This is a genomic window from Saccharopolyspora sp. NPDC050642, assembly GCF_040654735.1.
Classification (GTDB): Bacteria; Actinomycetota; Actinomycetes; order Mycobacteriales; family Pseudonocardiaceae; genus Saccharopolyspora; species Saccharopolyspora elongata.
This window is the reverse complement of the sequence record NZ_JBFAIN010000022.1, coordinates 56,711-113,387: the sequence shown is the minus strand read 5'-3', so window position 1 is coordinate 113,387 and position 56,677 is coordinate 56,711. Positions and strand designations below refer to the sequence as shown.

General features: G+C 70.3%; 53 protein-coding genes (2 of these 53 cut by a window edge). 19 read left to right on the top strand and 34 right to left on the bottom strand.

From position 1 onward, the window contains the following. Positions 1 to 484, top strand: the 3' end of a protein-coding gene (locus AB0H93_RS28540) for a hypothetical protein (protein ID WP_358576439.1). The gene continues 593 nt to the left of window position 1, outside the view; only the last 484 of its 1,077 coding nucleotides appear in the window; the start codon falls outside the window, past its left edge; its stop codon occupies positions 482 to 484. A 112-nt stretch (positions 485 to 596) separates the two neighbouring features. Here AB0H93_RS28540 and AB0H93_RS28535 read toward each other — a convergent pair whose 3' ends face one another. Next, the gene (locus AB0H93_RS28535; RefSeq protein WP_358576437.1) at positions 597 to 1,742 is read right to left on the bottom strand and encodes an epoxide hydrolase family protein; all 1,146 of its coding nucleotides are present in this window, start codon (positions 1,740 to 1,742) and stop codon (positions 597 to 599) included. 269 nt (positions 1,743 to 2,011) lie between these two features. Continuing rightward, positions 2,012 to 2,833 carry a GntR family transcriptional regulator gene (locus AB0H93_RS28530; protein ID WP_358576436.1) on the bottom strand — a complete coding sequence of 274 codons (822 nt, stop codon included), beginning with the start codon at positions 2,831 to 2,833 and terminating at the stop codon, positions 2,012 to 2,014. Positions 2,834 to 2,963: 130 nt separating this feature from the next. Between AB0H93_RS28530 and AB0H93_RS28525 the strand changes: the two genes are divergently transcribed. After that, a complete protein-coding gene (locus AB0H93_RS28525) occupies positions 2,964 to 4,085 on the top strand; it encodes an FAD-dependent monooxygenase (protein WP_358576435.1) in 1,122 nt (373 codons plus the stop codon). A 166-nt stretch (positions 4,086 to 4,251) separates the two neighbouring features. On the opposite strand, the gene AB0H93_RS28520 is transcribed toward AB0H93_RS28525, so the two are convergent. From AB0H93_RS28520 to AB0H93_RS28500, 5 genes are all read right to left on the bottom strand, one after another. Beyond that, positions 4,252 to 5,604: an MFS transporter gene (locus tag AB0H93_RS28520; protein ID WP_358576465.1), complete on the bottom strand. Its 1,353-nt coding sequence runs from the start codon at positions 5,602 to 5,604 to the stop codon at positions 4,252 to 4,254. A gap of 191 nt (positions 5,605 to 5,795) precedes the next feature. Continuing rightward, complete coding sequence (locus tag AB0H93_RS28515; RefSeq protein ID WP_358576433.1) at positions 5,796 to 6,683, bottom strand: LysR family transcriptional regulator; 888 nt, start codon at positions 6,681 to 6,683, stop codon at positions 5,796 to 5,798. Positions 6,684 to 6,786: 103 nt separating this feature from the next. Further along, on the bottom strand, positions 6,787 to 7,554 hold the full coding sequence (locus AB0H93_RS28510; RefSeq protein ID WP_358576432.1) for a CoA-transferase: 768 nt from the start codon (positions 7,552 to 7,554) through the stop codon (positions 6,787 to 6,789). Continuing rightward, positions 7,551 to 8,471, bottom strand: coding sequence for a CoA-transferase (locus AB0H93_RS28505; RefSeq protein ID WP_358576431.1), 921 nt, complete (start codon positions 8,469 to 8,471; stop codon positions 7,551 to 7,553). Before AB0H93_RS28505 ends, AB0H93_RS28510 begins: the two co-directional genes overlap by 4 nt. 315 nt (positions 8,472 to 8,786) lie before the next feature. Further along, positions 8,787 to 9,281 (bottom strand): helix-turn-helix domain-containing protein, encoded by a 495-nt coding sequence (locus AB0H93_RS28500; protein ID WP_358576430.1) that lies wholly within the window; start codon positions 9,279 to 9,281, stop codon positions 8,787 to 8,789. Positions 9,282 to 9,390: 109 nt separating this feature from the next. Here AB0H93_RS28500 and AB0H93_RS28495 point away from each other — a divergent pair, with 109 nt between their 5' ends. Together AB0H93_RS28495 and AB0H93_RS28490 are read left to right on the top strand one after the other, a co-directional pair. Then, positions 9,391 to 9,987, top strand: coding sequence for a dihydrofolate reductase family protein (locus AB0H93_RS28495; protein WP_358576429.1), 597 nt, complete (start codon positions 9,391 to 9,393; stop codon positions 9,985 to 9,987). 101 nt (positions 9,988 to 10,088) lie between these two features. Further along, on the top strand, positions 10,089 to 10,793 hold the full coding sequence (locus tag AB0H93_RS28490) for an SdrD B-like domain-containing protein (protein WP_358576428.1): 705 nt from the start codon (positions 10,089 to 10,091) through the stop codon (positions 10,791 to 10,793). Positions 10,794 to 10,799: 6 nt separating this feature from the next. Here the strand turns inward: AB0H93_RS28490 and AB0H93_RS28485 are convergent, their stop codons facing one another. After that, the gene (locus AB0H93_RS28485; protein ID WP_358576426.1) at positions 10,800 to 11,429 is read right to left on the bottom strand and encodes an SDR family oxidoreductase; all 630 of its coding nucleotides are present in this window, start codon (positions 11,427 to 11,429) and stop codon (positions 10,800 to 10,802) included. 84 nt (positions 11,430 to 11,513) lie between these two features. Between AB0H93_RS28485 and AB0H93_RS28480 the strand changes: the two genes are divergently transcribed. Both AB0H93_RS28480 and AB0H93_RS28475 read left to right on the top strand, forming a co-directional pair. Further along, positions 11,514 to 12,095, top strand: a complete 582-nt coding sequence (locus AB0H93_RS28480) for a helix-turn-helix domain-containing protein (protein WP_358576425.1) — start codon at positions 11,514 to 11,516, stop codon at positions 12,093 to 12,095. Between the two features lie 74 nt (positions 12,096 to 12,169). Beyond that, complete coding sequence (locus tag AB0H93_RS28475; protein WP_358576464.1) at positions 12,170 to 12,706, top strand: DinB family protein; 537 nt, start codon at positions 12,170 to 12,172, stop codon at positions 12,704 to 12,706. Positions 12,707 to 12,743: 37 nt separating this feature from the next. Here the strand turns inward: AB0H93_RS28475 and AB0H93_RS28470 are convergent, their stop codons facing one another. From AB0H93_RS28470 to AB0H93_RS28460, 3 genes are all read right to left on the bottom strand, one after another. Further along, positions 12,744 to 13,985: a M20 family metallopeptidase gene (locus tag AB0H93_RS28470; RefSeq protein WP_358576424.1), complete on the bottom strand. Its 1,242-nt coding sequence runs from the start codon at positions 13,983 to 13,985 to the stop codon at positions 12,744 to 12,746. A gap of 108 nt (positions 13,986 to 14,093) precedes the next feature. Further along, positions 14,094 to 16,931, bottom strand: a complete 2,838-nt coding sequence (locus tag AB0H93_RS28465; RefSeq protein ID WP_358576422.1) for a penicillin acylase family protein — start codon at positions 16,929 to 16,931, stop codon at positions 14,094 to 14,096. 283 nt (positions 16,932 to 17,214) lie between these two features. Further along, positions 17,215 to 18,288 carry a LysR family transcriptional regulator gene (locus AB0H93_RS28460; RefSeq protein WP_132482556.1) on the bottom strand — a complete coding sequence of 358 codons (1,074 nt, stop codon included), beginning with the start codon at positions 18,286 to 18,288 and terminating at the stop codon, positions 17,215 to 17,217. 543 nt (positions 18,289 to 18,831) lie between these two features. On the opposite strand from AB0H93_RS28460, the gene AB0H93_RS28455 reads away from it, so the two are divergent. After that, a complete protein-coding gene (locus AB0H93_RS28455) occupies positions 18,832 to 19,422 on the top strand; it encodes a hypothetical protein (protein WP_358576420.1) in 591 nt (196 codons plus the stop codon). Positions 19,423 to 19,537: 115 nt separating this feature from the next. Here AB0H93_RS28455 and AB0H93_RS28450 read toward each other — a convergent pair whose 3' ends face one another. Next, positions 19,538 to 20,401: a fumarylacetoacetate hydrolase family protein gene (locus AB0H93_RS28450; RefSeq protein WP_358576418.1), complete on the bottom strand. Its 864-nt coding sequence runs from the start codon at positions 20,399 to 20,401 to the stop codon at positions 19,538 to 19,540. A gap of 238 nt (positions 20,402 to 20,639) precedes the next feature. Further along, on the bottom strand, positions 20,640 to 21,101 hold the full coding sequence (locus AB0H93_RS28445) for a MarR family transcriptional regulator (RefSeq protein WP_358576416.1): 462 nt from the start codon (positions 21,099 to 21,101) through the stop codon (positions 20,640 to 20,642). Positions 21,102 to 21,182: 81 nt separating this feature from the next. Here AB0H93_RS28445 and AB0H93_RS28440 point away from each other — a divergent pair, with 81 nt between their 5' ends. Beyond that, positions 21,183 to 21,965 (top strand): class III extradiol ring-cleavage dioxygenase, encoded by a 783-nt coding sequence (locus tag AB0H93_RS28440; RefSeq protein ID WP_358576414.1) that lies wholly within the window; start codon positions 21,183 to 21,185, stop codon positions 21,963 to 21,965. 45 nt (positions 21,966 to 22,010) lie between these two features. On the opposite strand, the gene AB0H93_RS28435 is transcribed toward AB0H93_RS28440, so the two are convergent. Both AB0H93_RS28435 and AB0H93_RS28430 read right to left on the bottom strand, forming a co-directional pair. Continuing rightward, positions 22,011 to 22,799, bottom strand: a complete 789-nt coding sequence (locus AB0H93_RS28435) for an IclR family transcriptional regulator (protein ID WP_358576412.1) — start codon at positions 22,797 to 22,799, stop codon at positions 22,011 to 22,013. A gap of 249 nt (positions 22,800 to 23,048) precedes the next feature. Then, positions 23,049 to 23,960 carry a pseudouridine-5'-phosphate glycosidase gene (locus AB0H93_RS28430; protein WP_358576410.1) on the bottom strand — a complete coding sequence of 304 codons (912 nt, stop codon included), beginning with the start codon at positions 23,958 to 23,960 and terminating at the stop codon, positions 23,049 to 23,051. Between the two features lie 69 nt (positions 23,961 to 24,029). Between AB0H93_RS28430 and ileS the strand changes: the two genes are divergently transcribed. Beyond that, positions 24,030 to 27,167 carry an isoleucine--tRNA ligase gene (ileS, locus tag AB0H93_RS28425; protein WP_358576408.1) on the top strand — a complete coding sequence of 1,046 codons (3,138 nt, stop codon included), beginning with the start codon at positions 24,030 to 24,032 and terminating at the stop codon, positions 27,165 to 27,167. 96 nt (positions 27,168 to 27,263) lie between these two features. Here ileS and AB0H93_RS28420 read toward each other — a convergent pair whose 3' ends face one another. From AB0H93_RS28420 to AB0H93_RS28410, 3 genes are all read right to left on the bottom strand, one after another. Beyond that, entirely contained in the window at positions 27,264 to 28,052 is a 789-nt protein-coding gene (locus tag AB0H93_RS28420) for a serine protease (RefSeq protein ID WP_358576406.1), read from the bottom strand. A 641-nt stretch (positions 28,053 to 28,693) separates the two neighbouring features. Continuing rightward, positions 28,694 to 29,353 (bottom strand): response regulator transcription factor, encoded by a 660-nt coding sequence (locus AB0H93_RS28415; RefSeq protein WP_132482538.1) that lies wholly within the window; start codon positions 29,351 to 29,353, stop codon positions 28,694 to 28,696. Continuing rightward, complete coding sequence (locus AB0H93_RS28410; RefSeq protein ID WP_358576404.1) at positions 29,346 to 30,608, bottom strand: histidine kinase; 1,263 nt, start codon at positions 30,606 to 30,608, stop codon at positions 29,346 to 29,348. The genes AB0H93_RS28415 and AB0H93_RS28410 overlap by 8 nt, the downstream gene beginning before the upstream one ends. A 196-nt stretch (positions 30,609 to 30,804) precedes the next feature. Here AB0H93_RS28410 and AB0H93_RS28405 point away from each other — a divergent pair, with 196 nt between their 5' ends. From AB0H93_RS28405 to AB0H93_RS28395, 3 genes are all read left to right on the top strand, one after another. Further along, positions 30,805 to 32,277, top strand: a complete 1,473-nt coding sequence (locus tag AB0H93_RS28405; protein ID WP_358576402.1) for a glycosyltransferase family 39 protein — start codon at positions 30,805 to 30,807, stop codon at positions 32,275 to 32,277. Positions 32,278 to 32,402: 125 nt separating this feature from the next. Further along, complete coding sequence (locus AB0H93_RS28400) at positions 32,403 to 32,918, top strand: PH domain-containing protein (protein ID WP_358576400.1); 516 nt, start codon at positions 32,403 to 32,405, stop codon at positions 32,916 to 32,918. Further along, a complete protein-coding gene (locus AB0H93_RS28395; RefSeq protein WP_358576398.1) occupies positions 32,915 to 34,477 on the top strand; it encodes a PH domain-containing protein in 1,563 nt (520 codons plus the stop codon). Before AB0H93_RS28400 ends, AB0H93_RS28395 begins: the two co-directional genes overlap by 4 nt. A 63-nt stretch (positions 34,478 to 34,540) precedes the next feature. Here the strand turns inward: AB0H93_RS28395 and AB0H93_RS28390 are convergent, their stop codons facing one another. The 3 genes from AB0H93_RS28390 to AB0H93_RS28380 all read right to left on the bottom strand — a co-directional run bounded on the left by AB0H93_RS28390 (position 34,541) and on the right by AB0H93_RS28380 (position 37,543). After that, entirely contained in the window at positions 34,541 to 34,732 is a 192-nt protein-coding gene (locus tag AB0H93_RS28390) for a DUF397 domain-containing protein (RefSeq protein ID WP_132482528.1), read from the bottom strand. After that, complete coding sequence (locus AB0H93_RS28385; RefSeq protein WP_358576396.1) at positions 34,733 to 35,581, bottom strand: helix-turn-helix transcriptional regulator; 849 nt, start codon at positions 35,579 to 35,581, stop codon at positions 34,733 to 34,735. 228 nt (positions 35,582 to 35,809) lie between these two features. Continuing rightward, positions 35,810 to 37,543 carry a pyruvate dehydrogenase gene (locus AB0H93_RS28380; protein ID WP_358576394.1) on the bottom strand — a complete coding sequence of 578 codons (1,734 nt, stop codon included), beginning with the start codon at positions 37,541 to 37,543 and terminating at the stop codon, positions 35,810 to 35,812. A gap of 184 nt (positions 37,544 to 37,727) precedes the next feature. Here AB0H93_RS28380 and AB0H93_RS28375 point away from each other — a divergent pair, with 184 nt between their 5' ends. Both AB0H93_RS28375 and bcp read left to right on the top strand, forming a co-directional pair. Continuing rightward, positions 37,728 to 37,895, top strand: a complete 168-nt coding sequence (locus tag AB0H93_RS28375) for a hypothetical protein (RefSeq protein ID WP_358576392.1) — start codon at positions 37,728 to 37,730, stop codon at positions 37,893 to 37,895. A gap of 53 nt (positions 37,896 to 37,948) precedes the next feature. Continuing rightward, positions 37,949 to 38,422: a thioredoxin-dependent thiol peroxidase gene (gene bcp, locus AB0H93_RS28370; RefSeq protein ID WP_358576390.1), complete on the top strand. Its 474-nt coding sequence runs from the start codon at positions 37,949 to 37,951 to the stop codon at positions 38,420 to 38,422. Between the two features lie 261 nt (positions 38,423 to 38,683). Here bcp and AB0H93_RS28365 read toward each other — a convergent pair whose 3' ends face one another. Next, entirely contained in the window at positions 38,684 to 39,442 is a 759-nt protein-coding gene (locus AB0H93_RS28365) for a sulfite exporter TauE/SafE family protein (protein WP_358576388.1), read from the bottom strand. 153 nt (positions 39,443 to 39,595) lie between these two features. Here AB0H93_RS28365 and AB0H93_RS28360 point away from each other — a divergent pair, with 153 nt between their 5' ends. Beyond that, on the top strand, positions 39,596 to 41,023 hold the full coding sequence (locus tag AB0H93_RS28360; protein ID WP_358576386.1) for a carotenoid oxygenase family protein: 1,428 nt from the start codon (positions 39,596 to 39,598) through the stop codon (positions 41,021 to 41,023). Between the two features lie 42 nt (positions 41,024 to 41,065). Here AB0H93_RS28360 and AB0H93_RS28355 read toward each other — a convergent pair whose 3' ends face one another. Together AB0H93_RS28355 and AB0H93_RS28350 are read right to left on the bottom strand one after the other, a co-directional pair. Continuing rightward, the gene (locus AB0H93_RS28355) at positions 41,066 to 41,764 is read right to left on the bottom strand and encodes an MOSC N-terminal beta barrel domain-containing protein (protein WP_358576384.1); all 699 of its coding nucleotides are present in this window, start codon (positions 41,762 to 41,764) and stop codon (positions 41,066 to 41,068) included. Positions 41,765 to 41,789: 25 nt separating this feature from the next. Further along, positions 41,790 to 42,911, bottom strand: a complete 1,122-nt coding sequence (locus AB0H93_RS28350; protein WP_358576382.1) for an Ig-like domain-containing protein — start codon at positions 42,909 to 42,911, stop codon at positions 41,790 to 41,792. A 342-nt stretch (positions 42,912 to 43,253) separates the two neighbouring features. On the opposite strand from AB0H93_RS28350, the gene AB0H93_RS28345 reads away from it, so the two are divergent. Continuing rightward, a complete protein-coding gene (locus AB0H93_RS28345; RefSeq protein WP_358576380.1) occupies positions 43,254 to 46,442 on the top strand; it encodes an NACHT domain-containing protein in 3,189 nt (1,062 codons plus the stop codon). An 11-nt stretch (positions 46,443 to 46,453) separates the two neighbouring features. On the opposite strand, the gene rdgB is transcribed toward AB0H93_RS28345, so the two are convergent. The 6 genes from rdgB to AB0H93_RS28315 all read right to left on the bottom strand — a co-directional run bounded on the left by rdgB (position 46,454) and on the right by AB0H93_RS28315 (position 50,680). Next, entirely contained in the window at positions 46,454 to 47,059 is a 606-nt protein-coding gene (gene rdgB / locus AB0H93_RS28340) for an RdgB/HAM1 family non-canonical purine NTP pyrophosphatase (protein WP_358576378.1), read from the bottom strand. Then, the gene (rph, locus tag AB0H93_RS28335) at positions 47,056 to 47,811 is read right to left on the bottom strand and encodes a ribonuclease PH (protein ID WP_358576377.1); all 756 of its coding nucleotides are present in this window, start codon (positions 47,809 to 47,811) and stop codon (positions 47,056 to 47,058) included. The genes rdgB and rph overlap by 4 nt, the downstream gene beginning before the upstream one ends. Positions 47,812 to 48,003: 192 nt before the next feature. Beyond that, positions 48,004 to 48,456, bottom strand: a complete 453-nt coding sequence (locus AB0H93_RS28330) for a GNAT family N-acetyltransferase (RefSeq protein WP_358576375.1) — start codon at positions 48,454 to 48,456, stop codon at positions 48,004 to 48,006. Between the two features lie 48 nt (positions 48,457 to 48,504). Further along, entirely contained in the window at positions 48,505 to 49,275 is a 771-nt protein-coding gene (locus tag AB0H93_RS28325) for an MBL fold metallo-hydrolase (protein WP_358576374.1), read from the bottom strand. Further along, positions 49,272 to 50,087: a glutamate racemase gene (gene murI / locus AB0H93_RS28320; RefSeq protein WP_358576373.1), complete on the bottom strand. Its 816-nt coding sequence runs from the start codon at positions 50,085 to 50,087 to the stop codon at positions 49,272 to 49,274. Before murI ends, AB0H93_RS28325 begins: the two co-directional genes overlap by 4 nt. Further along, on the bottom strand, positions 50,084 to 50,680 hold the full coding sequence (locus tag AB0H93_RS28315) for a rhomboid family intramembrane serine protease (protein ID WP_358576462.1): 597 nt from the start codon (positions 50,678 to 50,680) through the stop codon (positions 50,084 to 50,086). The genes murI and AB0H93_RS28315 overlap by 4 nt, the downstream gene beginning before the upstream one ends. 185 nt (positions 50,681 to 50,865) lie before the next feature. Here AB0H93_RS28315 and AB0H93_RS28310 point away from each other — a divergent pair, with 185 nt between their 5' ends. Continuing rightward, a complete protein-coding gene (locus AB0H93_RS28310) occupies positions 50,866 to 51,696 on the top strand; it encodes an SMP-30/gluconolactonase/LRE family protein (RefSeq protein WP_358576371.1) in 831 nt (276 codons plus the stop codon). Between the two features lie 259 nt (positions 51,697 to 51,955). On the opposite strand, the gene AB0H93_RS28305 is transcribed toward AB0H93_RS28310, so the two are convergent. From AB0H93_RS28305 to AB0H93_RS28290, 4 genes are all read right to left on the bottom strand, one after another. Continuing rightward, positions 51,956 to 52,906, bottom strand: a complete 951-nt coding sequence (locus AB0H93_RS28305; RefSeq protein ID WP_132482501.1) for a cysteine synthase — start codon at positions 52,904 to 52,906, stop codon at positions 51,956 to 51,958. Positions 52,907 to 53,139: 233 nt separating this feature from the next. Next, the gene (locus AB0H93_RS28300) at positions 53,140 to 53,418 is read right to left on the bottom strand and encodes a MoaD/ThiS family protein (RefSeq protein ID WP_358576369.1); all 279 of its coding nucleotides are present in this window, start codon (positions 53,416 to 53,418) and stop codon (positions 53,140 to 53,142) included. Positions 53,419 to 53,487: 69 nt separating this feature from the next. Then, positions 53,488 to 53,943: a M67 family metallopeptidase gene (locus AB0H93_RS28295; RefSeq protein ID WP_132482497.1), complete on the bottom strand. Its 456-nt coding sequence runs from the start codon at positions 53,941 to 53,943 to the stop codon at positions 53,488 to 53,490. A gap of 98 nt (positions 53,944 to 54,041) precedes the next feature. Further along, entirely contained in the window at positions 54,042 to 55,073 is a 1,032-nt protein-coding gene (locus AB0H93_RS28290; RefSeq protein WP_358576368.1) for a P1 family peptidase, read from the bottom strand. A 161-nt stretch (positions 55,074 to 55,234) separates the two neighbouring features. Between AB0H93_RS28290 and AB0H93_RS28285 the strand changes: the two genes are divergently transcribed. Further along, positions 55,235 to 56,545, top strand: a complete 1,311-nt coding sequence (locus AB0H93_RS28285; RefSeq protein WP_358576367.1) for an MFS transporter — start codon at positions 55,235 to 55,237, stop codon at positions 56,543 to 56,545. A gap of 45 nt (positions 56,546 to 56,590) precedes the next feature. Beyond that, a protein-coding gene (locus tag AB0H93_RS28280) for a response regulator transcription factor (RefSeq protein ID WP_358576365.1) crosses the window boundary here: on the top strand, positions 56,591 to 56,677 show its start. The gene runs 570 nt beyond the window's last position; 87 of the gene's 657 nt are visible here — the first part of the coding sequence; it begins with the start codon at positions 56,591 to 56,593; its stop codon lies beyond the right edge, outside the window.

Here is a 56,677-nt window from a genome sequence, read left to right as displayed (position 1 = left end):
GTACGAAGTGCTGCCGACCATCGACGACATGCCGACCGGGTGGACCCGCGAGCAGCCGGCCTCGGTGGTCAGAGTGCCGAACTCCCGCCTCGCGCTCGCCGGCGAGGCGAACTTCACCGGCCCCAGAGGTGGCGAAGTCAATTTCACGATCTGGACGTACCGCAGCCGGGAAGATGCGAAGTCCGCTTGCGAGGCGGTTGTGGCAGAGCACGTTGCCGAGCGCCAGCACACCCGAATGCCCAACCGCCTGGAAATCGGCGAAGAGACGTACTCCACGGAGCAGCCCATCGGCGATACCGTCAGGGCGGTCGTGACCTTCCGGACCGGGACGATCTGCGCCGGGGCCATCTACGCCGGGGCCGAGAGCTACTCCGAATATGCCCAGTACGCGTCCCAGATAGCCTTGGTCCTGTCCGAGCGAATAAGGCAAGCGGAGTCCGGTCAGGCGCTGAGAGCGATTGTTTCCACCCTTCCGCTCGGCTAGCACGCCGGCACATCGCCGGAACGTCCTCGCCGGGCGCGGCCCCGCTCTCAACGGCCTGGCGGGGCCTGGCAGAGCCGTGTTCGCCCGGCGAATCTGACGCATCAGACGCCTTTCAGCGGAGGTCGCGGAAGAAGGTCCGGACGTCTTCGACGAGGGCTTCCGGTTCTTCCATCGCGAGGAAGTGGCCGCCCTTCTCCAGCTCCGTCCAGCGCACGATGTCGTGGTCCCGCTCCGCCCAGCGGCGGATCGTCACGTCGTGGTTCGAGACCAGCACGCCCGTCGGCACCGTGCCCTTGCCCGCCGGCTCCGCGCTCCAGTCGGCCGCCGAGATCTCCTCGTAGTAGATCTGCGCCGCCGAGGTGGCCGTTCCCGTCAGCCAGTACAGCGAGACGTCGGTGAGCATCCGGTCGCGGTCGACGCTCTCCTCCGGCAGGCCTTCCGGCGGGTCGGTGAGCTCCTTGAACTTCTCCACGATCCAGGCCAGCTGGCCGACCGGCGAGTCGTGCAGCCCGTAACCGACCGTCTGCGGTCGCTTCGAATTGCACTGCAGGTAGCCGTCGTTGAAGTTCTGCATCGCCTCCCAGCGCCGCTGCTCCACCTCGGTCAGGCCGTCCATCTCGCCGTCGATGCCGGCCGGGAACGCGAGCAGGGCGTTGACGTGGACGCCGATGACGTGGCCCGGGTCGTGCTTGCCCATCGCGGGGCCGACCCACGCGCCCGCGTCGTAGCCCTGCACGCCGTAGCCGTCGTACCCGAGCCGGGCCATCAGCCGCGCCAGCAGCCCGGCCATCCGCGCCACGTTCATCCCGGGCCCGGCCAGCGGCGTGGAGAACCCGAACCCGGGCAGCGACGGGATCACCAGGTGGAAGGCGTCGGCCGGATCACCGCCGTGCGAGCGGGGATCCGACAGCGGCCCGATGACGTCGAGGAAGTCCACGACCCCGCCCGGCCAGCCGTGCAGCAGGACCAGCGGCGTGGCGCCCGGTTCCGGCGAGCGCACGTGCAGGAAGTGGATGTGCTGCCCGTCGATGGCGGTGACGAACTGGGGGTGCGCGTTGAGTTCCGCCTCGTGGGCGCGCCAGTCGTACTCGGTGCGCCAGTGCTCGGCGAGGTCCTTGAGGTAGCCGACCGGGACACCGCGGCTCCACCCGACCCCGGGCAGCTCGTCCGGCCACCGGGTGCCGGCCAGCCGCGCCCGCAGGTCGTCGAGCTGCTCCTGCGGGATTTCGATGCGGAAGGGACGTACTTCGTTCGTCATGCCCCGCACGCTATGAGCCGCTTAGGCCATCTGCGGACCTAAGAAATCGTCCAGTCGCGGGGGAAATCCTCGACGCACAACACCGGACACCAAATCGTTCTGTCCATCAAAGACGCCGGCGGAGGCTTCCGTTCGCTACGAGGCCGGTTCGGCTTCGCGAGTGCGGAACACCCTTGCGCGGCGCGTGGTGCGCGAACTCGGCCGCGGACGTCCTCACCGGTCCGGTCATCGTGCGGCGCGGTCCCAGGCCGCGCTGCCCGAGCGACGGCTCAACCGAGCTCGCCGGAGCCCGCCGACTTGCAGATCCGGATGGCCAGGCCGTCGAGCAGCGAGCGCAGGCCCAGCTCGAACAGATCGTCCAGGATCAGGTCATAGCCTTCGGCGGACAGCGTGGTGAGCATCCTGGTGAATGTCGGGTAGCGCCCCGTGCCGGTGATCGCCTCCAGGCTCGGCGCCTGGTTGTCCATCCACTCGTCCTCGGACAACCCGGACGCACCGAGTGCCTGCTGCTCCCGTTCGAGGTGGACCGCGATGCCCTGCACGTGACTGACGAGCAGCACGTGCAGGTCGCACATCGCGGCTGCGCCGAGGTTGAGACCGTCCAGTGCAGCGAGCGCGAACTCCGCGTGCACCGCCAGGTTGGGCAGCGGCAGCGGCCGGGTGATCGGGGTCAGCTGGGCCAGCCACGGATGCCGCCGGTTCGGCGACATCGGCGCGACCCCGAGCCGGGCCGCGACGCCGCGCATCGACAGCACGGCCAGTCCCTCGTTGTCAGCGATCTCGATGGCGGCTTGCACGATCCGGCCACGGGTGAGGTCCTCCGGCCGGCCGTGCGGCGCGGACCGGTGGGCGGGCTTGGTCGCCGCCGGGCGGCTGGAGCCCTCGACCACGTAGCCCGAGCGGGGCTCAGCGCGGATCAGCCCCTCCTGTCGCAAAGCGGCCAGCGCCTTGGCCGCCGTGGCCGCCGCAACTCCCCACTCCGCGGCAATCCTGCGGGTGGACGGCACCTTCGCGCCGGGGGCCGGCTCGCCTTGCGCGATCCTGCGCCGGAGTTCGGCGGCGATGGCCAGGTACCGCGGTTCCGCCGGCATGCGCACCTCCAATCTGTGCTAGTACAGATGGGCAACTGTACTACGCCAGTTTTGGCTGCTCTGCGGAAGAAATGACACTGTGTGCGATGTACGCACGGACGCGTACATCGTCAAAGCAGTGGAGAATCCCATGCGGAAAGTCCTGATCTCCGGAGCCGGTATCGCCGGCCCGACCCTGGCCTACTGGCTGCAACGCAAGGGCTTCTCGGTGACCGTGGTGGAGCGAAGCCCCGGCCCGCGCAATGGCGGTCAGGCGGTTGACATCCGCGGCGTCGCGCTCGACGTGGTGGACCGGATGGGCCTCGGTGAGCCGATGCGGGCCGCACGCACCCGGATGCACGGAATGTCCATATTGGACGGTGCGGGCAACGAGCTGTTCCGGTCCGAAGAGCACACCTTCAGCGGCGGCCGGTTGGACAACGAGGACGTTGAGCTGCTGCGCGAGGACCTCACCGCGATGCTGCACGCGGTGACGAGGGACCGGGTCGAGCACGTCTTCGGCGACTCGATCAACGCCCTGCAGCAGGACGAGCACGGCGTCCGGGTCGAGTTCGAGCGCGGCGGCTTCCGCACCTTCGACTTGGTCATCGGCGCGGACGGCCTGCACTCCACGGTGCGTCGGCTCGTCTTCGGGCCGGAGCAGCAGTTCAGCACGCATCTCGGCCAGTACCTGGCGATCTTCCCGATGGCCAACGTCCTGGGCCTGGACAACTGGCAGGTGTGGTTCCGGGACGGGACTTCGGGTGCCGGTGGCGGCGTCTACCCGGTGCGCGACAACACCGAGCTGCGGGTCACCCTCGGCTTCATGTCCGAGCCGGTGACCTACGACTACCGGGACACCGAACAGCAGAAGCAGATCATGGCCGAGCGGCTTGCCGATCTCGGATGGGAAGTCCCGAAGCTGCTGTCGGCGATGGCGGAGGCACCGGACTTCTACTTCGACGTGATGTCCCAGATCCGCATGGACCGGTGGACGACTGGCCGGGTAGCGCTGATCGGCGACGCCGGGTATTGCGCCTCGGTGCTGTCCGGCCAGGGCACCAGCCTGGCCCTCGTCGGCGCGTACGTGCTCGGCGACGAATTGGGCCGGTCCGGCACCGACCACACCGCCGCCTTCGCCGCCTACGAGCGGCGGATGCGCCCGTTCGTCGCGCTCAACCAGGCCCTGGCGACCGAGAACCCCGACGGTCCCGCACCAGAGGAGTCCCTGAACCGCGCCAAGAACGGCATCTCCCTGGACGTCGACGCGTGAGCCCGGACCGACCGGTCCTCGTTGCACAGATGTGGTGCAGTTTCAATTGAAACTGGCATCCCCGCAGGGTGATGCCTTGTGCAGAGTGCCCGTGTTCGTGCAGTTTCAATTGAAACTGCACGAACACGGGCACCCCGGGCTCAGGCGTTCGAGATCGTCGCGCCGGTCAGCAGGCGTCGGCTTCCGCCGACAGGTCGCGGTCCTTCGTCTCCGGGGCCAGCCAGGCTCCGAGGACGCCGATCGCCGCGTAGGCGAGCATGATCACCGCGATCGGCCACCACGCCGGGGCCGCCGCCGCCATCACCCCGGCGGTGAGGATCGGGGCCAGGCCGCCCGACAGGACGGCGCCGACCTCCTTGACCGTCGACATGAACGTGTAGCGGTGCTTGGCGCCGAACATCTCGACCAGCCAAGGGGATTCCACGCCGTAGAGGTTCGGCAGCGGCCCGCCCACGAAGACCGCGAACACGATCGCGATGATCACCGGGTTCTCCGTGTGGATCAGCGCCAGCGCCGGCACCGCGAACAGCAGCTGGAACACCGCGAACGCCAGGAAGACCGGCCGGCGGCCGTACCGGTCGCTGAGCTTGCCGAACAGCGGCACCGTCGCGAAACCGATCACGGTCCCGATCATCACGCCGGTCGTCGCGACGCTGCCCGCGAGGCCGAGCGTCGAGGCCGTGTAGCCGACCAGGAAGCCCTTGACCAGGTAGACCGCGCCGTTCTCGGAGACCCGGATGGCCAGCGACAGCAGGAACGGCTTCTTCGCCTTCGCGACGTCCCGCCACACGCTGCCATGCTCGGCCTCGTGCTTCTGCGCCTCGCGACGGCGGCGCAGTTCCTCGAACACCGGCGATTCCTTCACCGACGTCCGCAGGTACAGCGCGACGAACGTGGTCACCAGGCTCAGCAGGAACGGCACCCGCCAGCCCCAGCTCATGAACTGCTCCTTGGGCATCTGCGACAGCGACAACCACAGCACCGTCGCCAGGAAGATGCCGGAGTTGGTGCCCATCGCGACGACCGAGCCGAAGAAACCGCGCTTGTGCTTCGGGGCGGACTCGACCATCAACAGCGACGCGCCGGCGAGCTCCGCGCCCGCGCCGAAGCCCTGGACCAGGCGCAGCACGGTCAGCAGCAGCGGCGCCCAGACGCCGATCTGCGCGTAGGTCGGCAGCAGGCCGATTCCGGCGGTGGCCAGGCCCATCATCGCCAGCGTGGCGATGAGCACGACCTTGCGCCCGTGCCGGTCACCGACCCGGCCGAAGAACAGCCCGCCCACCGGGCGGATCAGGAAGCCCGAGCCGTAGACGCCGAAGCTCGCGATCAGCGCCACCGCCGGGGACTGCTCGGGGAAGAACAGCGGGCCGAACACCAGCGCCGCCGCCAGGGTGTACAGGGTGAAGTCCATGTACTCCAAGGCGGAACCGAGCCACGAGGACACGGCCGCGCGGCGCAGGTCGGCCGGCGGGACGACGAGCTCGTCGCCGTCCGCGCGCGGCGCGGCCGGGGGAATCACGGTGCTCAAGAGATGCGCTCCTCCACGCTGAGGAAACCCCGTGCGGCACAGGGGTTCTCCGCCCGCGGGCGGTCGAGGACAGGTCGATGTGACTGCTGCCACTGGAGGAGAAGCCTCGCAGGCGGAACTTCGTCCCGTCCAATACAAGATTTGTCGCGGACTGATACGCCGCCGACATCAATTCCGGGCGATCACGGGGTCGGGAGCACCTCCTCGGCGATCCGCAGGACCGCCGCTGCCGCCGGGGAGAGGTGCTCCTGGCTCCACGCGATGGCCTCCTGCGTCCGGTACGGCCGGCCGGCCAGCGGCACGAAGACGACGTTGCTGATCACGTCGATCACCGAGGTGACGGTCAGCGTCACCCCGAGCCCGGCGGCGACCATCGCCATGATGGTGCTCGTCTCGGGTCCGTACTGGACGATCCGGGGCGTGAAACCGGCGTCCACGCAGGCGTGCACCATCAGGTCACGGAGGCTGGACACGCCGCCGGGCGGGTAGGCGATGAACCGCTCCTCGGCCAGCTCGGCGAGCGCCACGGACTCGGCCCCGGCCAGCGGGTGGTCGGGCGCCACCGCGACGATCAGCTGTTCGTCGAACACCACCCGCGTCGAAACGCCCTCGCGGACCGCGGGCAACCGGACGAAGGCGAGGTCGAGGCTGCCGTCGGCGACCATGTCGAACCCCGCCTGCGAGTACACCTGGCCGACGACGACGAGCTCGATCCCGGGCTTCTCCGCGTTGAGCCGCTTCACCAGGCCCGGCAGGCACGCCAGCGGCCCGACGCCGCCGACGCCGATGCGCACCGTCCCGATCTCGCCGTGCGCCGCCGACGCCGCCACCGCGGCCGCCTCCTCGACGGACTTCAAGACCTTGTGCGCGGCGGGCAGGAACGCCTCGCCGACCGGGGTGAGCGTGACCCGGCGCGTGGTGCGGGACAGCAGCGACGCGCCCAAGGACCGCTCCAGCTGGCGGATCTGGCGGCTCAGCGGCGGCTGCGTGGTGTGCAGGCGCTCGGCGGCGCGGCCGAAGTGCAGCTCCTCGGCCACCGCGATGAAGGCCTCGATGTGCCGAAGATCCATGGCTACCTACCTGGTGCGAGTGCGGACCGAGCACCGGTAGTTCTAGCACCGACAAGCCTGCGCCGGGCCTCGGCGCGAGGCCCGGCGCAGGCATCGATGCAGGTCAGCGCAGGTAAATGCGGTTCGGGTCGAGTTCGTCCCGCAGCAGCCGCAGCTCGTCGCCGGACGGCGGCGCGATCTCCGCCAGATCGTCGGCGACCTTCAGGTCCCAGCCGGTGGCGGCGCGGACCTGCTCGGCGGTCACGCCCGGGTGCACCGCGACCAGTTCGAGCTCGTCGTCGATGCCGTCGCGCGCCATGATCCCCAGGTCGGTGATCACCCGCGTGACGCCCTTGCCGTGCGGCTGCACGCCGCCACCCGCCTCGCGGGCCCGGCGCGGACTGGGCGAGGTGCAGAAGTCCAGCTCGTCGACGAACGTGCGCGCGGTGTGCCGGCGCATCACGACGAAGATCTCCCCGGCGTTGGCCATCACCTCGAGCGCGCCGCCGGAACCGGGCAGCCGCGCCTTCGGTTTCGCCCAGTCCCCGATGAGCGACGAGTTGAGGCCGCCGTACCGGTCGATCTGCGCGGCGCCGAGGAATCCGACGTCGATCCGCTGTCCCTGCAGGATGTAGCTGAACAGCTGCGGCATGCCCAGCACGCACTCGGCGCCGGTGACGAGCATCGAGTCGGCGATGCTCTGTGGCAGGTCCACCGGGTGCGCGCCGGTCACGCCCGACTCGTAGACGATCTCGATCTCCGGCGACACCGTGCGCTGGGCCAGCGAGACCGCCAGGGTCGGCAGGCCGTGCCCGGCGAAGACCACGCGGCGGCGGGCCAGCTCGCGCGCCGCGGTCACCGCGAGGAGTTCGCTGCTGGTGGTGTCGGTCATCGCCGCCTCCCGTAATCGACCGGCGTCGACAGCTGCTCGTCGATCTCCAGCCGGTCCCAGTAGCCCTCGCCGAGGCTGGCGATGAACGCGGCGTGGTCCTCGGTGCCGCGGATGTGCCGGTCGATCCACGCCCGCAGCGCGGCCGCGTCGCGGGCCCGTTCCGACCACTCCCGCTGGAACCGGTCGTCGCGGTCGTAGTAGCCCTGCACCGGCGCCGGGTGCGCGCCGCGCGGGCACACCGCCACGGCGTCGACCACGTGCGACGGCACGATGGTGCGGTTGGGGTCGGAGCGGACCACGTCGTCGTCGACGACCTCTTCGACGGTCACGATCACCGACCCGCCGGCGAACGCCACTTCCTGCTGGACGCCGAGCATGCCCCAGGCCTGCACGTTCCCGGCCCGGTCGGCGCGCTGAGCGTGGATGATCGAGACGTCCGGGTTCAGCGCGGGCACCACGTGGATCTCGCCGCCGCCGTAGGGATCGGTGACGCTCTTGATCAGCGGGTTCAGCGCGACCAGGTCGCTGCCGGTGTAGGAGCGGATCGGCGCGAACGGCAGCTTGGCCGCGCCGGCGGCGTAGCGGGCGACCATGCCGCCGTGGCTGTACTCCTCGAACTCCAGCGGCTCCGGATCGTGGTGCTCGATGCGCCGCCGCAGCTCGTGCAGCGACCCGGCGGAGCTGTTGCCGACGAACGACGAGATCAGCTTGGTCACGCACCCGGCCGCGAGCAGCTGGTCCACGAGCGTGTCGCCGGTCATCCGCGCCAGGGTCAGGCCGGTGACGCCCTGCCGGATGATCTCGTGCGCGGCGGCGGTCGGGACCAGGTGGCCGAAGCCCTCCAACGCCACCGTCTGCCCGTCGCGGACGTGCCGGGTTATCGCCTCGGCAAGGCTCAGTGTCTTGTCGGTCGGCACGTTCGCCCCTCCGTTGCAGCTGGCCGAATCACGTTGCGAGCCTTGCACATTCGCGCGCGCCCGGACCAATACCGATTCGGTGGGGAATAGATGCCCAACCGGCATCAACGGGCGAGGTCAGGGCGTGATGGCCAGACCGGCGAGGACCTCGCCGGTCTGCGCCACCTCGGTGCTCGGCTGCTTGACCTCACGCGGTCGTCGAAATCCGTTGTGCTCAGCGCGGTTCCCGGCGGCAGCACGCCCGCGAACACACCTTGCGCCCGGATGCGCGAGCTCATGGCCCGCTGAACAACGTCGCCAAGCGCGGGAACCGCGTCACTCCCGCGCGAGTTCCGCCTCGTAGGCGGCGCGCAGGCGGGCGAAGACCGATTCGGTTCCGGCCGGCCGCGGGATGCCCAGGTGCTGCTCCCGCAACTCGTCCATGAACTCGTCCCACAGCTCGGGGCCGCCCCGTTCGAGCAGTTCGGCGCGGATGGCCAGCTCGCGCGTCACCGGCAGGTGGCGGCGTCCCCAGGCGCCGAGGTGCGCCATGACCGGGACGAGCTGGATGGCGGTCTCGGTGAGGCTGTAGATCACCTTCTGCTTGTGGCTCGGATCGGCGACCTTCGACACCAGCCCGTTCTCGACGAGGCGCTGCAGCCGCGACGCGAGGATGTTCGAGGCGATGCCTTCCTCGGAGTTGTTCAGCAGCTCGCGGAAGTGCCTGCGGTTGCCGAACATCATGTCCCGGATGACGACCAGCGACCACTTGTCGCCGAGCACCTCGACGGCGAGGTTGATCGGGCATCCGGATCGGCGCTCGTCCTTCACCGAAACCTCCTTCGATCAGAAACCGCTTGCACTCTGCATCCGGTTCCGTATATGGTCCCACTACCGGTTGCAAAACGCAATCGGATGGGACGCGAACACGGGAGAACCCATGTCCAAGGTGGTTTGCGACATCACCGTTTCGGCCGACGGGTACGTCGCCGGGCCCGGCCAGAGCCACGACAAGCCCTTCGGCGAGGGCCCGGTCGACCAGCTGCACCGCTGGATGTTCGAGACCGGGGACGAGAACAAGGCCGAGATGGACGCGGTCACCGCGGCCGGCGCCTACATCATGGGGCGCAACATGTTCGGGCCGATCCGCGGCGAGTGGGACCTGGACTGGACGGGCTGGTGGGGCGACGAGCCGCCGTACCACGCCCCGGTCTTCGTGCTCACCCACCACGCGCGCGAGCCCCTGGCCATGGCCGGCGGCACCACCTTCACCTTCGTCACCGACGGCCTCGAATCCGCGCTCGACCAGGCTAGGAAGGCCGCGGGCGACCGCGATGTCGCGATCTCCGGCGGCGCGGCCACGATCAACCAGTACCTCGGCGCCGGGCTCATCGACGAGCTGCGCACCCACATCGCCCCCGTCGCGCTCGGCGCCGGCGAGCGGCTGTTCGACGGCGTGCCCGCGCTGGACCTGGAACTGGTTTCGGCACGTCCCGCCTCGCTGGTCACGCACATCACCTACCGCGTCCGCCGCTGAGAACGCGAGTCGTGAGCGCTCCTGGCCGCCGCGCGGGCAACCGCGACCGGGCGGAGCGCGTCTTCGACGCAGAACGGGTACCCACTGCGAGCGGAGGCGTGATGACGGGAAGAGGCGCGGTTTTCGTGGCGGCGAGCGCGTTGGCGCTGCTGGGAACGGCGATGCCGGCGGCAGCCGAGCCGCCGACCGGGACCGTGCGCGGGCTGCACTACTTCGACCGCAACGCCGACGGCGTCTGGCAGCCCGGCGAACCGAGCGGCGGCAGCGCGGTCGGGCTGTACCACCTGGACGGCGGCTGGGTGGCGACGGTCGGGACGAATCCCGATGCCACGTACGAGATTCCGGGCGTGCCGCCTGGCCGGTACCGGGTCGGCATCAACCCGATCAGCTACCAGATGACCACGCCGGACGAGGTCGTCGTCGAGGTGCACCCCGGCGGCACCAGCACCGCCGACTTCGGCAAGCTCGGCAGCGACATCACCGGCGTCACCTGGCACGACCTCAACGCCGACGGGCAACGCCAGGCGGACGAGCCGCTGCTGCCCGACATCCGGTTCTGGATCGGCAGGTGGGGCAGCGGCAGCGACGGCACCGGGCACTACGCGATGCCGAACCAGGGCACCAGCACCTACGTCCTGCGCTTCGTCCCGCCCGAGGGCATGGGATTCTCGCCGCAGCACGTCGGCGCGCCGGAGACCGACTCCGACGCCGACCCGGCCGACGGCACCGCCACCGCCGTCGTCGCGCTGACCGACGGCAAGATCAACCAGTTTCCGAACCTCGACATCGGGCTGGTCACGAAGTAGCCGGGTTCAGTTGGCGACCGCGATCGCCTTGCCCACCGAGCCCGGATCGGCGAGCTCGCGCAGCAGGCAGTCGGCGACGTTCGCCCGCGAGATCCGCTTGGCACCGCGCACGTTCCGGTCGACCGCCATCCGGTACCGGCCGGTGCGCGGGCCGTTCGTGAGCTGCGGCGGCCGGATGATCGTCCAGTCCAGGCCGCTGGCCCGGACGACCTCCTCCATGTGACCCATGTCAGTCCAGGGGTTCCGGAGGATGCGCCACAGGATCGGCTTGACCACGTGCTTGGTCACCGGGCCGTCGCCATCGGCGAGCATGCCGCAGTTGCTGACCACGAGGAACCGGCGCGCACCGGCGGCGGCCATCGCGTCGAGGATGCTCCTGGTGCTGTCGGTCTGGATGGTGGTCGGCTTCAGGTCGCGCGAGCCGATCGCCGAGATCACCGCGTCCCGGCCGGCCACGTGCGGCCGGATCGCGGCGGGGTCCATCACGTCGGCGGTCACCACGGTCAGCCCCGGGTGGTCGTGGGCGAGCCGCGCCGGGTCCCGCACCACGGCGGTGACCTCGTGCCCCGCCGCGCAGGCCTGTTCGAGCAGGTGCTTCCCGGTGCCGCCGGACGCCCCGAAGATCGTGATCCGCATGTTCCGCACCCCATCGAGTTGGTGAGTGTTCACTAACCATTATGGTGGGTGAACACTCACCAACTTGTCAACGAGAGGTGCGCCGTGGGAACTCGCGACCGGATGCTCGACGCCGCAGCGCAAGTGATGCGCACCCGCGGCCTCGCCCGCGCCACCACCAAGGAGATCGCCAAGGAGGCTGGCTACTCGGAAGCCGCGCTGTACAAGCACTTCCGCGACAAGACCGACCTGTTCCTCGGCGTCCTGATGGAACGCGTGCCCAGCAACATCCACGAGCTGCTCGCCGCGCTGGACGAGCGCGCGGGACGCGGGGCCGTGCGGGAAACGCTGGAGGAGGTCGCGGCCGAAGCGATCGACTTCTACGCCGACACGTTCCCGATCGCGGCGTCCCTGTTCTCCGAACCGGCCCTGCTGGCGGCCCACCGAACCGCGCTGCAGGAGCGGAACATGGGGCCCAACGTGGTGCGCGAGAAGCTCGCGGCCTACCTCGCGGCCGAGCAGCGAGCGGGAGCGATCGACCGGGAAGCGAACCCGGAAGCCCTGGCGGCGCTCCTCCTCGGCGCCTGCCTCCAGTCGGCGTTCTTCGCCCACTTCACCGACCAACCCAGCCCGCCCCCGGCCGACCTGGTCGAAGCCCTCCTCACCGACCCGACCCCACACCGGTGACCGACCGAACGGCCTGGAATGTCGGAGGGCGGTGGGAAGGTTCGGTTCTTCGATCGGAGGGCATCGTGTCGGAAATAATCCCAGTCAGCACTTCGCTTCGGTGGGCCGGCGGCGATCGGGCCGAGCCGCCGCGGACCGGCAGCGAGCTGGAGACGCTCAACGCTTTCCTGGATTGGCACCGGGAAACCCTGGCCCTGAAGTGCGCCGACGTGCCGGCCGCGCAGCTGTCCGCCCGGCTCGTCGAGCCTTCCGGGCTTTCGCTGCACGGCCTGGTGCGGCACCTCGCCGGGGTCGAGCGGTGGTGGTTCCGCATCCAGTTCGCCCAGGAGGACGTGCCGATGCTGTACTACTCCGACGACGATCCGGACCAGGACTTCGACGACCTGGGCGGTGATTTCGCGGCCGCGCTGGAGACCTGGCGGGCGGAGTGCGCGAGGTCCCGCGAGATCGTCGCCGCGGCCGCCTCGCTGGACGACACCGGCATCCGCCGCTCCACCGGCGAGCCGATCTCGCTGCGCTGGGTCATGTTCAACCTGCTGGCCGAGTACGCCCGCCACAACGGCCACGCCGACATGCTGCGCGAACGCATCGACGGCGCCACCGGCACGTGACGTTCGGCGCGGTTTCCGCGGAAACCGCGCCGAACGGTCAGCTCTTCGCCAGCCACTCCAGGGCCGCCGTGGTCATCGCCGTCACGCCGGTCGTCAGGGTCGGCTCGACGACCGGGGCGAAGAACGGCGAGTGGTTAGACGGGATGTCCCGGTTGAGGGTGCCCGCGTCCCTCGCCGCCCGCCACTTCTCCCGGTCGGTGCCGCCGAAGAACCAGTAGCAGGTCGGCACGCCCGCCGCGGTGCCGAAGAGGCCGACGTCCTCGCTGCCGACCACCGGCGGCAGTTCTTGCACCTGGCCGTCGCCGAGCTCCTTGCGCAGCGCCGCCGTCGTCCGGCCGGTGACCTCAGGATCGTTCACCAGCACCGGGAAGTCCGTGAGCCGCTCGAACTCCGGCTCGCGCTCGGCCCCGGCGGCGATCGCCTCGGCGCGCACGATGCGCTGCACGGCCGCGATCACGTGTTCCCGGACCCGCTCGTCGAAGGAGCGGATGTTGACCCGCAGTTCGGCCTGGTCGGGGATGATGTTGTCCTTCGTGCCCGCCTTGATCGAGCCCACGGTGACCACCGCGGTGTCGCTCGGGGCGACCTCCCGGGACACGACGGTCTGCAGGCGCATCACGGTCGCCGAGGCCATCACGACCGGGTCGATGGCGTTCTGCGGCTGGGAACCGTGCGCGCCGCGCCCGAACATGGTGACCTTCAGGCCGTCGGCGGCGGACATGCTGGGGCCGCTGATCATGCCGACCGCCCCCGACTCGAACGGGAAGACGTGCTGGCCCAGGCACACGTCCGGCTTCGGGAACCGGTCGAGGAAGCCGTCGTCGATCATCGCCTGCGCACCGGCCCCGATCTCCTCCGCGGGCTGGAACACCGCGACGATCGTGCCCGCCCACCGGTCGCGGGCCGCGACCAGCAGGTCCAGCGCGCCGAGCTGGCAGGTGACGTGCATGTCGTGGCCGCAGGCGTGCATCACCGGGACGTCGTTGCCGTCCGGGTCGGTGCCGCGGCGGGTGCTGGCGTAGTCGAGGCCGGTCTGCTCCAGGACGGGCAGCGCGTCGAAGTCCGCGCGCAGCAGCACCGTCGGCCCGTCGCCGTTGCGGAGCACGCCGACCACGCCGGTGCGCCCGACCTCGGTGGTGACCTCCAGGCCCAGCGCCTCCAGCCGGCGTGCGACCTCGGCGGCCGTCCGGTGCTCGGCGAAGGACAGCTCCGGGTTCGCGTGCAGGTCCTTGTACAGCTCGGTGAGATCAGCCCGGATGTCGTCGAGTCGGCCCAACACGGTCCCAAGATCGCCCACAGCGCCCTCCGTTCGTCGGACCTCACGGTATGCGCGATCATCCGCCCGCACCACACCCGGTCGTCGAGAAGGCACCTCGGGGTCAGGCCCTCATCTGTGGGTCGGGAACTCAACGACCTGTTGGTACGTCGGACGGTTCTGCCAGTTGATCTTCTGCTGGCTGATGCCGCCCATCTTGGTCTGCAGGATGGCGTCCGCGCACCACTGGTCGCCGGGCTTGCAGTCCGCGTCACCGGGATAGGTGTCCGTCGCCGGGGTCTCCGCGGCCTGCCGCAGGGTGTCCAGCAGCATCTGCCGGCACGCCCCGGCGTCACCGCCGCCGCACAGCGGCTCGCCGAACCCGCCGGGCACCGGCTCGCCCAGCACCGCGCGGATGTCCTTGGACACCTGCCCGAACCAGCCGAACTGGAACGCCGAGCCCTGGTGGCCCTGGCCGACGTGCAGGCCGGGCTCGCCGTTCTGCCAGCCCGATGGCGACTCGTTGATCTGCATCATGTCCGTCATCGCCCGGTAGGCGTCGGCGCCCACCGCCGGCTCGAACTCGCCGCGCACCAGCCGCGGCCACCACGCGTCGAGCAGCTCTATCGCCTCGGCGTGCGCGTACTCCTTGCTGCCCGGCGAGGTTTCCACCCGCCTGCCGCCGTCGGCGAGCCACTCTCGCAGCCGGTCGACCAGCACCGCGGTCTCCGGATCGGTGACCGGTTGGCTGTCGATGAGCCGCAGCAGGTCCGGGAGCACCCGTTCGGCGCGCAGGTCGGTGACGCCCGCGTCGGCCATCGCCTGCGTCAGCGTGACGCGGTCGAACTTGCCGCCCGACGCGATGTGCTCGGCGACGCGGCGGTCGAGCAGGTCACCCCGCTGCACCGCGCCCTTCTCCGCCTTGGCCCCCGCGGTGCCGGGCGCCTGCTTGTTGTTCCAGCTGATGTAGTAGTCCTGGTTGATCGAGTTCGGGTGCTCGTGGAACGGGGCGTAGGCCGCGGTGTTGTCCGCCGGGTTCCAGCCCTGCCACTCGAACGCCGGGTTGCCGGCGATCGGCATGCTCGGGTCGACGTCGGGCTTGCGCACCACGTTCGCCCCGGAGTTGAAGTACGCCGTGTCGGTCGCGTCGGCGTAGAACCAGTTGAACGTGTAGTTGATGTCGTGGGCGGCGCGCTGGAAGTCCGCCGCCGAGGTGATCGCGCCCGGGTCGTTGAACTTCTGGAACCCGATGATCGAGTCGACCTCGTGCAGGAACGTCGAGCGGGCCCGCGCGAACGCCACCGGCTGCCCGTCGACCGTCGCCCGGTGCGTCACCGGGCCGTAGCGGGTGCGGAAGGACACCAGGCGGTAGGAGCCCTGCGGGGTGTTGTCGCCGAGGTTCGGCTGCCAGGCGTTCTTGCGCTCGACGGTCTGCATCGGCAGGCATTCGCCGCGGAAGCGGTAGAAGTTCGAGTCCTTCGTGGCCGGGCGGCCGTCGGGTTCGCACAGCTCGACGGCGTAGGAATCGATCATGTCCTGCGATGCGGTGGTGGCGCTCCAGGCGTAGTCCTGGCCGCGGCCGAGCAGCGTGTAGAAGCTCAGCCCGGCGAAGGACGCGCCCTTCGACGAGATGCCGGGGCCCTGGAGTTCCTGCAGGGTCAGCAGCTGCGGCGAGAAGTAGCCGGTCTGCGGCCCGAAGACGGCCACCGGGTGGCCGCTCTCGGTGTGCGCGCCGGAGACGACGAGCGCGTTGGACATGCCGCGGGCCTGCCCCATGCCGCCGGGCACCACGCCGTCGTCGAAGATGCCGCGCAGGCTCTCCACCGGGTCGTCGGTGACCGGTGGCGGGTTGCTCGATTCCGCCCGGGTGGCCGGTTCGGCGGCCTCGACGGCCGAGCCGGTCGGGTCGAAGATCAGCTGCTGCGCGGACACCGAACCGGGATCGGGCAGCACGACGCCGCGCGGATCCGCCGGCGTTCCGCCGTAGGGGAACGACTGTCCATCGTGGATGGTGCTGATCGCTTCTGGATCGTTCTCGGCGCGGAAGGCCGCCCAGATCTGCTCGCCGCGCTCCGGGCCGAACCGCTCGTGCAGCGACATCCGCGCGACGGCGTTCTGCACCTCGTTGCCGCCGCCACCGCCGAACTGGGCGCCGACCAGCGACGCCAGGACGACCAGGTCGGTGAGCCTGAACGGCTCGATCCGGCCGGCGTTGGTGATCGGGTCGACGTGCCCGGTGGCGACGTACTCGCCGGGGAAGTAGCGCCCGTTGTACGACTTCTCGATGTACTCGTTGATACCGTCCACATAGGACTTCGCATCTTCGAGGGCCTGGCGCCCGCGCTCGCCGTACCGCGCGACGGTGTCGATCTGCTGCTGCAGCTCCTGCTCGGTGTACGGCGAGACGGTGAAGAACTGCTGCTCCAGCTGGCGGTTGGCCGGCGCACCACCGGCGAACGGCGTCACCTCGCCGCGCCCGGCGCGGCGCATCGCGTCCATCAGGAACAGCTTGTCCTCGGCGGTCGCGTAGCCCGCGCCGTAGGCGGTGCCGGAGCGCGTGGTGCCGTAGATGTGCGGGATCCCTGCCGTCTTGTCCCGGACGATGGTGACGTCCTCGCGCGGCCGGTAGGTCCGCTCGACGTCGTCGGGCCGCACGCCGAAGGAGTTGTCGTTGAAGAAGTCGTCGATGGTTCCGGTCGTCAGCTCGCGGTAACCGCCGGCGAGGCGGTCGTACTTGGCGAGCTGGTCATCGGAGTGCGGCGGCCGGGTGCCCAGCAGCATGTGCGCGACGAGTTCGGCGAAGGTCGCGTTGCCGTTCTGGCCGGGCGGCAGGATGTGGTGACACTGCTCCCGGCAGTAGTCCGGGGCGGGTTCCGGGATCGGCTCGGCGGTCGAAGCCGGTGCGAGCACCAGGGAACCGACGACTGCCGCGGCGCTGAGCGCGGCCAGGGTGCGCGAACTTCGCGGCATGCCAGGTCCTCTCGGTCGGTCGTCGCCGAGTCCGGACGCTAGCCACCCCGAACCAAAACCGAAAGGCTTTCACGTTCTCCTAGACCCGAACGGCCCAGCACGAAACCCCGACAGCACCAACGACAACCAACGACACCCAGCACCGACCGACACCGACCGGCACCGACCGGCACCGACTGACACCCAGCACCGACCGCAGGACCCTGTGGACAACTCCCCCGACCTGTGGACAACTTCCGCAATTTCAATGGAAATCGGACCTCTGATTTCCATTGAAATTGCGTCAGGACGCCTTGGCGGTGGCGACCTCGCCGCTCTTCCACTTGGCGTTCTCCAGCTCCAGCGCCGTCCAGAGCAGGTTCAGCGGGTGCTCGGCGTAGTAGCCCTGCCGTTCCCCACGACGCGTGAAGGCGCCCACCAGCACCTGCATCTTCGGGCCGACGTCGTTGATCAGCTCGATGGTGCGCAGGCCCTGGCCTTCGGGCAGCCGCCCGTCGCCGGCCGCCTCGCCCACGCCCTGCGTGACGATCATGCAGCCGTGCAGCAGTTCCGAGCGCAGCAGGTCGAACCCGTAGCGGACGTCGTCGATCTCGGCGGCGATGTCGAGCTTGTCCCGGAAGTCGGTGCCGAACCACCCGTGCAGGAACCCGGAGATCAGCCCGCTCGCCGGAACCACCAGCGGCACCGCGTGGAGTTCACTCGCGCGCAACGCGCGGTTCGGCAACTGTTCTCCGGATAAGTTGGTGACCAGGCTCAGCCCGCTGCGCCGCCACTCCATCACGTCGAATTCGGCCAGCACGGCGTCGTCCTCGGACACCAGCGCGCTGCCGCAGACGAGGTCCGCCTGCTTCGTCCGCAACGCATCCAACAACTCTCGGGTCCGCAAGTGCGTGACGCGCAAATCGATTCCACGATCCTGGAATTCCTCGGCGACGTGTTCACCCGCATTGGCAAGGAAACCGAGAGTGAAGCGAGTGGTGCCCACAGTAACCGTTTCGCCACGAAGTCGTCGCGTTTCGCGCACCCCGTCGAGCCAATCGCCCAAGGTGTCCCGCGCGATCTCCACGAACGCTTCGCCGGAGGCGGTGAACAGCACCTTCTTCCCGCGCCCCTGCTTGACGACGAGCGGTTCTCCGCACAACTGCGTGAAGTTCCGGTTCAAGGTGTCCAACTGCTTCTGCACGCTGGACTGCTCGCGCCCGAGCGAACGCGCCGCTGCCAGCGCCGTTCCCAACTCGTGCACCAGGACCAGCGTCCGCATCTGGTCCATTGTGGTGTCCAGCAAAGCGGACGGTGATTGCAGCAGGCGGCTGCGCAGGTCGGTCGCGGGCAGGCTGGCGGTTCCGGCTAACGGCACGGCATGCGTCCCTCTCTCTATCCCTTTCCCGCGCCGGAGTGTAGTGCGCCGAACTGATCTGCGTGCCAGAACTAATGATCTGCGGAATTTTTCCGAAAAGTGCTGGAATCCGTTGCGGCGCGGTGTAATGATCTGCCTCGCCCCAACGGCGGTCCTTCGACGACCGCCCGGTTCGGTTCGCACCGACCGGTCAGCTCGGGGCAATTCGCACGGACGCGGGCCCTGCGGTGGCGTGAGCACCGCAACCCGCTTGGAGAGGATTCGCGAAGCACCATGCGCATCACCACCGCTGCGCCCTGCCCGGGCGCGGCGTCGGACGAGGCTCGTTTCAGCAGCGCTTGGGCCCGCGCTGCGCGAAATCGCGTCGGACAGCGGGAGCGACGCGCGGTGGTCGACACGGCTACCGGCTCCCCCGACGGATGCTCCGCCCGGAAACGGGTCACGACCACCCGGCGGCACCGCAGCCGCCGGCCGAGGTGATCGCGCCCCGCGGATTCCCCCACCGATCCCCCCTTTCATGAACCCTGGCAAGGAGAAACAGCCGTGACGTACTCCCAGACCGCTCCCCCGGCGGACGGCCCCGTCCAGACCGCGTTGAAGAAGCCCGCCACGCTGCTGGCGCTGGTGGTCATCTCCGCGATCTCCGCGTTATCCGGCCTGATCGGCGCGATCTACCTGTTCGCAGGCGGCCGCGACCTCGCCGACAGCTACGCGACCGACGTCGCGATCAACAACCCCTCGCTGGTCGGCCTCGACACGGTCATGGAGACCATGGGCACCGACAACCCCCAGGAGGCCATCGACCTCGCCAAGTCCGTTGACGAGTGGGACACCATGGTCTCGCTCGCGCACGCCGGGCTGATCTTCAAGGCGTTCCTGCTGATCATCTTCGCCGCGCCGCTGCTGCTGTTCACCCTGTTCGCGATCAAGGGCTCGACCTGGTCGCGCGTGCTGGTCACCATCTTCGCGATCCTGTCGCTGATCGGTGGCCTGGCGGCGGCCTTCGACGACGGCGGCCCGGGGCTGGTGAACACCATGGGCTACATCGGCCTGGCGACCGCGGTCATCGCGGTCGTGCTGTGCTGGCTGCCGGCCAACAACCGCTACGCGAAGGCGCGGAAGCTGGCGGCCTGATCTGGAATCAGCAGCGTCGCGCTGGGGGTCGACGCAGCGGAGTTCCACGAAGACGGCGACCCGGCACCGAGGGGGTTCGGTGCCGGGTCGCCGTCTTTCTTGCTACGAGCGGCTCTCAGGCCGACTTGAGCTGCTGGCGCTGGCGGCCGAGACCGTCGATCTCCAGCTCCATCACGTCGCCCGCGGCCAGGTACGGGAACTTCCCGGACAGCGCCACGCCTTCCGGCGTGCCGGTGTTGACCAGGTCGCCCGGCTCCAGCGTCAGGTACTGCGAGAGGTGCCTGACGATCTCCGCCACGCCGAAGATCATGTCCGACGTGCTGGAGTCCTGCCGCGCCTCGCCGTTGACGAACGTCCGCAGCCGCAGCGCCTGCGGATCGGCGATCTCGTCGGCCGGGACCAGCCACGGGCCGACCGGGTTGAACGTCTCGCAGCACTTGCCCTTGGACCACTGCCCGCCGGAGTGGTCCTTCTGGAACGCCCGCTCGGACACGTCGTTGGACACCACGAACCCGGCGATGCTGGCGAGCGCCTCCTCCGCGCTGTCCAGGTAGCGGGCCCGGCGGCCGATCACGATGCCCAGCTCCACCTCCCAGTCGGTCTGCTCGGCACCGCGCGGGATCAGCACCTCGTCGTACGGCCCGACGACCGTGTTCGGGTGCTTGAAGAACAGGATCGGCACCTCCGGCGGGGCCGAGCCGGACTCGGCGGCGTGCGCGGCGTAGTTCTGGCCGATGCACAGCACCGCCATCGGCCGCGCGATCGGCGCGCCGACCCGCAGGCCGGTGCCGTCGCCGGGGTCGTCGACCGCCGGGAGTTCGCCGGCGGCCAGCGCCGCACGGGCCCGCTGGATGCCGTCGCCGGCCAGGAAGTCCCCGTCGATGTCGTCGGTGATCGGGCTCAGTTCGAACACCCGGCCCTGGTCGTCCGCCACGTGCGGGCGCTCGGCCCCCACCGGACCCAACCTCAGAAACTTCATCTCTCTCCTTCGAAATGCGCGTGGCGGTCGCGCTGCGCCACGCAACTTCCTTCGGTCCTGCCGCGGCGTCCGGGCGGCCGGGTGGGACGCGGTGCGCCCCGAGCCCATCGGCACGGCAGCCCTCAGACTTTCCACGGAACCGGTCCAGAAGGCAATACCCCACGAGCAGGCATGCGCCTTCACATACCAGAAGAGACTTCGGTGTCCTGAAAATTTGATCAGGGACGCGAGCGCGCCGTCAAGGCCGCTCGCGGAGCGCGCGGGTCACCGCCCCCAGTCCGGTCGCGATGGCGCGCAGCTGGTCGCGGCTGAGCACGTCGATGAGGTTCGCGCGGACCAGCTCGACGTGCCCGGGCGCGGCCTCGCGCAACTTCTCCCGGCCGGCGTCGGTGAGCCCGGCGATGACGCCGCGGTCGTCGGTGTCGCAGGTCCGGCGGCGCACCAGACCCGCCTTCTCCAGCTGCGTGACCTGGTAGGTCAGGCCGCTCTTCGAGGTCACCACCAGCTGGGCGAGCTCGGTCATGCGCATCTCGCCGTCGGGCTCGGCGGCGAGCCGGACCAGGATCTCGTACTGCGGGTGCGACAGCCCGGCCTGCTCGCGCAGCTGCTGCTCGACCCGCCGGGCGACCAGGTTGCTCGCCTCCAGGAAGGCGTTCCAGGCGGCCATCTCCTCGGCGTCGAGCCAGCGCGGTTCCGTCATGCCCACCAGCCTAGCTTGTTCAAATTCGAACAACGGCGTACCTTCGGAGGTGTAGTTCAAATTCGAACGAGGAGGATCGCCATGACCGCTCCGGCGACGGGCCGGATGCCCGCCCTCTACCTCAGCCACGGCGCCCCGCCGCTGGCCGACGACCCGCAGTGGCCCGGGCAGCTCGCCGCCTGGTCGCGGGATCTGCCGAAGCCGAAGGCCATCCTGATCATCTCGGCGCACTGGGAGGAGGCCCCGCTGGCGATCGGCGCCACGACGACCGTGCCGCTGGTGTACGACTTCTGGGGCTTCCCGGAGCACTACTACTCGGTCCAGTACGCCGCGCCCGGCGCCCCGGAACTCGCCGCGCGGGTGCGCTCGCTGCTGCGCGGCCCGGACACCCCGGTGCAGGACTTCCCGGAGCGCGGGCTCGACCACGGCGCCTACGTGCCGCTGAAGGAGATGTACCCCGACGCCGACGTGCCGGTGCTGCAGATCTCCATGCCGACGCTGGAGCCGGAGCGCCTAATGCGCATCGGCCAGGCGCTCGAACCGCTGCGCGACGAAGGCGTGCTCATCGTGGGCAGCGGCTTCTTCACCCACAACCTCGCGGCGCTGCGCGCCGAGACCACCCCGAGCTGGTCGACGGAGTTCGACGACTGGGGCAAGCAGGCGCTGGAGGCTCGCGACGTCGACGCGCTGCTCGACTTCGAGCGCAAGGCCCCGGCGGGCCGCCTGGCGCACCCGCGCACGGAGCACTTCGCCCCGCTGTTCGTCACGCTGGGCGCCGCCGGCTCGGACCTCGACCGGCAGAAGATCGCCATCGACGGCTTCTGGTGGGGCCTGGCCAAGCGCTCCGTCCAGTTCGGCTCGTGAGTGAGGAAGCCGGTTCTTGCCGGCTTCCTCACTCACGAAGCCTGATCAGCGGCGGAGCTGCTGCTCCACGGAGGAGACCACAGTGGACAGCGGCGCGCGGGTCTCGTCGGTCCAGTCCGGCCCGCAGCGCGGCGTCGGCGCGGAGACCGACATGGCCGCCACCACCGCGCCGGAGTGGTCGTGGATCGGCATCGCGACGCAGCGGCAGCCGATGATGTACTCCTCGTCGTCGACGGCGTAACCGCGGACGCGGGCCTGCTCCACCTCGGCCAGCAGCTCGGCCGGCTCGGTGACGGTGTTCTCCGTGAAGCGCTCCAGCTGCACGCTGCGGTACCGGCGCTCCAGCTCGTCGCCCGGCAGCCCGGCCAGCAGCGCCTTGCCCAGCCCGACGGCGTGCGCGGGCAGCCGCATGCCGACCGCGGACACCAGCTTCATCGGCTGCGGCGATTCGGCGATGGCGATGTAGACGTTCTCGGTGCCGTCCAGCCGGGACAGCTGCACCGTCTCGCCCGTCTGCTGCGCGAGCTGCTCCATCAGCGGCAGCGCCAGGCCGACGATGTCGCGGTGCCCGGTGTAGCCCTGGCCGACGGTCCACGCCTTCAGGCCGAGCCCGTAGGTGCGGGTGGTCTGGTCGAACTCGGCGAAGCCGCGGTGCACCAGGGTGCCGAGCAGGCCGTGCACGCTGGACAGCGGCAGCCGGAGGATTTCGGCGATGTCGCTGAGCCGGTGCCGGCCGCGGGAGAGCAGTTCCAGGATCACCAGCGCGCGGTCGGCGGACTTGACCACGTTCTGCCCACTGCCCGCCTGTTCAGCGGTGGCCGATTCCGCCTTCACGCCGAGTTTCCTCCTGCTCCGTTGCCGCCGCGCTGACCCCTGCACGACCTACTGAACAGTACAGCGGGCTGGCCGAGACCGCGCAGCTCGTCCAAGCGACCCAAAACCGCTGCTCCGCCCGCTCCCACAGCACCCGCGCGGCGTTCCGCGGCCGACACCTGGAGCAGCATTCCGGCAGGCACAGAGGCCGTGTGCGTGCTAATAGCGACGCAAAACACGCACGGCCCATGTGACCAGCGCAAACGCCTCCTAGGCCGCCTCGGCGAGGGCGGTGGCGATCGCGGTGGCCAGCTCGATGTTGTTCCGGTAGACCGCGATGTTGACCGCCAGGCTGCGCCCGCCGGTGGCGCTGCGGATCCGGTCGAGCAGGAACGGCGTGATGTCGTGGCCGCCGACGCCCTGCCGCCGGGCTTCCTCCCACGCCTCGGCCAGCGCCCGGTCGTGCAGGGCCGGGTCGAGCTGCTCGTCCGCCGGCACCGGGTTGGCCACCAGCACCGCCGAGCGCAGGCCCAGCTCGTCCCGGGCCGCCACCGCCGCCGCGACCTCCTCCGGCGTGTCGGCCGAGTACTCGATCTCGTGGCCGGAATCGGCGACGTAGAAGCCCGGGAAGCGCGACGTCCGGTAGCCGAGCACCGGGATGTTCAACGTCTCCAGCCGTTCCAGCGTGGCGGCGACGTCCAAAATGGACTTCACCCCGGCGCTGACCACGACCAGCGGCGTGGCGGCCAGGGTCACCAGGTCGGCCGATTCGTCGAAGCTCGTCGCCGCGCCGTGGTGCACCCCGCCGAGCCCGCCGGTGGCGAACACGCGGATACCCGCGCGGTGCGCCAGGAACGACGTCGCCGCGACGGTGGTCCCGGCGTTGCGGCGCTTCGCCGCCGCGACCGGCAGGTCCCGAACGCTCGCCTTCGCCGCGGCGCGGTCGCCGGCCAGCCGGTCGAGCTGGGCGCCGGTCAGGCCGACCGTCGCAACTCCGTCGACGACGCCGATCGTCGCGGGCACCGCCCCGGCCGCGCGGATCTGCCGCTCGGCGGCCCGCGCCACCTCGCCGTTGTCCGGGCGCGGCAGCCCGTGGGTGATGATCGTCGATTCCAGCGCCACGACCGGCCGCCCCTCGGCGACCGCCCGCCGGACCTCGTCGGACACCACCGGCAGCGACATCGCACCCTCCAGCCGTCACCCGGGAAGCTTCCCCCGGTCCGCGGCCGGGGAAGGTGTGAGCATATAGGGATGCAGCAGCCTGAAACGCCGTTTCGGCCGGTCGAGCCCTCGATCGAACTGCCCGCCGTGGAGCGGCGCATCATCGAGTGGTGGCGCGACCGCGAGGTGTTCGAGCGCAGCCTCGCCCAGTCCGCCGACGGTCCGCGCTGGGTGTTCTACGAGGGCCCGCCGACGGCGAACGGGACGCCCGGCACGCACCACGTCGAGGCGCGGGCGTTCAAGGACGTCTTCCCGCGGTTCAAGACGATGAAGGGCTGCTCCGTGCCGCGCCGCGCGGGCTGGGACTGCCACGGGCTGCCGGTGGAGCTGGCCGTCGAGAAGGAGCTCGGCATCAGCGGCAAGCGGGACATCGAGCGCATCGGCATCGCCGAGTTCAACGCCCGCTGCCGGGATTCGGTGCAGCGCTACGTCGGCGAGTTCGAGGCCGTGACGCGGCGGATGGGCTACTGGATCGACCTGTCCGAGGCCTACTGGACGATGTCGCCGGGCTACGTGGACAGCGCGTGGTGGGCGCTGAAGCAGATCTTCGACGCGGGGCTGCTGGTCGAGGACTACCGGGTGGCCCCGTACTGCCCGCGCGACGAGACGACGCTGTCCGACCACGAGGTGGCGCAGGGCTACGAGAACGTGCACGACCCCTCGGCCTACGTGCGGTTCCCGGTCGACGGCCCGGTCGCCGGGCACCGGAACGCCGACCTGCTGATCTGGACGACCACGCCGTGGACGCTGGTGTCCAACACCGCGGTCGCGGTGCACCCGGAGGTCGACTACCAGGTGGTGCGCACCGTGCGCGGCACCTTCGTGGTGGCCGCGCCGCTGGTCGAGGCGGTGCTGGGCGCGGACGGCGAGGTGCTCGCGACGCTGCGGGGCACCGAGCTGGCCGGACTGCGGTACCGGCGACCGTTCGACCTGGTCGACATCCCGGACGCGCACCGCGTTGTGCTCGCCGAGTACGTGTCCACGGAGGACGGCACCGGCCTGGTGCACCAGGCGCCCGCCTTCGGCGCCGACGACCTCGCCGTCTGCCGCGAGAACGACCTGCCGGTGGTGAACCCGGTCGACGGCGACGGCCGGTTCGCCGCCGAGGTCCCGCTGGTCGGCGGGATGTTCTTCAAGGACGCCGACGCGGTGCTGGTCGAAGACCTCCAGCACCGGGATCTGCTGTTCCGCTACAGCACTTTCGAGCACCCGTACCCGCACTGCTGGCGCTGCCACACGCCGCTGATGTACTACGCGCAGCTGTCCTGGTACATCCGCACCACGGCGATCCGGGAAGCGCTGCAGCGGGAGAACGAGAGCACGAACTGGTTCCCGCCGAACGTCAAGCACGGCCGCTACGGGAACTGGCTGGACAACAACGTCGACTGGGCGCTGTCGCGCAGCCGCTACTGGGGCACGCCGCTGCCGCTGTGGCGGTGCCCGGAGGGTCACGTCACGGCGATCGGTTCCCGCGCCGAGCTCGGCGGGCTGACCGGCCAGGACTTCACCGACCTCGACCCGCACCGCCCCTACCTGGACGAGATCGAGTTCCCCTGCCCGGCCTGCCGGCGCTCCGCGGCGCGGGTGCCCGAGGTCGTCGACGCGTGGTTCGACTCGGGCTCGATGCCCTTCGCGCAGCTCGGTTATCCGCACGCGCCCGGCAGCGTCGCGGAGCTGGCGAAGAGCTATCCGGCGCAGTACATCTGCGAAGCGATCGACCAGACCCGCGGCTGGTTCTACACCCTGATGGCGGTCGGCACGCTGCTGTTCGACCGCTCCGCGTACGAGAACGTCGTGTGCCTGGGACACATCATGGCCGAGGACGGCCGGAAGATGAGCAAACACCTCGGCAACGTGCTGGAACCGCTGCCGCTGATGGAGGCGCACGGCGCCGATGCCCTGCGGTGGTTCATGCTCTGCACGGGTTCGCCCTGGTCGGCGCGGCGGGTGGGGCACGGGCCGCTGCAGGAGATCGTCCGCAAGGTGCTCATGACGTACTGGAACACCGCGTCGTTCTTCAGCCGATACGCCTCGCTCATCGACTGGATCCCGGCGGACGCCGATCCGCCCGCCGGGCGCCCGGTCCTGGACCGCTGGGTGCTCGCGCGGGTCAACCGGCTGGCCGACGAGGTCGACGCGCGGCTGGAGGACTACGACACCGCGGGCGCCGGGCGGGTGCTGGCGGAGTTCGTCGACGACCTGTCGAACTGGTACGTCCGCCGCTCGCGGCAGCGCTTCTGGGACGGCGACCGCAACGCCCTGCGCACCCTGCACGACTGCCTGGACGTGCTGACCAGGCTGCTCGCGCCGTTCGTGCCGTTCATCACCGAGCAGGTGTGGCAGGACGTCGTCCGCCCGGGCCGGCCGGGCGCGCCGGAATCGGTGCACCTCGCCACCTGGCCGGAACCGGATCCCGCGCTGGTCGACGACGCCCTGCTGTCCGAAGTGGACGTCGAGCGCCGGCTGGCCGAGGCGGGCCGCGCGGCGCGCAAGAGCAGCGGCATCAAGGTGCGTCAGCCGTTGAGCCGCGCGCTGGTCAGCGCAGCGCTGCCGGCGGAGCTGCTCGCCGACCTCGCCGACGAGCTCAACGTGCGGCACATCGAACCGCTCGGCGGCGCCGGCGAGGTGCTGGACGTGTCGGTGAAGCCGAACTTCCGCGCCCTGGGCAAGCGGTTCGGCAACCGCACGCAGCAGGCCGCGGCGGCCATCGGCGCCGCTAGTCCGGCCGAGCTGGCCCGGGAACTGCGTGCGACGGGCCGGGCCAGGATCGAAGTCGAGGGGCAGGCCGAGCCGCTCACCGGCGACGACGTGATCATCAGCGAGGTGCCGCGCACCGGCTGGGTGGTGGAATCGCAGCGCGAGGTGACCATCGCGCTGGACACCGCGATCACGCCGGAGCTCAGGCGCGCGGGGCTGGCCCGCGAGGCGATCCGCTTCGTGCAGGACTGCCGCAAGCGGGACGGGCTCGACATCACCGACCGGATCGCATTGCGCTGGCGGGCGACCGGCGAGCTGCGCGAGGCGCTGCAGGCCCACGCCGGGGAGATCGCCGCCGCCGTGCTGGCCGTCGAAATCGGCGAAACCCCCGCTCCCGCCGGGGATTTCACCGAGCACTCCGACGCCGAGCTCGGCCTGTCGGTCTGGCTGCGCAAGGCCGGTTCCGAGTAGCGAGCCGTGGGCGGCGCACCGCCCACGGCTCGTCCACCGCTGGTCGTGAGGGGTGACGGGCCTCCAGGGCTGCCGTCACCGCTCACGGGCTCGGGGTCAGGAACCGATCTGCGCCGCGATGTCGTCGTGGTAGGCACCGACGCGGGCGTACACGCCCGGCTTGCCCGGGCGGGCGCAGCCCTCGCCCCACGACGTGACGCCGATCAGCTTGTTGTCCACGACCATCGGGCCGCCCGAGTCGCCCTGGCAGGTGTCCACGCCGCCTTCCGGCACGCCGGCGCACACCATGGCGTCCTTGTTGTACTCGCCGTACGCGCCGCTGCAGGTCTCGTCCGAGACCACCGGCACGGTGGCCTTCTGCAGGTTGTCGGCCTGCTGGCCGCCCTCGGTGGTGTTGCCCCAGCCCAGGATCGTCGCCTGGCTGTCCGGCGCGTAGCCCGGGTCGTCGGCCGTGGCCAGCTCGATCGGCGCCTCCTGCACCGGGGCCTCGAGGGTGAGGACCGAGACGTCGAAGCCCTGCGAGGCGTCCTGGTACTCGGGGTGCACCCAGACGTTGGTCACCTTCGAGACGGTGCCCTCGTCCGAGCTGATCACGGTGCGGCCGCTGACCACGTTGATGTCCGTCGGCTGCGAGCCGACGGTGCAGTGCGCGGCGGTGAGGACCTTGTCCGGGGCGACCAGCGAGCCGCCGCAGAACTGCTGACCGTCCGGGGTCACCAGCGCGACGGTGAACGGGTGGTCGGCGATGTTGGCGTCTTCGCCACCGACGATGAACGGGCTGACGTCCGACGGCTGGGCTTGCGCGACGGAAGCCGTCGTCAGACCGGCGACGGCCATCGCGGCGACTCCGGCGAGCCGGGCCAGGCGACGTGGGGCATCGACCATGGTTGCACTCCTTGTCCCGATGGTCGCTGGCGAATTCGCCCCGGCGGCCTGCCTTCCGCCGAACCGTTACGCACAGCGACGAACTTGATCGGAACGATATCTGCGCCCCACGTACCGGGAAAGCCTCCGAATTTGCCGTTTTAACCAGTCCGCGCAACCACTTTCCACAATCGGAAACCGACCGGTTTACATCAAGGGGCGGCGCGCGTCAACCGGCTTGGCTACTTTTCGTTGCCATCAGGGCGGATTCGGCACGCACCGCCGACGGGCGAGCGCGAACGCCCACCGGCCGGCAGGCGAACGGTTCGCGAATTCCTCGCAAGACTCGGCATTTCCGGCGCCGGGAGCGCGAATCGACCGGGCGCGCATGGAAATGTCCCCGGTGCACCCCGATTTGCACCGGGGACACCCCAACCTCGGCCGGACCCCTCCGACCGGTGTCGCCATCGATCCCCGAACCGACGGCTGGCCCGCTCCGAGGCCCCGACCGCCTCGATCGGAACGTGCCACGTCTGGTTTACCTTTTTTCCGGTGGAATATTCCAGAGCCAATCGGGGGAGCCCGATCGGTTGATCGTTAAACCTCTCGGCGTAACGGTGGTCCACAGTTTCAATTGAAACTGTGGACCACCGAGCCCAGCGCTACCTCGGCACCAGGCCCGCGTCGTAGGCGAGCAGCCCGGCCTGGAGCCGGTTCGCGCAGGACAGCTTCACCAGCATCCGCGACACGTAGCTCTTCACCGTCGCCTCCGACAGGAACAGCCGCTCGGCGATCTGCGCGTTGGACAGCCCCTGCCCCAGGCAGGTGAGCACCTCGATCTCGCGGTCGGTCAGATCGCGCACCAGCTCCACCGCCCGCTGCCGGCTGCTCTGCTCCTCCCCCGACGCCGCGAGCAGCCGCTTCTTCGCCTCCTGGGAGAGCACGGTGTGCCCGTCGGCGGCGACCCGCACCAGCCCGATCAGGTCCTCCGGCGGCGTCGACTTGACCAGGAACCCCGCCGCCCCGGCCCGCAGCGCGCGCAGCACGTACTTGTCGGCGTCGAAGGTCGTCAGCGCCACCACGGCGGGCGGATCGGGCAGCTTGCAGATCCGCTCGATCCCGGTCAGCCCGTCCACGCCCGGCATCCGCAGGTCCATCAGCACCACGTGCGGCCGGTGCCGCACCACGCACTCGACGGCCGCCGCGCCGTCCTGCGCGTCGTCGACGACCTCGATGTCCTCGGCCGAACCGAGGATGGTGCGCAGGTGCGCGCAGACCATCGGCTCGTCGTCCACCACGACGACCCGGATCGGATCACTCATCGCCGACCGCCTCCCCCGTGGGCACGTACGCAGGGAGTATCACATCCACCTCGAAGCCACCGTCGCCGCCGGCCCGGGCGTGGAACGTCCCGCCGACCAGCTCCACCCGCTGCTGCAACCCGAGCAGGCCGGATCCCGAGCCGCTGCCCGCCAGGTCCGCCGCGGCGCGGACCGGCGGCTCGGTGTTGCGGATGACCAGCCGCAGCCGGTCGTCGCTGTAGATCACGTGCACGCTCACCCGCGAGCCGAACGCGTGCTTGTGGACGTTCGTCAGCGCCTCCTGCACCACGCGGTAGGCGGTCCGCCCGACCGCCGACGAGACCATCGCCGGATCACCGTCCACAGTGAACTCGACTGGCACCCCGACCGCCTCGGACCGCCCGATCAGCTCCGACAGGTCCGGCACCTCGGTCGGCGGGGCCGAGGCGGGGAGGCCCTCGTCCTCGACGGAGCCGCGCCGCAGCACGCCGACGAGATCCCGCAGCTCCTCCAGCGCTTCGCAGCCGCTGGTGCGCAGCTCCTCGGCGGCCTGCCTGATCTCCGGGTCCTTGGCCGCCACCCCCAGCGCACCGGCCTGCAGCACCATGAGGCTGACCCGGTGCGTGACCACGTCGTGCATCTCGGTGGCCAGCCGCGTCCGCTCGTCCGCCCGGGCCTGCTCGGCGAGCAGTTCCTGCTCGTACTCGGCCCGCTCGACGCGTTCCCGCAACGCCTGCACCAGCCGACGACGCGCGCCGATGTAGAGCCCCAGGACGGCCGGGAAGATCGTCCACAGCACCGAGACGACCAACAGATCCCGGAAGTTCGGATCCCACGGCCGGATCGCGAGCACGGTGACGATGGCGACCATGTCCCAGGCGAGGAACCGCTTGGTGCGGCCCTCCGTGTAGGCCGCGACGGCGTAGACGATCCACGGTGTCAGGCCCGGGACCCACGGGTCGTCGTGCTGGTTGATCGCCAGCAGCGGGCCGGGGCCGAACTCGATCAGCAGCACCTGCGCGAGCGAGAGCACCGTGGTCACGGCCATGATGGCCACCGGGAATCGCCGCCGGGCCAGCAACGTGATGTCCAGCAGGGTCATCAGCAGGTCGTTCGCCCACAGCCCGCCGATCCAGTCGTACACCTCGGGCGGCGTCTCCGACGGGTAGAGGGCTTCGAGAACGCGGCCGAGCAGGTGCAACCCGATCACGAGGCACACGTCGAACGCGGCCTCCCGCTTGGAGTTCCACAACAGCCGCCACAACGGGCGCTTCACGTGGAACACGGTAGTGAACCGGGTGTTCGGAATCGGCGAAGAACCCACTCGCGACGGCCAGGGATAGACGAAAGTTGCACCGGCCTCCCGGAGCCGCAACTTTCGGTCGGCCGAACCGCTCCGAAGCGCAGTGTCGGCAAGATGATCAACCGGGTTCCAATGGACGCACAGTCCATTCGAGACCTGGGGGGAACCGATGAGCGCCCAGCTGCTCAGCCCGCAACAACCACCGCCGACCCGCGCCGAGCTGCCGCCGCTGGCGAAGGGTCCGGTGTTCACCATCGCTGGCCTCGTCGCGGCCGCCCACCTGGCCTTCAGCCCGTTCGGCGGCTACTGGATCGACGAGGTCTACATGCTCGCGGCCGGGAAGTACCACCCGGACTGGGGCTACGTCGACCAGCCGCCGCTGGCGCCGCTGATCGCGGCGGCGATGGACTGGCTCGCCCCGGGGATGATGCCGGTGCTGCGGCTGCCCGCGGTGCTCGCGACCGCCGCGATCGTCGTGCTGACCGCGCTGCTCGCCCGCGAGTTCGGCGGCGACCGGCGGGCCCAGGCGCTGGCCGGCGCGGCCGGGGCCACCGGGCTGTGGACCGCGCTGGTCGGGCACTGGGTCACGCCCTACACCTTCGAACCGCTGTTGTGGCTCGCGCTCACGTGGTCCTTGGTGCGCTGGGGCCGGCTGCGCGACCTGGGTCGTCCGGACGACCGACTGCTGCTGCTGTTCGGCGTGCTGCTCGGCATCAACATGCAGATGAAGTTCCAGGTCGCGATCCTGTGCTCGGCGCTGCTGGTCAGCGTGCTCCTGGTCGGCCCGCGGGACATCCTGCGCCGCCCGATGTTCTGGGGCGGCGTCGGCATCGCGGTGCTGATCGCCCTGCCGACGGTGCTCTGGCAGGCGTTCAACGGCTGGCCGCAGCTCCAGATGGGCGCGATCGTCGCGGCCGAGTCGCCGGTCCTCTCCGGTGGCCGCAGCGGCACCGCCATGAACCTCGTGCTCTTCGCCGGTGTCGCCGGTACCGCGTTGTTCCTGTTCGGACTGTGGCGGCTGCTGCTCTCGCCCGAGCTGCGGTCGTACCGCTTCCTCGGCATCACCACCGTGCTGCTGTACACGTTCTTCATCGCAACCGCCGGGCGGCCGTACTACCTGATCGGGCTTTACGGCGTGTCGATCGCCGCCGGTGTCGTGGGGTTCCAGCGGCGCCGGGAATCCCGGCGGACCCGGTTCGGCTGGACGGCTTGGCCGGCCTTCGCGCTGTCGGCCGCGGCTGCGGGCTACATGATGTTCGCGTCCACGACCATGACCATGATGTTCGGGGTGTCGACCGCGGATTCGCTGGCCCGCGAGTCGGCGGCCGCGTATGCCGCGCTACCGCCGGAACAGCAGCAGCACACCGCGATCGTCGCCGACAGCTACATCACCGCCGCGATGGTCGAAGTCGGTAGCGCGCAACACGAACTGCCGAACGTCTACAGCCCGCACCGCGGCTACGGCTACTTCCCGCCGCCGACCGAGCAGACCGACTCCGTGCTCGTCGTCGGCGACCCGACCGCGCTGCGGACCCAGTTCTCCGGCGTTCACCAGGTGGGCTTCGGCGAAATCCCGATCTGGCTCTGCACCGGCAAGCTCGGCACCTGGGCGGAGATCTGGCCGCAGCTCAAGTCGCTGTGAACGGGCCGACACCGAACCGGTTTCCCGGCCCGGCCCCGGCGCGCCGGGAAACCGGGAACCGTCCGACCGCGGGGATGCACGCTGCGAGAATGGCCCCAGCAAGGCGAAACAGAGAGGGGCCGACAGTGGCCGCCCGAACGAACACGAACTCCGCCGGGCTCCGGCTCCGGCCACCGCGCAACCGGGTCGAACGCCGCGCCATCGGCTGGTGGACGACGCAGGCCCTGGTCCTCGTCGTCCCGCTGCTGATCGCGCTGGCGGTCACGGCGGTGTTCATCCCGCCCGCGCGGTTCTGGCTGCTGCTCTCGCTCGTCGTGGTCGCCGTGCTCGGCGTGCCCTACGTGCTGGTGATGCCGCAATGGCGGTACCGCGTGCACCGCTGGGAAACGACCGAGGACGCCGTCTACACGGCCGAGGGCTGGCTGAGCCAGGAATGGCGCATCGCGCCGATGTCCCGGATTCAGACGGTGGACACCGTGCGGGGCCCGCTGCAGCAGCTGTTCAAGCTGTCCAGCGTCACGGTCACCACGGCGTCCGCCGCCGGCCCGCTGACGATCGCCGGCCTCGACAAGGACGTCGCGGCGTCGCTCGTCGAGCACCTGACGGCCACCACGCAGGCCACCCCGGGAGATGCCACATGAGCAGCGTCATCGACGGGCAGTGGCGGCGCCTGGACCCGAAGACCGTCGCGGCCGCCGCGGTCCTGGTGCTGGCGCCGCTGGTGCCGACCGCGGGGATCATGTTCCTGTCGGACGCCGAGCCCGCGACCCTGCTGGTCACCGCGCTGATCTGGATCGGCGTCGCGGTGCTGATCGCCGGGTTCAGCGCGGCGGAGTGGTGGCTCACCTGGTACCGGATCACCGACGAGCGCTTCGAGCTGCGCCACGGCGTCCTGACCCGCAACCACCGCTGGATCCCGCGCGAGCGGATCCGCAGCGTCGACCTCACGGCGGATCCGGGCCACCGGCTGTTCGGCATCACCACGGTGAAGGTCGGCACCGGCGGCCAGGCCAGCGACGCCAGCGAGCTCAAGCTCGACGCGATCTCGCGCCACCACGCCGAATCCCTGCGCCAGGAACTGCTCTTCGGCGGATCGTCCACTTCGGACACCGTGGCGTACCGCGAGCCGGTCACCATGCCGAGCATCACGGCGAGCACCGGAGTCGGCGGCACCGCGGTGAGCACCGAGGTCGGCGAGGCCACGCTCGCCCGCCTCAACCCCACGTGGTTCCGCTTCTCCGCGCTGACCCTGTCGTTCATGCTGATCGTCTGGGGCGCGATCGCCTCGGGCATCGGGTCGTTCAAGGACCTGCTGAAGTCGTTCGGCGTCTTCGAGAGCCTCGGGCAGGCCGTGCAGGCGACGTCACTGTGGCTGGTCATCGGGGTCGGGGCCGCCATCGCCCTGGTCGTCGGCGTGCTCGGCGCCATCGCGCTGTCCGTGGAGATGTGGTGGGGCTTCCGGCTGACCCGGGAACGGGGCGACACGCTGCGGGTGAAGCGCGGGTTGCTCACCACGCGGTCGGTCTCGCTGGAGGAACGCCGCCTGCGCGGCGTCGAGCTGGCGGAGCCGCTGCTGCTGCGCTGGGCCCGCGGTGCGCGGCTGCACGCCGTGGCCACCGGGCTGAACCAGAAGCAGGAAGAACACCAGCCGGACAACAAGACGCTGCTGCCGCCGGCTCCCCGCGCGGAGACGCACCGGGTGGCGGCCGAGGTCCTGCGGGAACGGGAATCGCCCTTCGGCGGCGAACTGCACCGGCACCCGCGCGCCGCGCTGCGGCGGCGCATCACCTGGGCGCTCGTTTCGGCCGTCCCGTTCATCGCGGCGGCCGTGGCGGCGGCGGTGATCGGCTGGTTGCCGGTCGCCGCGACCGTGGCCGTGGGGGTGGTCGCGGTCGCGGTGGCGATCGGTTTCGCGCTGGACGCCTACCGCAACCTCGGTCACGCGATCAACGATCGCTACCTGATCGCCCGCTCCGGTACCGGGATTCGCCGCACCGTCGCGCTGCAGCGCGAGGGGATCATCGGCTGGCGCATCAGGAGGACCGTGTTCCAGCGGCGCTCGGACCTGTTGACCATCGGTGCGACGACAGCGGCCGGGAACAGCGTCTACGAGGTGCCCGACGTGAGCACCGAGACGGGGCTGCGGCTGGCGGAAGAGGCGGTCCCGGGGCTGCTCGCGCCGTTCCTGCAACGGGGCTGACCTGCCGGGAACCTGTTCGGTGATGGTGGCTCCGCTCTTCCCCGGGAGCGGAGCCACTGCTGGTCAGGAGTCGAAGCAACCGTGCTTCAGGCCGCGCACGAACTCGTGCCAGCGCTGCACCGCAACGGTGAGCTGACCGGCGGCGCGATTCTTGGTGTCGCGAACTCCGACGTGGTCGGAACCGAAGCCGACTTCGACGCACTGGCCCTGCCCCTGGGTGCGGGTGCTGGTGCGCCAGTCGGTGATGCTTGACATCTACAGCTCTCCTATGCGTTGTTGGAGGAGTTTCACGGAACCCTCAGGGTCTACCGCATGCGCGCGTAAATGGTCCATCATCATCACGTAGTTCGATAGCTCGATCTCCCTTTCGAGGTAAAGCCCGCCCACATGTGTTTCCAGATAAACCACGTCCGGATCGACGTTATTCGAGTAGCGCAGGATGACGAACGGACCGGCCTGGGCGGGATGGGCACCCGCGTCCAACGGCATCACCTGCAGCGTCACGTGCGGCATTTCCACCAGCTTGAGCACGTGTTCCAGCTGGCGGCGCAATACGCCGTCGCCACCGACGCGGCGGCGCAACGCCGCTTCCCCGACGACCGCCCACAGCTCCAGCGGGTTCGCCCCGACGACCCGCTGCTGGCGCTGTATTCGGAGATCCACTCTTCGAGTAATTTCCGAATCATCCGCTCGAATGAGCGTGGCCTTGGTCAGCGCATAGGCGTATTCACGCGTTTGGAGCAGTCCGGGAATTGCCTCGGACTCGTACGTGTCAATTGACGAAGCTTCGGCTTCGAGCCCCACATAGGTCTCGTACCACTCCGGCAGGACATCGCTGTACGAATGCCACCATCCGCGCTTCCTGGCATCTCGCGCCAGGTTGATCAGCTGGTCCCGCTCGGCCCCGTCCACCCCGTAGAAGTCCAGCAATGCCGAGACATCGCCGACCGAAGGCGACCGCTTCGCGGTTTCGAAGCGCCCGATCTTCGCCTGCGTGCAACCGAGGTGGGTGGCGGCCTGCTGCTGGGTGACCTCGGCCTGCGCCCGCAGCCGCCGCAATTCGGCGGCGAGACGGCGACGCCGCACCGTGGGACTGACTGTCATGATCCCCATACTCCACGCAACCCCACATTGCGTCACCACCCCATCACCCTTACGACATAAGGGTTACCGGCATATTCCAGGGATTGCGCCGAATGGGCGTCACCCGAATTGCGGCTTGCCGGGCTCATGTTTGCCGTGGCGGGCAAGCGAATCCGCGCGGCGCGAACACGGCGGCGCCCCGCCCTGGCTCGCAGGACGGGGCGCCGCTCGGCCGCGGAGCGGTGGGGCTTACGGCCGCGGCACGTTGCGCAGGTTGCTGCGCGCGAGCTGCACCATCTTGCCCACTCCGCCGGAGAGGACCGTGCGGCTGACTGCGAGCGCGAACCCCTTCACCTGGTCCCCGGTGATGCGCGGCGGGATCGACAGCGCGTTGGGATCGGTCACCACGTCCACCAGCGCCGGACCCGGTCGGCCCAACGCGTCGGCCAGTGCGTCGCGCACCTCGCCGGGCTTCTCCACCCGCACCGAGTACATGCCGGCGGCCGCGGCCAGCGCGGCGAAGTCGACGTGGTCGTGGTCGGTGCCGAAGTCGGGCAGCCCGTCGACCAGCATCTCCAACTTCACCATGCCCAGCGAGGAGTTGTTGAAGACCACGACCTTCACCGGCAACCGGTGGGTGCGCAGCGTCAGCAGGTCGCCGAGCAGCATGGAAAGCCCGCCATCGCCGGACATCGAGATCACCTGGCGCCCCGGATCGGCGATCTGCGCCCCGATGGCCTGCGGCAGCGCGTTGGCCATCGAACCGTGCACGAAGGAGCCGAGCACCCGCCGCCGGCCGTTCGGCGTGATGTAGCGGGCCGCCCACACGTTGCACATCCCGGTGTCCACTGTGAACACGGCGTCGTCGGCGGCGAGGTCGTCGAGGACGTCGGCGACGTACTCCGGGTGGATCGGCACCTGCGTCTCGACGTTCCGCGTGTAGGCGTCGACGACGCGCTCCAGCTGGCCTGCGTGCTCGCGCAGCATCCGGTCCAGGAAGGACCGGTCCGCCTTCTGCGAAACGCGCGGCAGCACGGCGCGGATGGTCTCCCCGACGTCGCCGTGCACGGCCAGGTCCAGGACCGTGCGCCGCCCCAGGTGCGCGGGTTCGATGTCCACCTGCACGGTGTTGGCCTGCGGCAGGAAGTTGTCGTACGGGAAGTCGGTGCCCAGCAGCACGACCAGGTCCGCGCGGTGCATCGCGTCGTAGCAGGCGCCGTAGCCGAGCAGCCCGCTCATCCCGACGTCGAAGGGGTTGTCGTACTGGATCCATTCCTTGCCCCGCAGCGCATGCCCGACCGGCGCGTTCAGCCGCCCGGCGAGTTCCATGACCTCCCGGTGCGCGCCGCGAGTCCCCGAACCGCAGAACAACATCGGCCGCTGGGCGGCGTTCAGCTTCTCCGCGAGCGCGGCCACCTGGTCCTCCGACGGCACCACGACGGGCGGCTCGCACTCGACGATGCCCTGGCCGGTGGGCCGGGCGACCGGCTTCTGCGCGACGTCGCCCGGCAGCACCAGCACCGAGACGCCGCGCCGGCCGGACGCGGTCTGGATCGCGGTGCGCAGCAGGCGCGGCATCTGCTCGGGCTGCGAGAGCAGCTCGCAGAAGTGGCTGCACTCGTTGAACAGCTCCTCGGGATGGGTTTCCTGGAAGAACCCGGTCCCGATCTGCTCGGACGGGATGTGCGAGGCGAGCGCCAGCACCGGCGCCCCGCTGCGGTGCGCGTCGAACAGGCCGTTGATCAGGTGCAGGTTGCCCGGCCCGCAGCTGCCCGCGCACACCGCCAGCCGCCCGGTCAGCTGCGCCTCGGCACCGGCCGCGAACGCCGCGGCCTCCTCGTGGCGCACGTGCACCCACTCGATGCCGTCGGTGCGGCGGACCGCGTCGACCACCGGGTTGAGGCTGTCCCCGACGATGCCGTAGATCCGGCGGACGCCGGCTTGCACGAGCACTTCGATGAACTGGTCGGCGACGGTGGGCATGGTGATCCTCCGGCGGTCGATGGGGCGGGCCACCCACCCGTCTACGCGGGGTGGTCGCGACCTGCAACTCGAAACCGCCGATAACCCGTACGGGGGACATCGGTAACGAACCGGGCGGCGAAGTCGATCAGCATCACGTCGACGTTCCATCGTCGGAATCCCCTGCCACCGGAAGGAAATCGCGGTGTCCATCCGCCTGTACACCACCTGCGCGCTGGCCCTGACCGCCTCTGCGGTCGCCGGACTGCTCGTCGGCGGATTCATCGCGACAGCGGATCAGGCGCCGGCCGGGCCGCAGATCACCCAGGTCTCGCAGCTGACCCCGGCGACCGGCGAGCTCGTCCGCGAGTGACGGTCGCTTCACCGGCCACGAGCCGGTCGGGCGCATCGGATAGCGTCGGGAGCATGAGCGAACAGAATCGACTCTCGACCGGCGACAAGGCACCCGAATTCGCGCTGCAGGACGCCGACGGCAACACCGTGTCCCTGGGCGACTACCGCGGCCGGTCCGTGGTGGTCTACTTCTACCCGGCGGCGAGCACGCCCGGCTGCACCAAGGAGGCCTGCGACTTCCGGGACAGCCTGGCGGTGCTCAACGACGCGGGCTTCGACGTCCTCGGGGTCTCCCCGGACCAGCCGGCGAAGCTGGCGAAGTTCCGCGACGAGGAGGGCCTGACCTTCCCGCTGCTGTCGGACGCGGACAAGTCCGTGATGACGACGTGGGGCGCGTTCGGCGAGAAGCAGAACTACGGCAAGACGGTGCAGGGCGTGATCCGGTCGACCTTCGTGGTGGACCCGGAGGGCAAGATCGCCAAGGCGCTGTACAACGTGAAGGCGACGGGCCACGTGGACCGGCTCCGCAAGGACCTCGGGGTCTGATCCGTTGGGCACCGACCCGGCCGGTGCCCTCCGATTCGGCCCGGAACCGGGCAGACCGCCCCGCTGCGAAGACGGCCTCGCCCTCGGTCGGCGAGGCTTCGATTTTGCCTGAATTCGGGAAAGTCCCCCGGCCAATGCGCCCCGAGTGGGGCTCCGATTTTGCCTGAAATCGGCCGGATCTGCCTCGCGCCCGCGCACCTCGGACTGAACTCGCCCCGGTCGGCGGGTTCCGATCCCGCCTGGGATCGGGAAGCTCGCCCGTCAGTCGAGGGCCATGTAGATCGCCACTCCGGCGGCGATCACCACCACCAGGTAGCGCAGCAGGTTCGACGGCAGCTTCTGGGCCAGCTTCCCGCCGATGAAGCCGCCGAGCACCGTGGTGGGCACCAGCATCAGCACCGCGATCCAGTCCACCGGCGCGATCAGCGCGTAGACGACCAGCGTCACGGCGCTGCCGATCATCCCCAGCCAGCTCTTCAGCGCGTTGAGCCGCCGCATGGTGTCGGTGGCGGCCAGCACCAGGATCGCGATCAGGATGACGCTGCGCGCGCCGCCGAAGTAGCCGCCGTAGATCGAGGCCAGGAAGATTCCCACCGTCAGCAGCACGGTGCGGTCCGGGGCGTCCTCACCGGGCGTGCCCAGCCACTTGCGGATAGTGTTCTGGAACGCCATCAGCACGGCGGACAGCCCCACCAGCGCGGGCACTACGGCGTCGAACACCTTGCCCGGCAGGACCATCAGCAGCGCGCAGCCCAGCGCCGACCCGACGGCCGCGGCCACCGTGGTCAGCCACACCCGCCGCGGCGTGCCGGTGAGGTCCTTGCGCTGGCTGATCGCGGCCCCGACGAACCCAGGCCCCTGCGCCACCGAGTTGGTCACGTTGGCCACCAGCGGCGACATCCCGGTCGCCAGCAGGGCCGGGAAGACCAGCAGGGATCCGCCGCCGGCCACGGCGTTGATCGCGCCGGACAGGAAGCCGACGACGACGAGCAGCGCCAGTTCGAGCCAATCCGTGAACACGACTGCTGAAGTTAGCTTCTGGAACGACTCAAGTTCACACCGGGGCGAGCGGCATCACACCGCGATCCGGCCCCGATCGGCCGTTGTCTCCCTTCAGTAACACCGTTATCGTTCCATAACGGCGTTATACAACCTCGCAGGAGGGTGTTCCCCATGGACAACCCGTTCACGCAGGGCAACTACGCACCGATCCGGCAGGAGCGCACCTGCACCGACCTGCCCGTCATCGGCGAGATCCCCGACCACCTCGACGGCCGCTACCTGCGCAACGGCCCCAACCCGATCTCCGAGATCGACCCGGACACCTACAACTGGTTCATGGGCGACGGGATGGTGCACGGCATCCGGCTCCGCGACGGGAAGGCCGAGTGGTACCGAAACCGCTGGGTCCGCTCCCCCGCCGCCACTCAGGCGCTCGGCGAACCGCCGCGCCCGCGCAACCCCCGCGCCGGCCTCGACGTCCTCGGCGCGAACACCAACATCATCGGCCACGCCGGGCGCACGCTCGCCCTGGTCGAGGGCGGGGCGACGAACTACGAGCTGACCGACGAGCTGGACACCGTCGGCCCGTGCGACTTCGACGGCACGCTGCCGGGCGGCTACACCGCGCACCCCAAGCGCGATCCGGAAACCGGCGAACTGCACGCGGTGTCGTACTTCTTCGGCCGCGGCAACACGGTGCAGTACTCGGTGATCGGGGCGGACGGGCGCGCCCGTCGCACGGTCGACGTGGCCGTGTCCGGCAGCCCGATGATGCACGACTTCTCGCTGACCGAGAACCACGTGGTGTTCTACGACCTGCCGGTGAGCTTCGACGCGCGCCAGGCGGTCGAGGGCGCCGTTCCGACGTGGCTGCGCCGCCCGGCCCAGCTGGTGGTGTCCGCGCTGATCGGCCGGGTCCGGGTGCCGGACCCGATCACGGCGCGGATGGCGCGCTTCACCCCGGCGAACCAGTCGTTCCCGTACCGCTGGAACCCGCGCTACCCGGCTCGGATCGGCGTGATGCCGCGCGCCGGCGGTGCGCGCGACGTCCGCTGGTTCGACGTCGAGCCGTGCTACGTCTTCCACCCGCTGAACGCCTACGAGACCGGAACCGGCCTCGTGCTGGAGATCGTGCGGCACGCGAAGGTCTTCGACGCGGACCTGCACGGCCCGTCCGAAGGAGCCCCGACGCTGGACCGCTGGACGGTGGACTTCAAGTCCGGGCGGGTCCGGGAGGAGCGCCTCGACGACCGCCTGCAGGAGTTCCCGCGCGTGGACGAGCGGCTGGTCGGCAAGCGCCACCGCTACGGCTACGCGGTCGGCGACGACACCCTGTTCAAGCACGACATGACGACTGGGAAGACGGAAACCCGCAGCTTCGGCGAGGGCAGCCAGGTCGGCGAGTTCGTCTTCGAGCCGAGGACCCCGGACGCGGCGGAGGACGACGGAGTCCTGATGGGCCTGCGCTTTTCGGCGGCGGAGGAGCGCAGCGATCTGCTCCTGCTGGACGCGGAAACCCTGGAGACGGTGGCCGAGGTCCAGCTCCCGGACCGGGTTCCCAACGGCTTCCACGGCAACTGGGTCCCGACAGGCGACTGACCCGAACAGCTGCAACGGCAGCGGTTGCTTTCGCGGCAGGCGCTAGAGAAGCACGACGGCGTCTCCGACCTGCACCGGTCCCGGGGTCTCGACCGTCGCCAGTGCGTCCAGGCGGGTGTCGTGCGCCTTGGCGATGGCCCGCAGCACCTGCGCCGAGTGCGGCAGGTCCCGCTGGGCTTCGTTGACCATCGCGCACCGCTCGCTGGATCGCACGAACTCGACGCACAGGCCGCCGATCCGCGCCTTGCTCCCGAACCACTCGTCCTCCGCGAAGGGCGGGGTGCCCGGCGGCGTGCGAACCAGGAGGTTCGGCCGGAAGCGCCGCTCGTCGACCGGCACGCCCGGAACTACCGAGCGCACCCAGTCGAGGGTGGCGGTGGTCAGGACGCTCAGCGGGAGCTGGTCGAAGTGGGAGACGGCCGCTTCGCGCGCCACCTCGACGTCGTCGCGGCCGAGGTAGCCGCGGAGGTAGGCCGTCGGGTCCGCGACGACCGTGCCGTGCGGATCCAGCAGCTCCGGCTCGTCGGCGTCGTCCAGGTAGCGGGAACGCAGCTCCAGCAGGCCGGGCATCCGCCGGAAGCGGCGGGTGTTCTTCCCCGACCCGAACTTGCCCTCGGCGTCGCGCACCGCGAAGAGCCGGTCCCCGAGCAGCCCCCGCGCATCGACGTCCACCCGGTGCAGCGGCTCGCCGCCGGTGGACTTGATCGGGTACCGCCAGATCCGCTCGACCACTCCCGTCACCCGGACGAGACTACCGACGCCGCCGCTAGTGGAGGGCGCTGCCGGCCTGCCACTTGTCCCAGGACAACGCCCAGTCGCCGTAGGTGTCCCACACCGGCAGCGCCGGGCCGCCGGAGTTGGCGACCTCGACGACGTCGCCGAGCCCGAAGTGCTCGAAGAACCACTGCGCGTTGGCCTGGTCGAGGTTGATGCAGCCGTGCGAGACGTTGGAGCTGCCCTGCTGCGCGACGCTGGCCGGGTTCTCGTGCACGAACTCGCCGTCGTTGGAGATGCGTTCGGCGAAGAACTCGTCGGACCGGTACGCCTTCGGGTCGGGCGGGCACACGCCGTAGGTGCAGGAGTCCATCGTGTACTTCTGGTGCTTGTCCGAGATGACGTGCGCGCCGACGTGGGTTGGAGTGATGTCCTTGCCCATGCTGATGGGCATCGTGTTGACGAGCTGACCGTTGTGGAAGATCTGCATCTGCTCGGTGCCGCCGTCGGCCTTCGCGATCCAGGAATCGTGCACCGCGAAGTCGATGCTGCGGTCGGTCTCCCCGTAAACGCCGCCGCCCAGGTCGACGCCGTAGAGGTTGATCTTCAACGTCATCTTGGTGCCCGGCTGCCAGTAGTTCTGCGGCCGGTAGTGCACTTCCTTGTCGGAAATCCAGTACCAGCCCCCGGGCTGGTCGGGAGCGCTGCTGATCTGCAGCGCCTTCTCCGCGGCGGCGCGGTCGGTGATGGCGTGGTCGAACCGGACGACGATGGGCTGCCCGACGCCCACGTCGTGGGTGGAGGGCGCCGGGACCACGCTCGGGTAGGCCTGCGCCTTGGGAGCGAGCGTGTGGATCGTCTTGTGCTCCGTGGTGCTCTTCCCGTCGCCGTCGACGACCGTGGCGGCCACGTCGTAGACCTTGTCGTAGGCGAGCACCTCGGTGGTGCGCCAGCCCGTCTGACCGTCGGCCATCTGCCCGGCGACCTGCTTGCCGTCGGGATTGGTCACGGTGACGGCGGTGAGCTTGCCGTTCTGAACCCGCACGTCGATCGGCGTGGTCGGGTTCACCTGGTCGCCCCCGGCGGCCGTGATGTCGACGACCGGCGCGGGCTTCGGATGCGGCGCGGCATCCTGCCCACCGCCGCCCGGAGAGCAGCCGGCGATCCCGACCAATGCCCCGAGAACAACACCAGCAACACAAACCCGAAAACGGACGAATTCCCGCCGTCGAACACCTCGGCTCATTACCCCACCCTACTCAGAAATCCGACTCCCCCAATGCCGCGGAAATATGCGGCGAAACAGATCAAGAACAACGAGATGTCGCATCGGCGCACTAAATCCGAATTAAATGGAATTGCCCCGAATCCGGATGCGGAGGGTCCCGCCACGACAACCGCCCGTCACGCTGCGAGCCCTGCCCGCGCCACCGGCCACCACAGTTGACCAGCGGATTTGTCCGAAACCGCCGATTCCCGCGAAGATCGGCAGTGGAGTCTGCCTGAGGGGGTTGGCGTGTCCGGACTCGAAACGGCCTTCCTGCGCGTCGGCGGAACCGTCGTCAAGCACGTCGCCACTGCCTGGTTGACCAGGAGGAAGACGGAGAACCGCCGAGGCGCGGAGCTCACCGACCTGATCGCACAGCGCTTCGGCGAGCTCCGCGAACGGGATCGTCGCGCACTTCGCCGCAAGCTCGAAGAGGTCGGCGAGCTCGCCGGGGAACAGCTGGAAGAGCTGTGCGCGAGGGAATTCGCCGATCTGGCGGAGAACGAGCGCCTCGCCGCCCTCGACGCGGTCGTGGACGCCCTCGCGGCCGCGGACCTCTCCGACGCCGTGCTCCTCGGCGCGGACCTGCACCCGATCTCGCTCGCCAAGCGCGTCCGCGACCAGGTGGCCGACGCAACCACCCGGGCCGGGCTCGGTGCGGGCGCGCAGGCGCTGTTCGATCGCGCCCTGGACCAGAGCTGCGTGCAACTGGTGCACCTGGTCCGCGAGCTGCCCGAATACGACTCGCGCCTGGCCGAGGAGACCCTCCGTCGCGCATCCGCCGTCCTGTCCGGCATCGACCGGATCCTGGAACGATTACCGGTCACCAGCCTGGACGCACCGGCCGGGGCCGACCACGACGAGCAGTTCCGCGCCCGCTACCTCGACCTCGTCGCCAAGCACAACGACGACCTGGAGCTGATCGGCGTCAGCATCCGCAACTTCCGCCCCAAGACCCGGCTTTCCGTGGCCTACCTCAGCCTCAGCGTCGACGAGGGACGGCACCGCAACGACCCGTGGTCCGCGCAGCAGAAGCACCGCAACGAGTCGATGCGGGTCGAAGCCGCGCTGAGCAGGGCCGAACTCACGCTGGTGCGCGGGGAGGCCGGTTCGGGCAAGAGCACGCTGCTGCGCTGGATCGCGGTGCAGGCCGCGCGCAACGGCTTCACCGGCGCGCTGCAGAAGTGGAACGGCCGCGTGCCGGTGCTGATCAAGCTCCGCAGCTACGCCGACCGCCCGCTGCCGCACCCGGAGGAGTTCCTGTCCGAGCCGCGGAGCCCGCTGGTCGGGCCGGTCCCGACCGGCTGGGTGCACCGGCGGCTGATCGCCGGTGAGGTGCTGCTGCTGGCCGACGGCGTGGACGAGCTCGTCGAGGACGAGCGCGGCCGGGTCCGCGACTGGCTCGGCAACGTGCTGCAGAGCTACCCGGGCACCGCCGTCGTGGTGACCGCGCGACCGGCCGCGGCGAGCACCACGTGGCTGCGCGCCGAAGGTTTCACCGCGGTCGATCTGGAGCACATGACCGCCTCCGACGTCCACGAGTTCCTGCGGCGCTGGCACCAGGCCCTGCTCGACTCCGAGGTCGATGCGCTGCCGTTCGACCGGGCCGAGGTCCGGGCCCACCAGCGCGGCCTGATCGCGAAGCTCGACGCCCGCCCGCACCTGCGCAACCTGGCACGCAGCCCGCTGCTGTGCGCGATGTTGTGCGCGTTGAACCTCGATCGCGGCGGCGACCTGCCGCGCGATCGCAAGAACCTCTACGAGGCGGCGCTGGAGATGCTGCTGGTCCGGCGGGAATCCCTGCGCGGAATCCGGCACGAGATCGACCTGACCTACGCGCAGAAGCTGGTGCTGCTGCAGGACCTGGCGTTCTGGCTGAACCTCAACGGCCGCGCGGAGATCGACCGCGACAACGCCTTGCGCCGCATCGAGCGGAAGCTGCCGACCATGCCCGGGGTGACCTGCCGGGCCGAGGACTGCCTGGACTACCTGGTGGAGCGCAGCGGGGTCGTCCGCGAACCCGCCGAAGACCGCATCGACTTCGTGCACCGGACCTTCCAGGAATTCCTCGCCGCGCGCGAGATCGCCGCGGAGGAGCACGTCCCGCTGCTGGTGGACAACGCGCACTCCGACCAGTGGCGGGAGACCGTGATCATGGCGGCGGGCCTGCTGACGCGGCCACGTCGCGCGGACCTGCTGACCGGCCTGCTCGACCGCGCCGAGCAGTCGAACGTGAAGCAGCGCCGCCGCCTGCTGCTGCTGATCGCCACCTGCCAGGAATCCGTCGACGACCTGCCGGTGTCCATGGTGGACCGCTTGGAGGCCGCGATCGGCAGCCTGGTCCCGCCGCGCAACACCCGGGAGAGCCAGTCCCTGGCGACCGTGGGCGAGGCCCTGCTGAGCTACCTGCCCGAACGCACCGGCGAGCTGTCCGCGGCGCAGGCGGTGGCGTGCGTGCGAACGGCTGCGCTGATCAACGGCCCGGCGGCGCTGGAGCGGCTCGCCGAGTACGCGGTGGATCCGCGCGGCGAGGTGCAGGACGAGATCGCGGCGGCATGGGAGCTGTTCGAGCCGCAGGTGTTCGCCGAGCGGGTGCTCGCGCACGCCCCGCTGAACGGCGGCCACCTCGTGGTGCGCAGCCTGGACCAACTGCCGCAACTGGCGAAAGTCGCTGCTCTGCAACGGGTTTCGCTGCGGATCCGGGAGGAGATCGGCGACCTGGACTTCCTCCCGCGCGACATGCCGATCTCCGCGATCAACGCCTACAGCCGCGCCCCGGTGTCGCTGCGCCCGCTGCGCGACCACCCGGAGCTGACCTACCTGCTGCTGAGCAACTCGACGAGCTGGACCGATCACGACGTCCTGCGCGAACTACCCGGGCTCCGGCACCTCTTCTTCGCGCAGCGCCCCGGCCCGGACCGGCTGGACTTCCTGGACAACCTGCCACGGCTGCGGGAGCTGTGGCTGTTCGAACTGCAGGGGGTGACCGACTACGCACCCATCACCAACAGCGCCGACCTGGAGGTGCTCAGCCTGCAGAACCCGCGCAAGATCGGCTTCCTGTCGGACCTGACCGCGCTGCCCCGCCTGCGGGAGCTGCACATCCACGACTGCGTGACCGCAGACGTCTTCGACCGCACCTACGAGTCGTTCCCCGAGCTGCGGCGGGTCCTGTTCAACAGGTGCTGGATCACCGACCTCGCGGCGCTGGGCGCACTGCCGGACCTCCGGCGCCTGGAGATCATCGACTGCCCGTCGTTGACCAGTGTGGAGGCGTTGCGGCGGATGCCGCGCCTGCGCACCGTGCACCTCCGCGGCACCCGCCCCGGCCTCGACCTGTCGCCGATGGCCGGACGCGACATCCGGGTGATCGTGGGCGCGAAGGACCGGGTGAAGGGCATCCCGCTGTTGCGACCCGGCACCGTCCGCCGGGTCTGACCGCGCGCTCGCTAGCCCGCGAGTTCGCGGAGGGCCGGGAGGAGGAGTCGCAGTGCCCGGCCTCGGTGCGAGTCCGCGTCCTTCTCCTCCGGGGAGAGTTCTGCGCTGGTCCGGGTTTCGCCCTCCGGGACGAAGATCGGGTCGTAGCCGAAGCCGTTGGCCCCGCGCTCTTCCCGGATCACCGTGCCCCGCCACTCGCCGCGCACCACGGTTTCCGCGCCGTCCGGCAGCACCAGCGCCGACGCCGACACGAACGCCGCCCCGCGGCGCTCGTCCGGTACGTCCGCGAGCTGGCCCAGCAGGAGGTCCAGGTTCGCCTGGTCGTCACCGTGCTCGCCCGACCAGCGGGCCGACAGGACCCCCGGCATCCCGTTGAGCGCGTCGACCGCGATGCCCGAATCGTCCGCGATCGCCGGCAGGCCGGTGACCTTCGCCGCGTCCGCGGCCTTGGCCACCGCGTTCTCCTCGAACGTCGCGCCCGTCTCCGGCGCCTCCGGGAACTCCGGGACATCGGCCAGGCCGATGACCTCCACGCCGGTCACGCCCTCGGCGGCGAGGATCCGGCGCAGTTCCACCAGCTTCTTCTGGTTCCGGGTGGCCAGCAGCACTCGCGTCATGCCGCGCTCCCCGGGAGCTCGCCCGGGTAGGGCTCGGCCAGCGCCGCCGACTGGAGCTCGGCCAGCTTGGCGCAGCCGTCCAGCGCGAAGTCGATCATCTTGTCCATCGTGGACCGCGTGTAGGTGGCGCCCTCGCCGGTGCCCTGCACCTCCACCAGGGTGCCGTGGTCGGTGGCCACCACGTTCATGTCCACCTCGGCGCGGGAGTCCTCCTCGTAGGGCAGGTCCAGCCGCACCCGGCCGTCCACCACGCCGACGCTCACCGCCGCGACCGAGCAGGACAGCGGCTTCGGGTCGGACAGGCGACCGGCCGCGCCCAGCCACGTCACCGCGTCGGCCAGCGCCACGTAGGCACCGGTGATCGCGGCGGTGCGGGTGCCGCCGTCGGCCTGGATCACGTCGCAGTCCAGCGTGATGGTGTTCTCGCCGAGCGCCGCCAGGTCGATGCAGGCCCGCAGCGAGCGGCCGATCAGCCGGCTGATCTCGTGCGTGCGGCCGCCGATGCGGCCCTTCACCGACTCGCGGGCGCTGCGGGTGTTCGTCGACGACGGCAGCATCGCGTACTCGGCGGTCACCCAGCCGAGCCCGGAGCCGGTCCGCCAGCGCGGGACGCCCTCCTGGACGCTGGCCGCGCACAACACCCGGGTCTTGCCGAACTCCACCAGCACCGAACCGGCCGGCCAGTCCTGGTATCCGCGCGTGATCCGCACCTCTCGGAGCTGGTCGTCGCTCCGCCCATCCGCTCGTGCCACGCCCCCAACCCTAAGCCCGCCCGTCAGCGGACCCGCCGACCACCCCTGGCACCCGGCCGGACGAACCGGGCGCGCCGCGCCGGCACGGGGTGGCGGTTTCGCGCGAAATCGCCATCCGGCACGCGTGGCGAACGCCGATCTCGCGCGAAATCGCCGCTCGCTCCAGGTGGGGCGCCATGCCGCGTGCAGGGTCTACGGTCGCCAGGCGTAGCGGATGTCCGGTTCTCGTTCTTCGTTGCGCCGCCCGTCGGTCCGCTCGACCTCGACGAAGCCGTGCCGCTCGTAGAACCGCCGCGCCGGGGCGTTGACCTGGAACGTCCACAGATCCAGTCCTCCGGGACGCCGCCGCTTGGCCAGGTCCACGAACCGGTCGCCCAGACCACGGCCGCGCCACGACGGTTCGAGGTAGAGCTGGTCCAGCTCCGCGCCGTCCAAGACCAGGAGCCCGACCACCGAGCCCGCGGTGACAGCCACCCAGCATTCGTGCTGCGGCACGACGACATGCGAGAACCAGCTCCGCACCTCGTCATCCCCATGCGCGCGGCGGACGGTCGGCAGCGCGGTGGCGAAGGAACGCAGCCACACGTTGGCCATGTCGAGCGCATCGGCATCACCGGCACGCCGGAGCACGAGGTGATCATCCACGACGGCTGACTGTGGCAGACGAGACGCCGCGGCGCAGCCGAATATCCGTCAGACGTCGTAGGTGCGGTCGGCGGCGACGAGCTCGGTCGGGCCGCCGAACGCCGCCTTCGCCTCGGCGAGGATCTCCTCGCGGTCCGCCCACGGCACGATGTGCGTGAGCAGCAGGCGGCGGGCTCGGGCCGCCTTCGCCACCTCTGCCGCCTGGCGCCCGGACAGGTGCACGCCCTCGGGCGCGTCCGGGAAGTCCGCCCAGGACGCCTCCGACAGCAGCACGTCGGCGTCCGCGGCGAGCTCGGTCAGCTGCGGGCACGGCCCGGTATCACCGGTGTAGGCCAGCACCTTGCCCTCGGCCGCCACGCGGAATCCCCACGACGCACACAGGTGCGCCATGGGCACCGCCTGCACCTCGAACGGGCCGACGCGCACCGGCTCCGCCGCGATCGGGATGAAGTCGAACACATCGGACAGATCGGTCTCGGCCCGCTCGGCCGCATCCGGCGCGTAGAGGGCCGCGAACCGCTCCGGGGCGTTCTCTGGCGCGATCACCGGTAACCGCCGCGCGGTCGGGTCGTGCGGCGGGTTCGGGTGGTAGCGGCGCAGCACCGTCAGCGCGGCGAAGTCCGCGCAGTGGTCCGGGTGCAGGTGGCTGAAGAACACCGCGTCGAGCTGGAACGGGTCGACGAACCGCTGCATCGCGCCCAGCGTGCCGTTGCCGAGGTCGAGCGCGATGCGCGTGCCGCCGGACTCCAGCAGGTATCCGGACGACGGCGAGTCCGGGCCGGGAAAGCTGCCGGAACAACCGAGGATCGTCAGCTTCATGCGATGGAGCTTGACACGGTCAGCGGCCGAACGGCATCGGCCACCACGGCCGGACCTAGGAAGCGAGCCGCCAACCGGGCGAACCGGTCCGGCGCGCCGGTGGCGCGGAACTCGTGCTCGGGCACCGTCTCCGGGTCGGCGAGCAGGTCGTTCTCGGTGAGCGCCCGCAGCACGTCCTTGGCCGTCTCCTCCGCGCTGGAGACCAGCGTCACGTGGTCGCCCATCGCGAGCTGCAGCACACCGGTGAGCATCGGGTAGTGCGTGCAGCCGAGCACCAGGGTGTCGACGTCGGCCTGCTGCAGCGGGTCCAGGTAGCTCTGCGCCAGGCCGAGGATCTGCCTGCCGCTGGTGATGCCGCGTTCGACGAACTCCACGAAGCGCGGGCACGCGACCGTGGTGAGCGTGATGTCCCGGGCGGCGGTGAACGCGTCGTCGTAGGCGCGGGACTGGATGGTGGCCTTGGTGCCGATCACGCCGACCCGGCCGTTGCGGGTCGTCGCCACCGCCCGCCGCACCGCGGGCAGGACCACCTCGACGACCGGGATCTCGTACCGCTCCCGGGCGTCGCGCAGGCAGGCCGCCGACGCGGTGTTGCAGGCGATCACCAGCATCTTCACGCCCTCGTCGACCAGCGAGTCGGTGATCGCGAGGGTGCGGGCGCGGATCTCGGCCAGCGGCATCGGGCCGTACGGGGCGTTGGCGGTGTCGCCGACGTAGCGCACCGTTTCGGCCGGCAACTGGTCCATGACCGCGCGGGTCACGGTCAGCCCGCCGAGGCCGGAGTCGAAGATCCCGATCGGGGCGTCAGTCACTCGGCCAGTTTGCCAGGCGCGGGTTCGGCGACCTGCCGACGAGTGCTGCGCGCCACCAACCAGGCCGCGAGCACCCCGCCCAGCGCGCCGAACAGGTGGCCCTCCCAGGAGATGCCGGGCTGGCCGGGCAGCACGCCCCACAACATGCCGCCCCAGTAGAAGAACAGCACCACCGCGACCAGGATCTGCGCGAAGCTGCGCTGGAAGAAGCCGCGCAGCAGCAGGTACACCATCCAGCCGAAGATCACGCCGGACGCGCCGACGTGCACACCGGGCGCGCCGACCAGCCAGGTGCCGATGCCGCCGACGATCCAGACCGTCGCGGTCACCGCGATGAACTGCCGCAGCCCACCGGCCAGCACCAGCCAGCCGAGCACCAGGAACGGCAGGGTGTTCGCCCACAGGTGTCCCCACCCGGCGTGCAGCAGCGGCGCCCACACGATGCCGCCCAGGCCGTCGACGTCCCGCGGCTCGATGCCGTAGGCGTCGAGGCTCGAAGCAGGGGTCGCGACGTCGTAGAACTCGATGCCGTAGAGCGCCGCGACGGCGACGAGCATCCCGACGGCGGCTCGCAGCGGATTCTGGGGCAGCACTGGTGCCCGGCGGCGTTCAGGCAGTCGGTTCACACCAACGAGGCTACGCGGCGGAGTCACCCCAGGTCTCGGGGATGACCCCGATATTTGCCTGTGGGCCGCACGTCACCGGGCCGCGCCATGATCAACAAGAGTCGCCCCGGTAAAGTCCCGGATCGTCGTGATCGTCCCCCGAAAGGTGCCTCGTGCAAGCCCAGGTCGACATCGCGGTGCCCGCGGAGGCGCGGTCCGGACAGGCACCGACCTGGGACGTCGGCACCGACACGCTGCTCTGGACCGACGCGCCCGCCCACACCGCGCACCGCTACGTGCCCGGGCAGGCCGATCACGTGATGGGGCTGCCCCAGCAGGTCGGCGCCGCGAAGCCGCGCAGCCGCGGCGGGCTTGTGCTGCACCTGGCCGAAGGCATCGCCCTGTACGACGCCGGCGGTGAGCAGCGCACCTGGCTGGCCTACTGGGCCCGCGACGGCGTCCAGGCCGGGGCGACGACGATCGACCGCAAGGGCCGGCTGTGGGCGACGACGCTGGGCGCCGGGGGCTGGCTGGCCCGCGTGACGGCGGACGGCGCGGCGAAGATCGCGGTGCCCGACCTGGTCGCCGGGCACGGCATCGGCTGGAGCCCGGACGACACCCGGATGTACCTGTCGGACGGCGCGGCGCGACGCATCGACGTGCTGGACTTCGACCTCGTCGCCGGTGCGGCCGACGACCGCCGGGCGCTCTGCGACGTCGACGGCGAACCGGGCGGCCTGTGCGTCGACGACGCGGGCCGGATCTGGGTCGCGGTGCGCGACCGGGGCGAAATCCGCTGCTACACCGCGGAAGGCGAGCTGGAGCGGACGATCCCGCTGCCGGCCCGGCGCCCGACGGACTGCTGCTTCGGCGGCCCGGACCTCACGGACCTGTACGTCACAACGGCCCGCGACGGCGTCCCGGACCCGGCCGAGGCGGACGGCGCCCTGCTGGTCCTCCCGAACATCGGCACCGGCACCCGCCCCTTCGCCTTCACCGGCTGACCCCACCAGACTCCCGACCCGTGGTCCGCAATTTCCATTGAAATCGGAGGTCCAATTTCAATGGAAATTGCGGGTTGTCCACAGTCTCCGGCGTGTCGTGGGTCCGACACACCGGAGGATGTGGACAACTTCTTCGATTTCAATGGAAATTGCGGACCCTCGGAGAGAGGTTTCAATTGAAACTGTGGAACGACGCGGGTGAGGAGCACCTTTGACCCGGCGGGTCAGAGGTGCTCCTCGGGGAGCTCGTCCGCGGTGATCAGGCCCAGAGTTGGCCTTCGAGGCGTTGGGCCGCTTCGTCGAGGGTGCCGCTGTAGGCGCCCGTCGAGAGGTACTTCCAGCCCGCGTCGGCCACCACGAACGCGATGTCCGCCGATTCTCCTTCTGCCGCAGCCTTTTCCGCGATCGTCAGCGCCGCGTGCAGCACGCCGCCGGTGGAGATGCCCGCGAAGATGCCCTCGCTCTCCAGCAGCTGGCGGGTGCGGCGCAGCGCGTCGTAGGAGCCGACCGAGAACCGGCGCGTCAGCACGTCCGGGTCGTACAGCTCCGGCACGAAGCCCTCGTCGAGGTTTCGCAGGCCGTAGACCAGCTCGCCGTAGCGCGGTTCCGCCGCGACGATCTGCACGTCCGGCTTCTGCTGGCGCAGGTAGCGGCCGACCCCGACCAGGGTTCCGGTGGTGCCCAGCCCGGCCACGAAGTGCGTCACCGTCGGCAGGTCGCGCAGGATCTCGGGTCCGGTGGTGCGGAAGTGCGCTTCGGCGTTGGCCGGGTTGCCGTACTGGTAGAGCATCACCCAGTCCGGGTTCTGCTCGGCCAGTTCCTTGGCCACCGCCACCGCCTGGTTCGAGCCGCCCGCCGCGGGCGAGGAGACGATCCGCGCCCCGTAGGCCTGCAGCAGCTGGCGGCGTTCCTCCGAGGTGTTCTCCGGCATCACGCAGACCAGGCCGTAGCCCTTGAGCTTGGCCGCCATCGCCAGCGAGATCCCGGTGTTGCCGGAGGTCGGCTCCAGGATCGTGCAGCCGTGGGTGAGCCGGCCTTCCTTCTCGGCCGCCTCGATCATGGCGAGCGCCGCCCGGTCCTTGATCGAACCGGTCGGGTTGCGGTCTTCCAGCTTGGCCCACAGCCGGACGTCCGGCGCCGGTGACAGGTGGGGCAGCCCCACCAGCGGGGTGTCACCGAGCGCGTCCAGCAACGAGTCGTAACGAGCCACGGTGCGTCTCCTCCTCGCCCTCCGTCCGGAGGGGAATGTCCTGCTGCGGGTGGAGTTCTTCCGCGCCCGCGAGGCGCGGAGCTCCACGTGCCGGGCCGCTCGGACCTCGCGACCGGCATCGCCGCGGGTTCCCAGAGGCCTTCCCGCTCAGGACGGCCCCCATGCCGGGGCCGGGAGAAGGCCTCTGAGGTTCCGCTACCCGCGCCGTGCGGCGCGGGTCCCGCAGAATTCCGTCAGCGCATGCCGCCGGCGACGGCCGGGAGGATGGTGACGCTGTCGCCGTCGGCGACCTTGGCCTCCAGGCCGCCCGCGAACCGGACGTCCTCGTCGTTGACGTAGACGTTGACGAAGCGGTGCAGATTGCCTTCCTTGACCAGGCGGTCCTTCAGGCCGTTGAAGTTGCTGTCGAGGTCGTTGATCACCTCGGCCACGGTGTTGCCCTTGGCCTCGACGGACTTCTCGCCGCCGGTGTGGGTGCGCAGGATGGTGGGGATCGAAACCTTGACTGCCATTGGGGAACCTCCTGTCCACGAAGGACTTCGTTGGGATCGGGACGCGAACACTGGTGGGCGAGCCGCGGCTCAGTCGAGGTCTGGAACCTCGTCGGCACCGGTGTGGGCGAACATGTACGACTCCACGACCTCCACCGGCTCCTCGGTCACCTGACCGTCGAGGATCCGGTAGGAACGCAGCTCATGGGTCTTCGGGTCCCGGGTGGACACGAGCACGTAGTGCGCGTTGGGCTCCGAGGCGTAGGAGACGTCCGTGCGCGATGGGTACGCCTCGGTCGAGGTGTGCGAGTGGTAGATGACCACCGGCTCCTCGTCCCGCGCGTCCATCTCGCGCCACACCTTCAGCTGTTCGGCGGAGTCGAACCGGTAGAAGGTGGGCGAACGCTCGGCGTTGATCATCTCGATCAGGCGTGTCGGGCGGTCCGACCCTTCCGGGCCGGTAATCACGCCGCACGCCTCGTCCGGGTGGTCCCGTCGGGCATGCGCGACCATCGCATCGACCAGGTCGCGTCGGATCACCAGCACAGCAACCATCCTAGTAGGTGAGGCACCGGCCTCCCACGATGTGGAAGATCCCGCTACCGGTGCGGCTTCGTCGGGCGAAAACGCAGGTACACGATGATTCATTCCCGCGCCGAGGGGTAGAGGCTCGTGTAGGAAGTCACCTCATCCACCGATTCGGCGGCCAGCACGCCGCGCACGATCGCCCGCGCGACGACGTCGGCCGCGACCGCGCACACCGCGTCCAGCCGCGCCGCCCAGTCCGGCTCGCCCGGCGCGGGCAGGGCGGCTCCGGTGCCGGTGGCCAGCGCGAACATCGTGTCGCCGTCGACCAGGAGGTGCGCCGGCCGGACGGTGCGGGCCAGCCCGTCCTGCGCGGCGACCGCCAGCCGCCGGCACTCGGCCTTCGAAAGCTTCAGGTCGGTGGCGACCACGCCGATCGTGGTGTTCAGCGGCCGCTCGACCGGGCCGTGCCGCCCGGGGCGCTTCCCGAACAGCCGCCGGCCCGCTTCGACCTCGGCGGGATCGGGCGGGCGCAGGCCGGGCGTCGGGATCCACGGCAGCCCGGTATCGGGGTCGATCGCCGAACCGGCCGCGTTGACGGCCACGAGCGCGCCGACGGTGGTGCCGTCGTCCAGCACGGCGCTGGCCGTGCCGATGCCGCCCTTCACCGTGCCCACGACCGCGCCGGTGCCCGCGCCGACGTTGCCCTGCCGGGCCTCGGTGCGGGTCGCGTTCTCGCAGGCCCGGTGGCCGAACCCGGCGTCGGGCCGGTTGCCCCAGTCGCTCATCGGCACGTCGAAGATCACCGCGCCCGGCACCACCGGAACCACGTGCGACGGATCGGCGCCGACCCGCACGCCGTGCCCGCGCTCGCCGAGCCAGCGCATCACCCCGTCGGCCGCCGCCAGGCCGTAGGCGCTGCCGCCGGTGAGGACCACGCCGTGCACCTGCTGCACCAGGTGGCTCGGTTCGAGCACATCCGTCTCGCGCGTTCCGGGTCCGCCGCCGCGCACGTCCACCGCCGCCGTCGCGCCCTCCGGCACCAGGACCACGCTGGTGCCGGTGGCCCAGTGCTCGTCGAGCCGCTGCTCGTGCCCGACCCGCACCCCGTCGACGTCGACGATCGCGTCGAGCCCTCCCGATCGCAGCATTCCGACAGGCTCCTCTCGTCCAGGGGTCGTGCGAACCACCGACCGCACAGCGTGATCACCCACGTTGGCATCACGTTAACCAGACGTAAAGGAAACGCCGCCGTTCTTGTTGTCGATCCCCGGCCTCCGCACTGTGAGTCCGTTCACGACGAGGAGGACGGATGTCAACTGAGGTGCACGGCCGCGACGCTGCGGCTCGCTCCGGTGGCGAGCGCCGGGTGGTCGCCAACGTCATTCGCGGCTCGATCGGCAACTTGATCGAGTGGTACGACTGGTACGCCTACACCGCGTTCAGCGTGTACTTCGCGGCGGCGTTCTTCCCCAAGGGCGACCTGACCGCCCAGCTGCTCAACACCGCGGGCGTGTTCGCCATCGGCTTCCTGATGCGCCCGCTCGGCGGCTGGCTGCTCGGCCGCTACGCGGACCGCTTCGGCCGCCGGGCCGCGCTGACGCTCTCGGTGACGCTGATGGCCTGCGGCTCGCTGGTGATTGCACTGACGCCGGGCTACCACACGATCGGCCTCGCCGCGCCGCTGCTGCTCGTCTTCGCGCGGCTGGTGCAGGGCCTCTCGGTCGGCGGCGAATACGCGACGTCGGCGACGTACCTGTCGGAGGTCGCCACCGCGAGCAAGCGCGGCTTCTACTCCAGCTTCCAGTACGTGACGCTCGTCGCCGGGCAGCTCACCGCGCTGGGCGTGCAGATCCTGCTGCTCCTGGTGCTCACCAACGAGCAGATGGATTCGTGGGGCTGGCGGATCCCGTTCGCGATCGGCGCCATCGGCGCGGTGATCGTGATGTGGCTGCGCCGCGGCATGGACGAGACCGAGAGCTACAAGAAGACCTCGGAGGGCAACCAGTCGCGCGGCACCGTCAAGGCGCTGCTGCAGCACCCCAAGGAGTGCCTGCTCGTCGTCGGCCTGACCCTCGGCGGCACCGTGGCGTTCTACACGTACACGACCTACCTGCAGAAGTACATGGTGGCGACCTCGGGCATCGACAAGGGCACCGTCGCCTGGATCAACTTCCTGGCGCTGCTGGTGTTCCTGTTCCTGCAGCCGCTGGCGGGCGCGCTGTCGGACCGCATCGGCCGCCGCTGGCTGCTGCTGGCCTTCGGCGTCTGCGGCACCGTGCTGACCGTGCCGATCATGACGCTGCTCGGCTCGACGCAGGACCCGGTCACGGCGTTCGCGCTGATGATGGGCGGCCTGGTGATCGTCACCGGCTACACCTCGATCAACGCGATCGTGAAGGCGGAGCTGTTCCCGACCAACATCCGCGCGCTCGGCGTCGGCCTGCCCTACGCGCTGACGGTGGCGATCTTCGGCGGCACCTCGGAGTACGTGGCGCTGTGGCTGAAGCAGGCGGGCATGGAGCAGGTCTTCTTCTGGTACGTCTCGGGCTGCGTGCTGATCTCGCTGCTCGTGTACCTGCGGATGCGCGAGACGTCGAAGGACTCCCGTCTGGAGGCCTGACCCGGCGCGTCGCCATACTCGGGGCGGAGCTTTCGGAGGTGGCTGGTGCGCGTGCTTCTCGTCGAGGACGACGACGGCGTGGCGGATGCGCTCGTCGACGTCCTCGCCGCGCACGGCCACCAGCCCACCCGG

Excerpts from the sequence above, each read along its gene's own strand:
- AB0H93_RS28535 (WP_358576437.1), bottom strand. The coding sequence starts at position 1,742 with ATGACGAACGAAGTACGTCCCTTCCGCATCGAAATCCCGCAGGAGCAG.
- AB0H93_RS28530 (WP_358576436.1), bottom strand. The coding sequence starts at position 2,833 with ATGCCGGCGGAACCGCGGTACCTGGCCATCGCCGCCGAACTCCGGCGC.
- AB0H93_RS28525 (WP_358576435.1), top strand. The coding sequence starts at position 2,964 with ATGCGGAAAGTCCTGATCTCCGGAGCCGGTATCGCCGGCCCGACCCTG.
- AB0H93_RS28515 (WP_358576433.1), bottom strand. The coding sequence starts at position 6,683 with ATGGATCTTCGGCACATCGAGGCCTTCATCGCGGTGGCCGAGGAGCTG.
- AB0H93_RS28510 (WP_358576432.1), bottom strand. The coding sequence starts at position 7,554 with ATGACCGACACCACCAGCAGCGAACTCCTCGCGGTGACCGCGGCGCGC.
- AB0H93_RS28495 (WP_358576429.1), top strand. The coding sequence starts at position 9,391 with ATGTCCAAGGTGGTTTGCGACATCACCGTTTCGGCCGACGGGTACGTC.
- AB0H93_RS28490 (WP_358576428.1), top strand. The coding sequence starts at position 10,089 with ATGACGGGAAGAGGCGCGGTTTTCGTGGCGGCGAGCGCGTTGGCGCTG.
- AB0H93_RS28485 (WP_358576426.1), bottom strand. The coding sequence starts at position 11,429 with ATGCGGATCACGATCTTCGGGGCGTCCGGCGGCACCGGGAAGCACCTG.
- AB0H93_RS28465 (WP_358576422.1), bottom strand. The coding sequence starts at position 16,931 with ATGCCGCGAAGTTCGCGCACCCTGGCCGCGCTCAGCGCCGCGGCAGTC.
- AB0H93_RS28450 (WP_358576418.1), bottom strand. The coding sequence starts at position 20,401 with ATGAAGTTTCTGAGGTTGGGTCCGGTGGGGGCCGAGCGCCCGCACGTG.
- AB0H93_RS28445 (WP_358576416.1), bottom strand. The coding sequence starts at position 21,101 with ATGACGGAACCGCGCTGGCTCGACGCCGAGGAGATGGCCGCCTGGAAC.
- AB0H93_RS28440 (WP_358576414.1), top strand. The coding sequence starts at position 21,183 with ATGACCGCTCCGGCGACGGGCCGGATGCCCGCCCTCTACCTCAGCCAC.
- AB0H93_RS28430 (WP_358576410.1), bottom strand. The coding sequence starts at position 23,960 with ATGTCGCTGCCGGTGGTGTCCGACGAGGTCCGGCGGGCGGTCGCCGAG.
- ileS (WP_358576408.1), top strand. The coding sequence starts at position 24,030 with ATGCAGCAGCCTGAAACGCCGTTTCGGCCGGTCGAGCCCTCGATCGAA.
- AB0H93_RS28420 (WP_358576406.1), bottom strand. The coding sequence starts at position 28,052 with ATGGTCGATGCCCCACGTCGCCTGGCCCGGCTCGCCGGAGTCGCCGCG.
- AB0H93_RS28415 (WP_132482538.1), bottom strand. The coding sequence starts at position 29,353 with ATGAGTGATCCGATCCGGGTCGTCGTGGTGGACGACGAGCCGATGGTC.
- AB0H93_RS28405 (WP_358576402.1), top strand. The coding sequence starts at position 30,805 with ATGAGCGCCCAGCTGCTCAGCCCGCAACAACCACCGCCGACCCGCGCC.
- AB0H93_RS28395 (WP_358576398.1), top strand. The coding sequence starts at position 32,915 with ATGAGCAGCGTCATCGACGGGCAGTGGCGGCGCCTGGACCCGAAGACC.
- AB0H93_RS28390 (WP_132482528.1), bottom strand. The coding sequence starts at position 34,732 with ATGTCAAGCATCACCGACTGGCGCACCAGCACCCGCACCCAGGGGCAG.
- AB0H93_RS28385 (WP_358576396.1), bottom strand. The coding sequence starts at position 35,581 with ATGACAGTCAGTCCCACGGTGCGGCGTCGCCGTCTCGCCGCCGAATTG.
- AB0H93_RS28380 (WP_358576394.1), bottom strand. The coding sequence starts at position 37,543 with ATGCCCACCGTCGCCGACCAGTTCATCGAAGTGCTCGTGCAAGCCGGC.
- bcp (WP_358576390.1), top strand. The coding sequence starts at position 37,949 with ATGAGCGAACAGAATCGACTCTCGACCGGCGACAAGGCACCCGAATTC.
- AB0H93_RS28360 (WP_358576386.1), top strand. The coding sequence starts at position 39,596 with ATGGACAACCCGTTCACGCAGGGCAACTACGCACCGATCCGGCAGGAG.
- rdgB (WP_358576378.1), bottom strand. The coding sequence starts at position 47,059 with ATGACGCGAGTGCTGCTGGCCACCCGGAACCAGAAGAAGCTGGTGGAA.
- AB0H93_RS28325 (WP_358576374.1), bottom strand. The coding sequence starts at position 49,275 with ATGAAGCTGACGATCCTCGGTTGTTCCGGCAGCTTTCCCGGCCCGGAC.
- AB0H93_RS28300 (WP_358576369.1), bottom strand. The coding sequence starts at position 53,418 with ATGGCAGTCAAGGTTTCGATCCCCACCATCCTGCGCACCCACACCGGC.
- AB0H93_RS28290 (WP_358576368.1), bottom strand. The coding sequence starts at position 55,073 with ATGCTGCGATCGGGAGGGCTCGACGCGATCGTCGACGTCGACGGGGTG.
- AB0H93_RS28285 (WP_358576367.1), top strand. The coding sequence starts at position 55,235 with ATGTCAACTGAGGTGCACGGCCGCGACGCTGCGGCTCGCTCCGGTGGC.